Raw genomic sequence first — 57064 nt, forward strand, 5'->3', positions numbered from 1 at the left:
GCCGTCGCCGGCTGACGTTCGTCCGTGAAGGCCTCCTTCCCGGCTCTTATGGCCGGGAAGGAGGCCTTCACGGCTTTCAGGCCGGCTTCAGCGGGTCGTGGCCGAGGGACATCAGCCGGTGGCGCCAGTGGCTCTCGCCCGCGGTCGGCTCGAGGTCGTCGCGGCGCTGGGCGTGCACCCGGTCGACGACCCGGCGCATCACGCCGGCGTCGTGCGCGTCCACGTCGGACCGGCGTTTGCGCAGGATGGCCAGTACTTCGTTGCCCGTCAGCGGGCCCGCCTCGTCGGGGAGCGGCTCGGTCTCCGGGCCCGCGTCACGGGTGCGCAGCCAGTCCTCCAGCTCGCGCGAGGTCATGTTCACCACCCGGTGGAACTCCGCCCACAGCTCGTCGTCAACAGCCGGATTGTCCATCCCCGTCGGCTACCCGGCGCGGCCGACGTCAAACCGGGCGTCCCCGGCCGGTAGAATTCGTTCGGACCCGTTGAAACGCCAGCGGTGGTCTCGGTTGACGCTGCTGGCGAGCTCATCCCCTGTGCTCGCCGCTTGACGCATGGGAGGGGTGGGCCTTGCCGACCACTGGCGACGGCATGGCGGAGCGGGTCGACGAGCTGAACGCCGTCCTGGCCGATCTCGTCGGGGTCCTCGAATCGATGTCCGACACACCTGGCCTGCTCGACGCGGTCTGCGGCGAGGCGGTCCGGGTGGTCCCGGACGCGGACCTGGCCAGCATCATGGTCGTCCGCGACGGGGTGACGCAGACGGCGGCCTTCACCGACGAGCGCGCCCGGCGCATCGACGACGTCCAGTACGCGGCAGCCGACGGTCCCGGCCTGCTCGCGGCGCTCACCGGCGAGGTCGTCCGGGTCGCGGTCGACGAAACGGGCGACCAGTGGCCCGAGTTCGTCGCCGCGGCGAAGGAGCTCGGGGTGGGCAGCTACCTGGCGGTGCCGCTGCGGGTGGACGACACGCTCGTCGGCGCGATCACGTTGTTCGGGTTCGAGACCCACGGCTACCACGAGTTCGACACGAAGGTGCTGCGCCTGTTCACCCTCTGCGTGGAGACGGTCCTGCGGCTGACCCGCCGCTACCGCGAGGCCCGCAGGCTCGCCGACGAGTTGCGCAACGCGATGGAGACGCGCGCGGTGATCGAGCAGGCGAAGGGCATGCTGATGCTGATCCACCGGGTGAACGAGGACACGGCGATGCAGCGGCTGATCGTCGAGTCCCAGCACACGAACATCAAGCTCCGCGACGTCGCGGCGCGGTTCACGAGGAGGATGAGCTCGGCGGAAGGTGGGACGGCCCGGCACTGAACGGGGTCCCAGGCCCGCGCCCGGCTCAAGCGCCCCAATGTGGCGTTCGGTGCGTCCAACGCAACCAACGCCACATTGGGTGCTCCATCCATGCCCCCACCGCCGCCCTCAACGGAGGCGCTTCGCGCCGCAGTGCCGATTCAACGCAACCAACGCCACATTGGGGCGTTTGCGGAGCCGGGGTTCAGCGGCAGCGGTAGCTCGACGCCGTGGCCGGGTCACCGCCGGTGTAGCGCGAAACCCGCGGGTACGGGCACAGGTCGCGCGTCTTGCCGTCCGCGGACGCCGCCGCCAGGGTGGCCGGGGCCTTCCCGTGCTCGACCCAGTCGACCAGCGCGCCCAGCGCGTTCGTCGGCTCGGGGCCGCCACCGCCGAAGCAGTGCTCGACGCCCGGGGCGAGGAACAGGCGGTAGAAGTCGTTCACCCTCCGTGGTCCGCCCATCGCCCGGTCCACCCTGGTGCGGTAGGAGAGCGTGCCGCCCGGCGGGATCAGCTGGTCGTTCGCGCCGACGAACGTGATCAGCTTGCCGCCGGCGCGGCGGAACGCCGACAGGTCGGGGTCGGACGTGCCGATGACGCCGTCGTACTCCCGCACCGACTGGCGGAACAGGTCCGCGAACTGCGCGTACGTCAGCTTCGAGGTGTCGAAGGCGAGCTGCTTCTCCAGGAACGACTGCACCCACTTGACGGCCACCGGGAAGCCCGGCGCGGTCAGCGTGCCGTCGGGACCCGGCTGGGTTCCGGCGAGCCAGGTGAAGTCCGCGCCCTTCGGCAGCCCGGACCACAGCTTGCGGCCGTGCTCGTCGGTCGGGCCGGCCCAGATCTTGCGCACGACCTCGGCGTCGGCAGCCGTGACGGTGAACTCGTGGCCGTCGCAGACCACCTTCGTCCCGACGAGGCTGCGCGGGTCGTAACCGCACTCGTCGGGCCGGTCGACGATGCCGTTGGTCACGCCGTCGCGCGCGTCGCACGCCTGGATCGCCGCCGTGCGGAACGCCGAAAGCACGCAGGGGCTGGGGAAGTCGTGGCTTTGGTTCATCACGACCTGCGGCCAGAGGGTCGCGACCGCGAACCGCGTCCAGTCGACGGCGGGGGCGTTGGCCAGGATGCCGTCGAAGTCGTCCGGGTAGCGCTGGGCCTCGGAGTAGCCCTGGCGGCCGCCGGTCGAGCAGCCGGTCCAGTACGAGTACGAGATCGGCCGCTGGTAGTGCCGCTGCGTGACGGCCTTGCCGATCAGCGCTTCTTCGTGCACCGACCGGGTGGCGAAGTTCGTCAGCAGGGTCTGGTCGACCTGGCCGTTCTTGACCGCCCAGGACGTGTCGAGGCCGTCCGGGGACACGCCCGCGTCGGTCGTCACGGCGCTGTAGCCGTCCTTGGCCGCCTGTGGGAGCGCGTCGAAGTTGCCGGCGGCGTAGGCGCTGCCGCCGAGGGCCTGGAGGCGGCCGTTCCACCCGGTGTCCGGCAGGGCCACGGCGACCTTGACGTGGTCGGCGCCGGTGTGGGTGAGCGTGACGGTGACCTGGCACAGGTCCGTCTTGGGTTCGGCTTGCACCGACTCGATCTTCGCGCCGGGCGGAGCGGGCACCGGAACGGCGGCGCAGGGTGTGGCGGCCGCGGCGCTCGGCGCGGCCTGCACGACGGTGGTCAGCAGGAGCGGCACGGCGGCCGCGAGGAGTAAGCGTCTCATCGGGTCTCTCTGGTCGCTTTCGTCCGATGTGGACATTGCTCCGGGAAACCTAGGCGGCAGGCGGGGATCGCCGCGCCCGTCGGATGACGCTGCGTGTGTACGTCACTCGGCCTTGAGCTGCGGAAACGTGCTTTCGGTAAGGTCGTTTCCATGGCGCTGCGCGGACGGGACACCGAGCTGAAGGAGCTGCGTGAGCTCGTCGACGGCCCGGAAGACCGCAGTGGCGTCCTGATCCGCGGCGAGGCGGGCGTCGGCAAGTCGGCGCTGGTGGCCGAGACGGCCGCCGCGGCGTCGGTCGCCGGGCTGCGGGTGCTGCGCACGACCGGCGCCGAAGCCGAGCGGAATCTGGCGTACGCGGGTCTGCACCAGCTGCTGTACCCCGTCCGGGCCGGGGTGGCCGAGCTGCCCGCGCCGCAGCGGGACGCTCTGCGGACGGCGCTGGGGCTGGCCACGGGCACCGAGCCGAGTGTCTTCCTCGTCGGGCTCGCCGTGCTGACGCTGCTGGCCGAGGAGGCGGCGGCGAAGCCGTTGCTGCTGGTCGCCGAGGACGTGCACTGGCTGGACCGGGCGAGCGCGGACGTACTCGCCTTCGTGGCCCGGCGGATCGAGAACGAACCGATCGTGCTGGTCGCGACGCTGCGGGACGGCGCCGAATCGCCGCTGCTCGACGCGGGGCTGGCCCCGATGGCGCTCGACCGCCTGCCGCCGGACGCGGCCGCCGAGCTGCTGGACGCGGTCGCCCCGCGGCTCGTCCCGGCGATCCGGACCCGGTTGCTGGCCGAGGCGGCGGGGTTGCCGCTGGCGTTGACCGAGCTGCCGTCGGCGGTGGCGGATCTCGACGGGCTCGATCCGGTGCTGCCGCTGACCGAGCGCTTGGAGCGCACGTTCACGGCCCGCGTGGCGGCGCTGCCGGAAGTGACGCGGACGGCGCTGCTGGTGGCGGCGTTGAACGAGACGACATCGCTGACGGAGACGCTCGAGGCGGCCGGCGCCCTGCTCGGCAGGGGCGCCGAAGGGGAAGCGGAGGCGGTTGGGCCGAGCCGAACCGGTGCCGAGCTGCCGGCTGTCCCCGCAACCAGCGCCGATCCCGCTGTCCTCGCTCCCGCCGCCGACGCCCGGCTCATCGATCTCTCCGCCGGCACCCTGACCTTCCGGCACCCCCTGATGCGGTCCGCCATCCCCGCCGCCGCCACTCCGCTCGATCGCCGGAACGCCCACCTCGCCCTCACCGAAGCGCTCCGCGACCAGCCCGACCGCCGCGCTTGGCACCAAGCCGCCGCCACCGCCGGGCCCGATGAAACCGTCGCCGCCGAACTCGAGCGGACCGCCGAACGGGCTCGGTTCCGCGGCGGGGCCGCCGCGGCCATCGCCGCGCTCGAACAGGCCGCCCGGCTGAGTCCCGATGCCGGCGACAAAACGGACCGGCTGCTGCTGGCCGCCGAACTCGCCGTCGACTCCGGTCGTCGGGAGACCGCCGAACGCCTGGTACATGCTGCGAACCCCACCGGCGCTCGCCGTCGCGCCACCGCGAGCCGGCTGCTCAGCGAGTTCGAGGACGGCGTCCGGGAGGACCCCGCCCGCGTCGCGGAACTCGCCGAAACCGCCCGGTCCGTCGCGGCCGACGGGCAGCACGACGCGGCGATGCGCATCCTCTGGAGCGCCGCCATGCGCTGCTTCTGGACCGAACCCGGCACAGCCGCGAGAAAAGACCTCCTCGACCTCGCCGACCGGCTGCCCATCCCGGCCGGCGATCCGCGGATCGTCGCGGTCACCGCGTACGTCGCACCCTTCGAACGCGGTGAAGCCGTCCTGGCGCACCTGCGGGAGCTGGTCGCGAAGACCGGCGCCGATCCCGAGGTCGACCGGTACCTGGGCAGCGCCGCGCTGCAGGTCGGCGCGTTCGACCTCGCCGCCCGGTTCTCCGCCGCCGCGGCGCCGGGCCTGCGCGCCCAGGGCCGGCTCGGGCTGTTGCCGCGGGCGCTGGCCGTCCAGGCGTGGAGCCGCGTCCGGCTCGGCGACCTGACCGGCGCCGCACCGGCCGCGGCGGAGGCGGCCAGGTTCGCCCAGGAGACCGGCCAGCCGTTCATGCACGGCCTGGCCACGGCGGTCCAGGCCGAGATCGCCGCCCTGCGCGGCGACCACAAGCAAGCGAAGACGCTGGCCGGCGAAGCCGAACGCGCCGGGCTCGCGGCCGGCGCCCGGCCCGTGCTCGCCACCGTGCAGCTCACCCGCGGGCTGATGGGCCTGAGCGAAGGCCGGTTCGAGGACGCGTTCGCCGACCTGCGGCGGCTGCTCGACCCGGCCGATCCCGCCTACCAGCTCGCGTTGCGCACCTTCTGCGTCGCGGAACTCACCGAGGCCGCGATCCGGGCCGGGCGGACCGGCGAACTGCGAGACGTCCTGGCCGGGCTCGAGGGCCTGGACACGCCGTCACCCGCGCTGCGCATCGGCCTGCGGTACGCGCGCGCCGTGCTCGACCCGAGCGACGAGCTGTTCGCCGAAGCGCTGCGGGCCGACCTGAGCGGCTGGCCCGCCGAACGCGGCCGCGTCCACCTGGCGTTCGGTGAGTGGCTGCGGCGCCAGCGGCGCGTCGTCGAATCGCGGACGCACCTGCGTACGGCCCGCGAGACGTTCGACGCGCTCGGCATGGCCGCCTGGGCCGAGCGGGCGCGGCGCGAGCTGCGCGGCGCGGGCGAGTCGAGCCCGAACCGGGGCCCGGACGCGCGCGAAAAGCTGACCCCGCACGAGCTGAGCATCGCGCAGCTGGCCGCCGAGGGGCTGACGAACCGGGAGATCGGGCAGCGGCTGTACCTTTCGCACCGGACCGTCGGTACCCACCTGCACCGGATCTTCCCCAAGCTGGGCGTCAGCTCGCGTGCCGACCTCGCCGGGATGCTGAAGACGCTCGAGTGACGTACACCCGCTGCGTCACCTGACGGGCGCGGAGGTCACCGGATCGCTCCTAACGTCGTGAAAGTCCCACAGTCTTTCGCGCAGGAGCAGCAGATGATCAGCAGGAGAAGGTTCGGGCAGGCGTTCGCGGCCGGGCTGGCGGCGACATCGCCGGCGGCTTGCTCGTCCGCCGCGGCGCCGGCCTCCGGGACCGACCTGCGGGCCGGTTCCGGCGAGCACACCTCGCTCGGGCCGGTCAAGCACGCCGACGCCGGGGTGCTGAGCATGGCCTACCACGAGTTCGGCCCGGCCACCGGGCAGCCGGTCGTGCTGCTGCACGGCTGGCCGTACGACCCGTACAGCTACGCCGACGTCGCGCCGATCCTGGCCGCCGCCGGCTACCGCGTCATCGTCCCGTACCTGCGCGGCTACGGGCCGACGGCGTTCAAGTCCGCCGAGACGGTCCGCAACGGCCAGCAGACGGCGGTCGCGCTCGACGTCATCGCCCTGATGGACGCGCTCAAGATCGACAAGGCTGTCCTGGGGGGCTACGACTGGGGCGGCCGGACCGTCGCCGTCATCGCCGCGCTGTGGCCGGAGCGGTGCAAGGCCGTCGTCGCCGTGAGCGGGTACATCGTCACGAACCTCAAGGCGAACCAGCAGCCCCTCGCCCCGGCCGCCGAACTCGGCTGGTGGTACCAGTACTACTTCGCGACCGAGCGCGGGCGCGCCGGCTACGCGGCCAACCGCCACGACTTCAACAGGCTGATCTGGCGGAACGCGTCCCCGGCCTGGCACTTCGACGACGCGACGTACGACCGCAGCGCGGCGGCGTTCGACAACCCCGACCACGTCGCCATCGTCATCCACAACTACCGCTGGCGGCTGAGCCTGGCTTCGGGCGAGCCGCAGTACGAGGCGTACGAAGGGAAACTGGCCGCCGGCGCGGCCATCGGCGTCCCGTCGATCACCATCGGCAGCGACTTCGACGGCGCGGCCAAGGACGGCAAGGCCTACCGCGCCAAGTTCACCGGCAAGTACGAACACCGGATCTTCGACGGCATCGGCCACAACGTCCCGCAGGAGGCGCCGCGCCCGTTCGCCCAGGCGATCCAGGACGCGGCCCACCTGTGAAAAGCGGTCAGGCGACCGTCGCGTCGAGGGTGACCTCGATGTTGCCGCGCGTCGCCTTCGAGTACGGGCAGACCTGGTGCGCGCCGCGGACCAGCTCGTCGGCCGTCGCCTGGTCGAGGCCCGTGACCTCCAGGTGCAGCACCGCGCTGAGCTTGAACTCGCCCGCCTCGGTGTCGTGGTGCAGGGTGACCTCCGCGACGACGGCGAGGTCGTTCAGCGGCACCTTCTTCGCCCCCGCGACCCGGCGCACGGCGCCCACGAAGCACGACGCCCAGCCGGCCGCGAACAGCTGCTCGGGGTTGGTGCCGTCGCCCGCGCCGCCGAAGGCCTTGGGCACGGCGAGGGTGACGTCGAGCGCGCCGTCGTCGGAGGTCGCGCGGCCGCCGTTGCGGCCCTCCGCGGTGGAGGTGGCGACGGCGGTGTAGGTCACTTCGGACATGGTCTTCCTTTGCTCTGGCGGGTGGACGACCCCACGCTAGGAACCCGCGTGCGCGCGCGGCGACCGTCGTACGACGTCACCCGTGTACGTCACCGGCGGCGGGGTAACCGGCCCGGATGCGAATCGTGGTGACCGGAGCGACGGGCAACATCGGGACCGGGGTCGTCCGCGCGCTGAGCGCCGACCCGCAGGTCGAGACGATCGCCGGGCTCGCCCGGCGGACGGCGGGCCGCCCGCCGGACAAGGCCGGGTACGTGCGGGCCGACATCGAGCGGGACGACCTGGTGGCGCACTTCCGCGGCGCCGACGTGGTCGTCCACCTGGCCTGGCTGTTCCAGCCGACGCGCCGTCCGGAACGCACCTGGCACGCGAACGTCCTGGGCTCGCTGCGGGTGTTCGACGCGGTGGCCACGGCGGGCGTGCCCAAGCTCGTCTATTCGTCGTCGGTCGGCGCGTACTCGCCGCGTGACGGCGACGAGCCGGTCACCGAGGACTGGCCGACGCACGGCTGGCCCGGTGCGGCGTACACGCGGGAAAAGTCTTATCTGGAGCGGTATCTCGACGCGTTCGAGCTCCGCCACCCGAAGCTCGACGTGGTCCGGCTCCGGCCCGGGTTCGTCTTCCAGCGCAGTGCCGCGACGGAACAGCGCCGCTTGTTCGCCGGGCCGTTCCTCCCCGGTTCGCTGGTGCGGCCGGGGCTGGTGCCGGTGCTGCCGGACGTCCCGGGCCTGCGCTTCCAGGTCGTGCACACCGCGGACCTGGCCGACGCCGTCCGCCGCGTGGTGACGCGCCCGGTGCGCGGGGCGTTCAACATCGCGAGCGGCCGGGTCGTCGACCCGAGGTTCGTCGCCGGCCTCTTCGGCGCGCGGACGGTGCCGGTGCCGGTCGCGGCGGTCCGCGCGGCGGTGAGCGCGGCTTGGCGCCTGCACGCGGTGCCCGCGTCACCCGGGCTGTTCGACGCGGTGATGCGCCTGCCGGTGCTGGACACCACGCGGGCGGAGTCCGAATTGGACTGGCAGCCGCGGCACGACGCCGCGTCGACGGTGAAGGAGTTCCTCGCCGGGCTGCGTGTGGGCGCCGGCGCGGACACGGCACCGCTCGCCCCGGACCGGCACCGGCCGCACGAGATCAGCACCGGTGTGGGCCGCCGCCCTTGAGATCAGCCTCGCTGGTGGTGGCGCAGCAGGCGGGTGAGCAGAGCGGTCAGGGTCTGCCGGTCGTCGGCCGTGAGCGGGCCGAGGAGTTCGTCCTGCGCCTGCTCGAGCGCCTGGTCCAGCCGCCGCAGCTGCCGATCGCCCGCCTTGGTGAGGCTGACGATGTTGCGCCTGCGGTCGCCGGGATCGGGTGCCCGCTCGACGAACCCGCGCTCGGCGAGCTCGTTGATCGCCGCGACGACGTCGCTGCGGTCCATGGTGCACCGGCGGCCGAGGCCGGCCTGGCTGGCCGGCCCGAACTCGGCGAGGGCGGCGAGGATGCGGAAGTGGTACCCGCGCGCGTCCGCGGCGGCGAAGCCCTCGGAGGCCAGCCGGTGGGCGTGCACGGCGAGCTGGGTGAGCAGCCAGCTCGGCTTCGCGGTCAGGCGGGCGGGGGCTTCGTCCACGCGGGGCAGCCTACATCGTTGGCGCGGCCAACTCAGGCGAGCTCGGACGAGACGACCGAAGGAAGCGCCCGCAGCCGTTCGAGCAGCGGCTCGATCTCATCACCGGCCAGCAGGACGGCGCAGACCATGCTGCTTTCGCGAACGCCGTCGCGGATGTCGACGGAGAGTTCGTGCACGAGACGGCCGTCCTGGGCCAGTGCGCCGACGAGGCCGGGGACCTCTTCGACACCGCCGACGAAGTAGGTGGCGATCCGGCGCCGCAGCAGCATCGCGGACCGGGGAGCGGGAACGGCGAAGGAAGTGGACATGGCGTGATCTCCACGGTTCGGTGGGAAGGGATCGGGGCCAGGTCCGCCCAAAAGGTGCCGCGAATTCCACGGTCGCCAACGCAGCGCGCCGGCGACCTGGTTCAGCCGGCGCGCCGGGTTACGAGTCGCAAGGACATCAGGCGCGGCACGGCGACAGGCTAACACGACCGCGCCCGGCCGGCCGGGCGGCTCGCCAGACGTCTTGAACGACTCGTTCAGGACGTCCGACGTCCTGAACGAGTCGTTCAAGACGTCGCGGCGGACCACGGCCGGGTCAGCTCGCCCGGATGATGGCCAGCCCCAGCGGCGTGATCTCGTGGATCTGCGACTTCCCCGACCGGGCACTCGTGATCAGCCCGCTCGCCCGCAGGACCGACGCGTGCTGGCTTGCCGTCGCCGGGGAGATGCCCGTCAGCTCGGCCAGCTCCGTCGTGTTGCAGCGGGTGATCGCCGTGGTCATCAGCACCCTCGCCCGCGTGTGGCCGAGCAGCGCCGCCAGGGACGGGCCCGGCTCCGCGTCCCGGTCGAAGCGTGCGTGGCTGATCGAATACACCAGCGCCGGGGGCAGGCCCGGGTCCTTGTACGTCGTCGGCATGCCGTGGGCGAAGAACGCCGGGATCAGGCGGAGGCCGCGGCCGTTCAGGTGCAGTTCCTGCTCGATCGGGAAGCGCACGCGCAGCACCGGCGGGGTCCACGTGATGTCCGGGTGCAGCGTCGAAAGCAGCAGCTGGGGGCCGCCGCGGTCGAGGTTCGTCCGGAGGCGGCGGCGGTCGCGGGCCACCGCGTTGCGGACCGCTGCCCAGTCGGGGGCGACGCACTGGCGGTAGTAGTCGTGCAGGGCCGTGCCGAGGCGGCGCAGTTCGCGGGGCTCGCCGTCCGCGAGGCGGCGCAGCCACGGCTGGACGCGGGTGCCCTGAGCCGTGAGCTCGGCGATGTCGGCGGCGAGCGTCGGCGAAGGCGTTTCGAGCACCGCCGAGACGCCTTCGCCGATCGTGCGCGCGCCGGCCGGGGTGAGGAAGTCGGGGCAGTAGCCGTACGGCGGGACGGCCGACATCAGCAGCCGGCCCGACTCCGGGACCGCGGAGCGTGATCCGCGGCGCCACCGGCCGAAGAGCGGCTCGCCCTCCGGCCGCCGGATCCGGTAGCTGCTCATCAGCAGCTCCCACATCGGGTCGGCGTCCTCGGCGATGGTCACCTTCGCCAGGTCCGCTTCCGTGAAGTGCACTTTCAACATCGCCCCCGAGCGTAGCCCGGGCCGTCCCGGGGCCCCGACGCAGAGGTGCCGGAAATTCACGGACCCGGCCGGGAATTCCGTGCGATTCGCGCGTGGTCTTCACCCTCCGCAAGGGTAAAAAGCCGTGCCGTGGCAGTTCACCCTGTGTGATTGGTGCGTACGGGGGAAACGGCCGGTGTTCCTTGACAACACCGCCGTCATCGCGGTTACGTCTTTGGCTGAATTCTGTGGAAAAGGAACCAGAAATCGTTCTCGGGCCACCGGTACGAATCGAGCCACGCCACCGATGAAAGAAGACGAACCTCCATCCCGTCGTTCCGCCGCGTCCTGGAATCCGGGGAGCTGGCGGTTGCGCACCAAGATCTCCGTGGTGCTGTTGCTGCCCGTCCTGGTCGCCCTGCTGCTGGCGGGCGGACGCGTGCAGGGCGAGCTCGCCCAGGCGGGCAAGCTGAGCGCCGTGCGCGACCAAATGCCGGTCGTGCAAGGGATTTCCGAACTCGCCGGGCTCGTCGACGACGAGATGATCCACGACGGCGGAGCCGCCCAGACCGCCGCGGTCGACGCGAAAGCCGCTTCGGTCCGCCACGACGCCGCCTTTTCCCAGCTCGACCTCCAGTTGTCGCGGACATTGGAAGATCAGCTGGGTAAATTGGCCGGCCTGCGGCAGCAGACCGGTTCGCAAGCGGCGAAAACCGCCGCGTACCACGACTTCTCCGTCGGGCTCAGCGAACTGATCCCCCGGGTCGTCGGCCAGGCGCCGGACGCCGATCTCGACACCGCGGCCGATATCGCGAAAGCATTGGTGCAGCTGAGGACCGGTCTCGCCGATCAGGAAGCGCTGACCGGAAACTCGGCGGACGCGCTGGCGGCCGCGGTCGCCGAAGAAACCGTGCTGACCGGCCAGATCCGCCGGGTGCTGCCGGCCGGCGCGGCGGCGGCCCGGTTCGCCGCGGCGACCAGCCCCGGCGCCGGCGGCCCCGCGGCGAAGCGGGCCGTGCTCGGCACCATCCTCGCCGAGCAGGTGAAGACGCTTTCGGACGCGGTCGGCGTGCAGACCAACCTCGCCCGGTCCGACGCGCTGCGCGACGCCGCGCTGGTGCTCGCGTCCCTGCTCGGCGCCCTCGCCATCGCCCTGGCCGTGGCCCGGTCGGTGGTCGCCCCGATCCGGCGGCTGCACGCGGCCGCGCTGGACACCGCGCGCCGCCGGCTGCCCGCCACGATCGAACGCATCCGGGACGGCGACGACGTCGACTGGCGGACGACCGCGCCGCTCCCGGTCGATTCCGAGGAGGAGATCGGGCAGCTCGCGCGCGCCTTCGACGACATGCACCGGCAGGCGGTGCGCCTGGCCGTCGGCGAGCAGGCCGAGATGCGGATCCAGGTCAGCGAGATGTTCATGACGCTGTCGCGGCGCAGCCAGTCGCTGGTGGAGCTGCAGCTTTCGGTGATCGAGGACCTCGAAGCCGACGAGCAGGACCCGCAGCGGCTGGCCGAGCTGTTCCAGATCGACCACATCGCCACCCGGCTGCGGCGCAACGGCGAGAACCTGCAGGTCCTCGCGGGCGGGCGGCCGGTGCGCCGCGACGTCGGCCCGGTCGCGACCGTCGAGCTGCTGCGGGCCGCGACGTCGGAGGTCAAGGACTACCAGCGCATCACGCTCGGCAACGCGCCGCGCGGCTCGGTGCAGTCCGAAGCCGCGGCCGACGTCGTGCACATCCTCGCCGAGCTGCTGGAGAACGCCATCCGCTCGTCGCCGCCGGACGAGCAGGTCGTGCTCACCGCCGACCGCGGCTTCGACGGCGGCCTGCTGATCGAGGTCGTCGACGTCGGGCTCGGCATGAGCCGCGAAGACCTCGAAGCGGCGAACGCCCGGCTGGCCGCCGGCGCGGCGGTGAGCCCGGAAACCACCCGCCGGATGGGCCTGTTCGTGGTGAGCAGGCTGGCCGCTTCCCACGGGATCACCGTCCGGCTGCGGCCGACGACCACGCGGACCGCCAGCGCCGGCATCACCGCCAGCGTGCACGTCCCGGGCGTGCTGATCCTCGTCGACCTGCCGCAGCGGCCGGGGCTGCCCGGGCTGCCCGGGCTGCCCGCGCCGGCCCCGGCGGTCAACGGCACCGCCCGGCACGAGCTCGAACCGCGGTGGCCTGCCGAAGAACCGGGCCCCGCCGTCGCGGAGAGCACCCCGATGTTCGACCAGATGCTGTCGCACTGGTTCGCCGAGGCCCCGGCGAAACCGGCGTCACCGGCGTCCAACGGTGGCTGGGCGTCCCCGGCCGACCAGGTCCGGCAGGCCGCGGAAGCCGCGGTGGGCAGCTTGGACGACGTCGAGTTCACCGACTCGGGCCTGCCGACCCGGCAGCCGGGCGCGCAGCTGGCGCCGGGCTCGGTGACCCCGCGGCAGCCGAAGCCGGTGGACACGTCCTTCCGCGATCCGGCCGCGGTGCGGAACAACCTTTCCCGGCACTACAGCGGCATGCGCGCGGCCCGCCACCGGGTCGCGGCCGACCCGAAGGGCCAGCAGTGATGAGCACCCGGCAGGAAGGAACGGAAGTGGTCGACCAGTCCCGGAACTGGCTGGTGTCGGCGTTCACGCAGGAGGTGCCCGGCGTCGCGCACGCCGCGCTCGTCTCGGCGGACGGCCTGCTCGTGGCGGCGAACGAAACCCTGCCGCGCGACCGGGCCGACCAGCTTTCGGCGATCGCGTCCGGCCTCGCGAGCCTCGCGCTCGGCACGGCGGACCTGTTCACCGCGGGGCGGGTCGTGCAGTCGGTGATCGAGATGGAGCAGGGATTCCTCATGCTGATGAACGTCGGCGACGGCTCGAACCTGGTGGTGCTGGCCAATCCGGGCTGCGACATCGGGCTGGTGGGCTACGAGATGACGTTGCTCGTCGACCGGGTCGGGAAGATGGTCGAGACCCCGGCCAGGCCCGCGGCCACACCGGGGGCGGCCCGGTGACGGAAGGCCGGTGGCGCGAAAGCGGGCGGCGCGAGGGCGGGCGGCACGCGGCGTCGCTGGCCCGCCCGTACGCGTGGACCGCCGGCCGCACCCGGCCGACGGTCGACCTGGCGGTGGAAGCCCTCGTGGAAACGACCGCGGAGGGCCGCACCGCGCCCTACAGCCCGACCAACCCCCTGGCCGTGGTCACCCAGCTGTGCCTGCACCAGCGGTCGGTGGCCGAGGTGGCGGCCCACCTGGGCGTGCCGCTGGGCGTGGCCAGGGTGCTCATCGGCGACCTGCTCTTCGCCGGCCAGGTGTCGATCCGCGACACGCTCACCGCGGACGCCTCCTGGGACGAACGGAACGACCTGCTCGAAAGGGTCCTCAGTGGACTACGTGCGCTCTGACAGTCACTCCAAAGGCCGCATCACCTCGGCGAAGATCGTCGTGGCCGGCGGATTCGGGGCGGGCAAGACGACCTTCGTCGGCGCCGTCTCGGAGATCAACCCCCTGCGGACCGAAGCCCTGATGACGGCGGCGGCCGTCGGCGTCGACAAGACCGAGGCGGTGCCGGGGAAGTTCGCCACCACGGTCGCGATGGACTTCGGCAGGCTCACCCTCGCCGACGACCTGGTGCTCTACGTGTTCGGCACGCCCGGCCAGCACCGGTTCTGGTTCATGTGGGACGACCTGGTCTGCGGCGCGGTGGCGGCGATCGTCCTGGTCGACACGCGCCGCCTGGCGGACTGCTTCGCGCCGATCGACTTCTTCGAGTCGCGCGGCCTGCCGTTCCTCGTGGCCATCAACCAGTTCCAGGACACCCACCAGCACGCGCCCGACCAGGTGCGCGAGGCCCTCAAGATCCCGGCGGCGGTGCAGATCATCACCTGCGACGCGCGGTCGCCGGAGTCGACCAAGCAGACCCTCATCGCCGCGGCCGAGCACGCGCTCGCCGAGCTGCACGCGCCTCACCGACGGAAAGCCTGACAGGAGCCCGAGAAATGCCCATGGACCACGAAGACTTTGCGATGGGCAACTGGCTCGTCGTGCTCGCCTACCTCACCTCGGTGGTGGGGTGCGCCCTGGGGCTCGCCTGCACGCTGCAGGCGCGTTCCACCGACAGCCCGCGGAACCGGCTGACCTGGCTCGTGCTCGCGGCCGTGTCCATCGGCGGCGTCGGCATCTGGGTCATGCACTTCATCGCGATGCTGGGGTTCTCGACGCCCGGGATGCCGGTGCGGTACGACATCCTGCGCACGACGCTGTCGGCGATCCTTTCGGTGGTCGCGGTGTTCTGCGGGCTGCTGGTGTTCGGTGTCCGCAACCGGTTCGCGTGGAAGCGGCTGCTGCTGGGTGGGCTGCTGACCGGGCTGGCGGTGGCCGTCATGCACTACACCGGGATGTGGGCGGTGCAGGTCAAGGGCACGATCGGGTACGACCCGACGACGGTGGTGCTCTCGGTGGTCATCGCCGTCGTCGCGGCGACGGCGGCACTGTGGTTCACGGTCGGGCTGGACAAGCTGCTGCCGCGGCTGGCGGCGGGCCTGGTGATGGGCGCGGCGGTGACGGGCATGCACTACACGGGCATGGCGGCGGTGCGCCTGCACCTGGACCCGGCGGCCCCGGACCCCTCCGGCACGGAGGTGTTCTCGTTCCTGTTCCCGGTGTTCGTGCTGGCGGCGCTGGCGATGGCCGTGCCGATCTGCGCGGTCCTGATGGCCACGTCCAGCTCGGAGGCACCCCGGCACACGACGGTCGCCCCTTAGTCCGTTGTGGACACGGGGAACCGGTCGGCGCTGAAGTGCACCAGGATCGCGGTCGCGGTCGCGCACACGACGTCGCCGGCTTTCAAGGTCCCGGCGGCGTGGAGCTTGCGCCCGTCCCGGCGCACGAGCCGCCCTTCCGCGGTGAGCGGCACGGCGTACGGCGTCCCCTGGTGGTAGTCGACGGTGAGGGACGCCGTCATCCCGGGAAAGCCGGCCGCGGCGGTCGCGCGGCCCAGGACGTGGTCCAGCACGGCCGCCACCCAGCCGCCGTGCACGCGGCCGGGCGGTCCTTCGTGCGCCGCGCCGAGGAGGACTTCGGCGCACACGGAGTCCGGCTCGACGCGCACCCACGACAACGGCGGGGCGAGCGGGTTCCCGGGCCCTTCGAGCGGGTTGTTGATGCTGAGGTGACCCCCGCCTTCGAGGGCGGCGAGCAGCAGGGGTTTCGCGCTGCCGGCCGCGCGCAGCGCCTCGGTGACGGCTTCGACCCGCCGTGCGGCGGCGGCGAGGCCGGCCTCGTCGTCGCGCACGCACACGGAGGCTTCGATCAGTTCGCGGATCCGGGAGCCGAGCAGCGCCCGCCCCGGCGGCACGCCGTCGACGACGGGAAACGGATTCTCGGGCATCGCGCTCCCTGGGGCCGGAACTAGAACGTGTTCCACTCTAGCAGGAGTGGAGGGCTTCATTTTGCTTCGCGCAGCACTCGGTCGGCTGCCTCGTCGACGGCGGCCCGGCCGAAGGCGTTGACCAACGACAGGTAGATCAGGACCGGCGCCGCCGGGGCCCACTCGCCGATCCTGTCTTCCCGCAGCAGGTAACGGATCGACGACTCCGGGTCGAAGCTCACGAAGTCGAATTCGGGGTGTTCCCACCCGTCTTCGACTCCGCGCGAGAGGTGGTCCTGCAAGTCGTCCCGGCGCAGGTCCCCGAGCTGGGCGAGGAACAGCGCGCCCCACTGCGACAGGGACGTGACGACGTGAAAGGCCAGGAGGTGGAGGTCGTACCGGCCGGCCGAGAGCTGCAGTTCCTCGCGGAGGCCGCGCCGGGCCGCTTCGAACAGGTCCGGGGGCAGGCCGTCGGCGGAGTCCTTGTCGCGGGAGAGGCCTTCGTTGGCCGACGAGTTCCACTGCCGTTTCCCGGTCACGACCCGGCTGCTGCGACGCGACACGAGCAACCAGTCGTCGCTGGTGACAACGGCCATGTTGAGGCCGAAGCCGCTACGCATGAAGTCCGGGATCTGGCTCAGCTCCCGGCCTTCGAGGTAACGGGTTCTCGGGGTCGCTCCGCCCGGGAGCCGGCGGTCGAGCTGCTGTGTGGCCAGGAAGGTGAAGTAGTCGCTGTATTTGAGCACCAGCGTGACCTCGGGCAGCTCCTGAGGTCCGGCGCGCGAGATGATGAGGTCGTCGACGGCGAAGTTCGCGCCGTTCCAGGCGTGGCTGTCGCCGGCGGCCTTGCGCCGTGCCTGCTCCCGGGCGACGTCGTCGCGCCACTCCGACAGCTCGTCGGGAAGCCGCACCTGGACGGGGTTCACCAGCACGCGGACCCTGTCCCTGTCGATCTCGTGTTCGCCGTCTCCTTCCACGATCACGCACGGCGCTCGGAGAGCTCCGAGCTTGAATTCGCGGTTGAGATCCGGTGCCGACCGGCTTCGCCGCGTCCAACGGCGAAGAAGCTTCCCGGCCGATTTGACCCGCTTCTTGAGCATGTCTTCGAAGAAGACCCCCAGCACGAGGCCCAGCAGGGAGCCCGCCAGCAGCCCGGTGGGCCCCGATGACAACCACTCCAGCATCTCGCCCAGCCTCGTCCGGTGGCACAACGCTGGCGAAGTCGGCTCTCAGCGTTTTCCGTTACAGCGTGGCGGAGGGCGTCACCAGGTCGGCCGGGCGCTGACACCGCCGTCGACGACCAGGTCGTGACCCGTGATCCAGGACGCCAGCGGGGAGGCGAGGAAGACGCACGCGTTGCCGACGTCGGCGGGGGTCCCCAGCCGGCCCAGCGGCGCCGCGCGGTGCCACCTCTCCACGCCGTCCTGCCACTCCTCCTCCAGGCCCGCGCGCGAGATCAAGCCGGGGGACACCGTGTTGACACGGATGCCGCGCGGCCCGTACTCCAGCGCCGCGCCGCGGGCGTGCGTCACCAGGGCCGCCTTGGCCGCGCTGTAGTGGACGTGGCCCGGCGCCGGCTGCCGGGCCTCGATCGACGCGATGTGCGTGATGCTGCCGCCGTCGCGCATGAGCCGGGCCGCCGCCTGGGTGCAGGAGAACGCGCTGGTCAGCGTCGCGTCCAGCATGGCTCGCCAGCGCTGGGCCGTCAGGTCCGCCAGTGCCTCGACCGGCTGGACGCCGGCGTTGTTCACCAGCGCGTCGAGCCGGCCGCCCCAGTTCGCCACGGCCTCGAGCAGTTCTCGGCAGGCCTGGTCGTCGGTGAGTTCGGCGGCGAACGCGCGGGCCCGGCCGCCCGCGGCTTCGATCGCCGCCACGACGTCGTCGGCCGCGCCGGGGCGGCGATGGTGCACGGCCACCGCGCTGCCCGCTTCGGCGAACCGGAGCGCGATTCCGCGGCCGATGGTGCCGGATGCGCCCGTGACGCAGGTGATCGTGCCGGACAGGCCGGGGACGGAGGTCACCGGCCGATCGTAGATCCGCGTCGCCGATCCGTCGTAAGTTTGGGGGTATGGCCGAAACCCGGAAGTTCGCCGGACTGCTGCAGACCCAGATCCGCCACGAGTTCACCGCCGCCCAGCAGTACATCGCCCTCGCCGTCTGGTTCGACGCCCGCGACCTGCCACGGCTGGCCAAGCGCTTCTACCGGCAGGCGATCGAGGAGCGCAACCACGCGCTCGCGATGGTGCGCTACCTGCTCGACCGCGACCAGCCGGTGGCCATCCCGGGCAGCGGCGACGTCCGGAACGACTTTTCGAGCGTGCACGAAGCCATCGAGCTGGCCTTGGCGCAGGAACGGGCGGTCACCGCCGACATCGAGGCGATGGCGAAGGCCGCGCGGGCCGAGGAGGACTACCTCGGCGAGCAGTTCGTGCACTGGTTCCTCAAGGAGCAGGTCGAGGAGGTGGCGCAGATGTCGACACTGCTCACGGTGGTCGAGCGGGCGGGCGGCAACCTGTTCGAGGTCGAGAACCACCTGTTCCGCGAGTCGGCCACGGCGGTCGAGGACGCCCCGGACATGCCGCCGGTCGCGGGCGGGAAACTCTGAAGCTGGCGGCCCCCGGGCGGGTCGTGCGGGCCGTTTTCCGGGCTCCCGTGCGGCTGTACGACCACGGCTGGGGCCGGCTGCTGGGCCGGCGGTTCCTGTGCCTGACGCACGTCGGGCGCCGGTCGGGACGCGTGTACCGCACGGTGCTCGAGGTCGTCGGCATCGACGACGGCGAGTACTTCGTCGTCGCCGGGCTGGGGCCGGGCGCGGACTGGTTCCGCAACATCCGGGCCCGGCCGCCGGTGGAGGTCGTCGTCGGGAGCCGCCGGTTCACGCCCCGGCACCGCGTGCTCGGCGAAGCCGAAGCGATGCGCGTCTTCGCCCGCTACGAGCAGCGCAACCGCTGGGCCCGGCCGGTCCTCCACCTCCTGCTGAGCAAGCTCCTCGGCTGGCGCTTCGACGGCAGCGAGGCCGCGCGCGGCCGGATGGCGCGGCAGCTGCCGATCGTCGGGCTGCGGGAGTAGGACGCGCCCGTTTCACCTGTTCGCGCGGAATCGCCACGAGATCGGGTGGTTCCCGCAGGACAGGGCCTCGAAGGGGTTTCGGTCGTGCAACCATTTGCCGTCGGTTGCCCGGCCCGGCCTAGCGAATACCACCGTTCGGAGCAAGGGTGGAGCCCTCGCCGGCGACGCGGCCGGCGGAAGGGGCAGCGATGGCGGAGCGGTTCGACTTCACCCTCGACCCGGTCGAAGCGGACGTCCTCGGCCAGGCCCTCGGCGTGCCCGCGCGGATCTTCCCGTTCCGGTTCCGGCCGGTGCCGGGGGATCCCCGGCGGCTGGCCGCGCTGGTGGACGACGTCGAGGCCGCGCTCGCCCGGCGGCGGCTGTCCGTGCGGGGCCGGCTCAACCGCGGCCTGCGCACGGCGTTCGCCCTGTTCGGCGCGCACCGGGTGCTCGTCGCCATCGCCGGGATCGACGGGCTCGGCGAAACCATCGCGGTGGCCGGGCTGACCGACGGCGCCCAGGCCCTCGGCGTCACCCAGTTCGCGGCGGACGACCGGCTGGAGTTCTCGCTCTTCTCGGACGAGGAGTTCGTCGACGTGCTGGCCGGGGTGCTGCCCGCGGTCGACGGCGCGGGCGGCGGCCCCGTCTCCGTCGAGCGGGCCGCCGATGCCGAGATGTCGGCGATGCGGCGCCGGCGCCTCGCCGAAGCCGAGCACGACCACGAGGAAACCCGCGCCTTCGACACTCTCGACGTGGGACCGCAGGTCGGTCCCGGCGGCCGGGAACCGGAAGCACCCGACGAGCTCGCCGAAGTGCTGGCGGGCGCCCGGTTCGGCGGCGGGCAGATCGTCGTGACCGGACGCGCGCGCCGGATGGCCTCCACGCTCGGCTGGGTGGACACGGCGGCGGGCCGGTACCTGGTGCACGCGGCGGCCGGGCCGAACGGTGCCGTGTCGGCGCGCTACGAGCCCGCCGGCCGTGACGTCGTGGCCGGCGCGATCGGACGGGCGGTGTCCCATGTCTACTGACGGTGGTTTCGCGGTCGGCCCCCAGGTCGGGGCCCAGCTGGTGGCGGCGCTCGACACCGTCGCCGCGACCCTGGACGCGGAGGCGGCCCGGTGGGCGGTGCTCGGCGGGCCGCCACCCCTCGGGGCGACCCCGGCCGCCCGGTTCGCCGCCGCGCGGATGGCCGCCACCGCGACCGACGACCGCGGCCTGCTCACCGGGCTCGAGCGGGCCCGGACGGCGTTCCCCCGGTACGTCGAGGCGATCGAGACGGCGGCGAAGGAGTACGCCGGCCGCGAGGCCGCGACGCGCGACACGATCGGCCGCCTCCACCCCGGAGCCTGAGCGTCGAGGAGCACACGTGTCGAGAGAACCGGACACCTGGTACGCCGGGTTCCAGCGCACCCTCCGGCAGGCGCCCGAAACCGCTTCGGGCCCGGATCTGCGGCCGTCCACGGGGATGCCGGCGACGGTGTGGGAGAACGTCTCCCACGAGCAGATGACGACCGAGATTTCGACGGACGCGAACCCGGCCGCGGTCGCCGAGTCGGCGCAGGAGTGGCTCCGCATCGGGGAGGAGCTGCTGCTGCACGAGCGGGCACTGGCCCGCGCGGTCGAAGACAGCCGCGGCGATTGGCAGGGGCCGGGCGGCGACGCCGTCCGCCGTCACCTGACGGCGGTCGCGCACTGGCTCGGCACCACCGGCCGCGGGGCATTGCTCGCCGGGCGGCAGCAGCAGCTCCAGGCGCAGGCGCTGGAGGAGGCGCGCCGGCGCATGGCGGCCAACCCGCCGGTCGAGTTCTCGGCGGAAGCGGCCAACGCGCGGCTGCAGGGGATCACCGACCCGGTCGAGTACGCCCGGCAGCTGGGCGAGGACACGCGGGTTCGCCAAGCCCGGGAAGCCGCGCACGCCGAGGCGGTGCGGATCATGACGGAGTACGACCGGACGCTCGCCCAGACCGTGGCGACGCCGTTCTTCGCCGCGCCGCCGGAGCTGCCCGGGGCCTCGGCTGTCTCAAGTGGACAGACGGCACCGGGCCGGCCCGGGGCGGGGACGGGTGCCGGTGGGGTGCCGCCCGCGCGCTCGCCGGAGCAGGTGGTGGCGGCCGGGGCTGCGCAGCCCGGCTCGCCGGTGGCCGGTGGGGTCGCGGCGTTCCCGGCGGCGGATTCGGAGGGCGCGGGCGGCGTTCCGGCTTTCCCGGTGGCGGGTGGGGTCCGGCCGGGTTCGCCGGTGGCCGGTGGGGTGTCGCCGGGTTCAACGGGGGAGGTCGAGAGCAGGACCCCGGCTTTCCCGGCGGTGGGCGGAGTCCCGCCGGGTTCGCCGGTGGCCGGTGGGGTGTCGCCGGGTTCAACGGGGGAGGCCGAGGGCAGGACCCCGGCTTTCCCGGCGGTGGGCGGGGTTCGGCCGGGTTCGCCGGTGGCCGGTGGGGTGCCGGTGCCGCAGCCGGGCTCGGAGGCCGCAGGCGATGTTCCGCCCCTGCCGCAGCCGGGTTCCCCCGCGGCGGGTGGGGTTCGGCCGGATTTGCCCGCGGCCGGGGGAGTTCCGCCGGTGCCGCGGCCGGATTCGCCGGTCGCGGGTGGAGCGCGGTCGGATTCGCCCGTGGCGGGCGGGGTGCCGCCCTTCCCGCAGCCGGATTCGACGGTGCCGGCAGGGACCCGGCCGGTGGTGGGTGGGGTGCCACCGTTGCCGCCGCCGGATTCGACGGTCGCGAGCGGGGCTCGCTGGGTTCCGCCGTTCCCGTCGCCGGATCCGGTCGGCGCGGGTGGGGTTCCCCCGCTCTTGCCGCCGGATCCGGGGGTGGCGAGCGGGACCACGGGGCCAGTGCCGCCGGGCGGCCCGGCGTTCCAGCCGGGCATCCGGGGTGGCCGGCGCCGTGAGGACACCGTGCGGCCCGGCGGCCCTCGCGTCCCCGAGCTGCCCGATGCGGCTCCGGGGGAGGCCGCCGGAGTGCCGGGATCCGGTGCTCTGCGGCGTGAGGATGGCCGGCTGCCCGGTGAGGCCTCCGGTGTGTCCGTGCCGGGTGGTTCGCGGCGTGAGGACGCACGGTCGCCGGGCCCGGCCGGCCCCGATGGGCCGCGGCCCCCGGCCGGTCAGCAAGGCGCGCCGGGCACGGCGGGCGCGCTGGGCGGCGTCCCGCGGGCGGGCGGCAAGCCCGCCGAGGACGCGGAACACCGCGTCGCCGACTACCTCGAAGCCGATCCGGAGCTCTTCGCCGCCGAGCAGCCGGTGGTGCCGCCCACCCTCGGTGACTGGAAGAAGAACAAGAACTGGAGGAAGAAGCCGTGACGGGATTCGGAGTCGCCGCGGATGAGCTCACCGTGCACGCCGGACACCTCGATGCCCTCGACTCGCGGATCGCGGTGGTGGCCGCCACGGTCGCGGCCTCCTCGATGCCGGGCAGCGCCTACGGCCTGCTCTGCGCGTTCCTCCCGCCGGTCGTGAACCCGGTGGAGGACAAGGGAAAGGACGCCCTGGCGGCCACGGCCGAGGCCGTGCGCACCACGGCGGCCAACCTGCGCACCGCGGCCGGGAACTACCGGCAGCGCGAAGACGCCTCCGCCCAGCCCTTCCACGACTACCTCGCCTGAGAGGAACGAAAATGACCGGCGTCATGGCCATGAGCGGGAGCCCCGACGAAGCGCGGGCACACCTCGACCAGTGGGCGGCCGGCCTCACCGCGAAGGCCGAGAAGTACGAGTCGGTGGCCCGGCGGACCGGGGACCTGCGCCTGAGCGCGACCAGCGTGTCGGACTTGGTGACGGTGACCGTCCGGGCCGACGGCAGCGTCACCGGCCTCGAGTTCGGGCCCAAGGCACGCACCGTCCCGATGCCCGAGCTGGCCACGCTGATCCTCGACACGATGCGCCGGGCGCAGGCCGGGATCGCCGGGCGGGTCGGCGAGGTGCTGGCCGACGAGCTCGGCGACGACGACCCTCAGACCCGCGAGCTGATGCTGGCCGACCTGCGCGGCCGGTTCCCCGATCCCGGCGCCGAACCGCCGGAGCCCGAAAGCGGCGACGAAGACGCCGCCCAAGACGACGAGCCGTGGTGATCCCGACGTGACCGACCCCGCGTTCACCGGCGCCTCGCTGCTGGAATCCGCGAGCGACCTGAAGTCCGCCATCGACAGCGGCGACTGGGCCGCCGGCGCCCTCGCCGCCACCAGCGCCGGCCTCGACGCGCTGGGCGCGGTGATGGACCCGTTCGGCACGATCCTGTCCCACGGCGTCGGCTGGCTGCTGGAGCACGTGGGCCCGCTGAAGGAGGCTCTGGACGCGCTCGCCGGCGACCCGGGCGAGATCTCCGCGCACGCCGAGACGTGGCAGGCCGTCGGCGCCCAGCTGGCGGAGATCGGCACCGACCTGACGGCGATGGCCGCCGCGGACACGCCGAGCTGGACCGGCCCGGCCGCCGACGCCTACCGCGAGCGCACGGCGGACACCGCGAAGCTGCTCCTGGCATCGCAGAACGCCGCCGAGGGGGCCGCGGGCGGGGTGCGCGCCGCCGGCGAGCTGGTGGCTGCGGTCCGGGGACTGGTCCGCGACATCATCGCCGAGCTGGTCGGCCGCCTGGTCAGCTGGGCGCTGCAGGCCCTCGCCACGCTGGGCATCGGGCTGACGTGGGTGGTGCCGCAGGTGGTCCGCGCGGTCGCCTCGACCGGCGCGAAGATCGCGAGCGTCACCGGCCGGGTGGTCGACGCGCTGGGCAAGCTGGTCCCCCTGCTGAAGCGGGCGGGCGACGTCTTCGGCGACGCTTCCAGGGCCCTGCGCCACGTCGACGCGGGCTCGGCCACCCCGGCGCACGCGGTGGGCGACCTGCCGACGCGGCCGGGCCCGGTGGCGAAGCTCCCGGGCGACGGCGGATCGGTCACGCCATCCCACGTGGGCGGTGACCTGCCGCCGGGGCCGGGTGGGGGTTCGACTGCGCCGGCGCACGCGGGCGGGGATCTGCCGGCAGGTCCGGGCGGCGGTGCGACCGCGCCGGCCCACACCGGCCGCGAGGTGCCGCCGGGCTCGGGCGCGGGTTCGACCGCCCCGGCGCACGCGAGCGGAAGCGTGCCGGCGAACGGTGGCCCGACCACGCCGTCCCACGCGGGCGGAAGCCTGCCGTCGCACCCGGATGGCGCCCCGGCCCACACCGGCCACGACTCGCCTGCGAACCCCAGCGCCGCCACACCGCCGAAACCGTCCACTTCGGACACTCCGGCCACCGGACCGGCCGCCACGAAGCCGTCCGCGGCAAGGCCGTTGAGCGACCGCGGGAACCCCGCCGAACACGACGTCCCGGTCAAGGACCGCACCCTCTGTGCCGACCCCGTCGACGTCGCCACCGGCTGGGTCGTCCTGGCCCAGGACGACGCCCGCTTCGCCGGCGCCCTGCCGCTCGTGCTGTCGCGCACCCACATCTCCTCCTACCGGTACGGCCGCCTCTTCGGGCCGTCCTGGGCCTCGACGCTCGACCAGCGCCTCGAAGCCGGGCCCGGGGGGCTGCACCTCGCCCTCGCCGACGGCACCGTGCTGACCTTTCCCGTCCCGGCCGATGCCCCGGTGGTCCCCGACAGCGGCCCGCGCCTGCGGCTGTGGCGGGACGAAAACGGTTACGCCGTCGGCGATCCGGACACCGAACGGCTGCTGTTCTTCGAAGCGGACGGCCGGCTGCGCGCCCTCGGCGACGGGGACGGCAACCACGTCGTGATCGGCTACGACGACGCCGGCCTGCCCGCCGAGCTGCGGCACTCCGGCGGGTACCGGCTGCTCGTCGAGACCGCGGACGGCCTCGTGACCGCCCTCCGCCTCCCCGGCGCCGACACCCCGCTGGCCCGCTACGCCTACGACGCCCGACGGCGCCTCACCGAAGTCGTCGACGATCGCGGCATCCCGACGACCTTCACCTACGACGCCGACGGCCGGATCGTGCGCTGGGAAGACTGCGCGGGCCGGTGGTACCGCTACGGCTTCGACGCCGGAGGCCGGTGCGTCCGCACCGAGAGCGACGGCGGCCACCTCGACTGCACCCTCGAATACGGAAACCACGTCACCCGGCTCACGAACTCCCTCGGCGCGACCACGACCTACCGGCTCGACGAACGCCTGCGCGTGATCGCCGAAACCGATCCGCTCGGCCACACGTCCACAGTGGACCTCGACGAGCACGGGCGGGTCCGGGGCCGCACCGATCCGCTCGGCCGCACCACGACCTACGAACTCGACGACGCCGGCAACGTCGTGCGCGTGACCCGGCCGGACGGCGGCGTCGCCGTCTCCGAGTACGACGAGCGCGGCCGTCCGGTGCTGCGGGTGGGCCCCGACGGCGCGGTCTGGCGGTGGGAGTACGACCCGCGCGGCAAGCTCGTGCGCGCCATCGACCCGCTGGGCGCGGTAACGCAGTACGGGTACGACGAAGCGGGCAACATCGCCGCCGTCACCGACGCGCTCGGCGGGGTCACCCGGTTCGAGAACAACGCCGCGGGACTGCCGGTCGCGGTCACCGACGCGCTCGGCGCCGTCACCCGCTACGAATACGACGCCTTCGGCCGCGTCACCACCGTCGTCAGCCCGCTCGGCGCCGTGACCCGGCTGCGCTGGGCGCCCGGCGGGGACCTGCGGGAGCGCGTCGACCCGGACGGCGCGACCTGGCGCTGGTCCGACGCCGCTTCGGGCACCGCCGAGGAAGCCGTCGACGCGCGGGGCCTGGTCAGCCGGACCGAGTTCGGCCCGTTCGACCTGCCGGTCGCCGAGACGGGACCGGACGGGCACCGGCTCGAGTTCGCCTACGACACCGAACTGCGGCTCGTCGCGGTGACCAACGAGCAAGGACTCGTCTGGCGCTACACCACGACGCCGCCGGGAACCCGGTCGAGGAGACCGACTTCAACGGCCGCACCACGCGCTACGGCTACGACGCCGCGGGGCGGCTCGTCCGGGTCGACCGGGCCGACGGCGGGACCGTCCTGCTCGAACGGGACGTCCTCGGCCGGATCGTCACCCGCCGCGCGGGTCCCGACGTCGCCGTCTTCGCCTACGACGGCGCGGACCGGATGATCTCCGCGCGCAACGACGTCGCCGAGGTGCTCTTCAGCCACGACCCGCTCGGCCGGGTGGTGGCGGAGTCCGTCAACGGCCGCGTGGTGCGGTCGGAGTACGACGCCCTCGGCCGCCGGACCGTCCGGCGGACGCCCGCGGGCGGCCACGCCGTCTACACCTACGACCCGGTGGGACGGCCGGTCTCGCTGCGCACCGGCTCCCGGGAGCTGCGCTTCGGCTACGACCGCGGCGGCCGGGAAGTGTCGCGGCGGCTCGGGTACACGGAACTGCGGCAGTGGTGGGATCCCCAGGACCGGCTGATCGGGCAGGCGGTGGTCGCCGGCGAACGGACCGCCCAGCGGCGCGAGTACGCCTACCTGCCGGACGGGCACCTCGCCGCGGTCTCGGACGCGTTGTCCGGCCCGCGCACGCTGGCCGTCGACGCGGCCGGGCGGGTGTGCTCGGTGACCGGGCCCGCGTGGCTGGAGGAATACGCGTACAGCGCGTCCGGCGCCATCACGTCCGGGCCGTCCGGGCCGCGCCGGTACGAGGGCACGCTGCTGACCGCCGCCGGGGACACGGTCTACCGGCACGACGCCCTCGGCCGCACGGTCGAGCGGCAGCGGCACGGCCGGACCTGGCACTACCACTGGAACTCCGACGACCGGCTCACCACCGTCGGCACCCCGGACGGCGACCGGTGGGTGTACCACTACGACGCGCTGGGGCGGCGGATCGCGAAGCTGCGGTTCGACGGCCGCGGCCGGCTCGCCGAGCGGATCGGCTTCACCTGGGACGGCACCGAGCTCGCCGAGGAAAGCCACGCCGGGATGACCGTCGGGTGGGACCGCGAACCGGGTGCCGGACGGCCGGTCGCCCAGACCGAGCGCCTGCGCACCGGCGAGCGGTTCCACACGATCGTCACCGACCTGGTCGGCATGCCGGCCGAGCTTGTCGACGAGGCGGGCGACGTCGCCTGGCACCGGCGCGCCACGCTGTGGGGCCAGGTCGCCGACGAGCCGGCGCGGGCCTGGACGCCGTTGCGGTTCCCCGGCCAGTACCACGACCGGGAAACCGGGCTGCACTACAACTTCCACCGTTACTACGACCCGGAAACCGGCCGCTACCTCAGCCACGACCCGCTCGGCCTCGGCCCGGCGCCGGATTCGCTGGCGTACGTGCCCAATCCGACCCATCGGATCGACCCGCTCGGGCTCGCCGGTGTCACGCCGTGCGCGGCGGGCGGGAGCGGCGGCAAACGGCCACCCGGCAGCAATCCGGGGCTGCCCGGTTCGTCGGGCCCCCAGCGGGCGAAGCGGGCCAAGACCAGCTACGACGACGGCACCCACGGCGCGAAGGGCCGGGAGCAGAAGCGGCTCACGGAGCTGTTCGACAACCGGCTGAAGGCACCGGGCGGTCCGGCGAAGGGCAAGGTCAGCGGCGACACCCACCAGTCGGAGCACCCGATCGGCTACGAGGTGCTCGGCCGCGGCAGCGACGCCAAGCGTGGCGCGGGGGAACAGCAGAAGATGCTGGAGAACCACGCGCCGGCGTACCAGGAGGAACTGCGGTCGCACCGGGAGCACATCGGCACCGGCACGAGCACCCGGACGGCGCCGTCCGGGTTCACCGCCCAGTCCTACCGCGACTCGCAGCGCACCGCGCTGGAAGCGGGCGACCCCAACACGGCGCTGCAGCTCAACCAGCTCGACTACGCCCACCAGCAGCACTTCCACACCACGACGGGCACGGTCGGGGGCGACATCGCGGACAACTCCTTCCACCACATGGTCGACAAGGCGGTGGGCAAGGGCGTCACGTACGCGACGGGCAAGGGCGTCAACGAAACGACCCCGCCGCTGAGCACGCACGACGCGCGGGAACTCCACGCGGCGCGCGAAGCCGCGCGCACCGGGAGGTTCCCGGACCACCGGACGTACGAGGAAGAACTCGAGGACATCCACCGGCGCACCTACCGCGACCCGACGACGAAGGACTGGGAAGCGCTGGAACGCGGCGGCTACGAGAAGCCGGTCTACGACTCGGACGACGACTGATCGTGCCCCTGGCCGGGATAGCGCTGAGTGGCCGACCGTTGTCATCGAGCGGCGTACGGGTTTAAGCTGTCGCCAACAAACGAATGTTATCGCTAACAGGATAACGAAAGTTTCGAGGATTCGTCGAATTTCGGAACCGGTGGCGAAAGTTTCGGCCGCCACCGGCGCACTTCTCCCTGTCCCCAGGAGGTCATGTGAAATCCCGGATCCGTCTCCTCACGGCCGTCGCCGTGGTGCTGCTGACCGCTTTGCTGAGCGCGCCCGCCGCGGACGCCGCCGCGCTGCCGGGCAGCTTCCGGTGGAGCTCCAGCGGAGTGCTGATCAGCCCGAAGTCCGACGCCACGCACAACATCGCCGGCATCAAGGACCCGACGGTCGTCTACTCGGGCGGCAAGTACCACGTGTTCGCCAGCACCGCGAACGCGGCGGGCTACAACCTGGTGTACCTCAATTTCTCCGATTGGTCGCAAGCCGCTTCGGCGCCGCAGTACTACCTGGACCGGACCGCGATCGGGTCGGGCTACCGGGCGGCGCCGCAGGTCTTCTACTTCGCGCCGCAGGGAAAGTGGTACCTCGTCTACCAGAACGGCAACGCCGCCTACTCCACCAACAGTGACATTTCGAACCCGAACGGCTGGAGCGCGCCGAAGAACTTCTACGGCGCGATGCCGGACATCATCAAGCAGAACATCGGCAACGGCTACTGGGTCGACATGTGGGTCATCTGCGACTCCGCCAACTGCTACCTGTTCTCCTCCGACGACAACGGGCACCTGTACCGGTCGCAGACCACCGTGGCCAACTTCCCCAACGGCTTCGGCAACACGGTGATCGCGATGCGGGACTCCAACAAGAACAACCTGTTCGAGGCCAGCAACGTCTACAAGATCGCCGGCCAGAACCAGTACCTGCTGCTGGTGGAGGCGATCGGCACCGGCGGGCGCCGCTACTTCCGCTCCTGGACGTCGTCGAGCCTCACCGGCACCTGGAGCCCCCTGGCCGCCAGTGAAAGCAATCCCTTCGCCGGGGCGGCCAACGTCACCTTCCCCGCCGGCAAGTGGACGAACGACATCAGCCACGGCGAAATGATCCGCTCCGGCAACGACCAGACGCTGCCGATCAACCCGTGCCGCCTGCAGTACCTCTACCAGGGCAAGAACCCGAACGCGGGTGGCGACTACAACAGCCTGCCCTGGCGGCTCGGCCTGCTCACCCAAACCAACTCGACCTGCTGAGGAGGACTTCGATGAAGAGGTTCCTGGCCGCCACGGCGGCCGCGGTCGTGGCGTTCGCCGGCCTGATCGGTGTCGCCGACGCGGAGTCGAACGGCGGCGTGCGGATCATGCCGCTGGGCGACTCGATCACCTACGGCACGGGCGATCCCGGCGGCTACCGGATCGGCCTGTGGCAGCGCCTGGCCGCGGGCCGCTACACCAACGACTTCGTCGGCTCGCAGTTCAACGGTCCCAGCAGCCTGTGGGACCACGACCACGAAGGCCACCCCGGCTGGCGCATCGACCAGATCGACGCGAACGTCACCGGCTGGATGCGGACCTACAACCCGCGCTCGGTGCTGCTGCACATCGGCACCAACGACATCCTGCAGAACTACAACGTCGCGGGCGCGCCGGGCCGGCTGTCCACGCTGATCGACCACATCACCGCCGCCGCGCCCAACGCCGACGTCTTCGTCGCGCAGCTCATCCCGCTCGGGTGGGCGAGCGGGGACGCCGCCGTGCGGACGTTCAACAACGCGGTGCCCGGGATCGTGCAGAGCAAGGTGAACGCCGGCAAGCACGTGCACCTGGTGAACCTGCACAACGCGGTGGCCACCTCCGAACTCCCCGACGGCGTCCACCCGAACGCCACCGGCTACGACAAGATGGCGGCCGTCTGGTACAACGCCCTGCGGTCGGTCCCCGGCAGCATCGGCAACCCACGCCCGGCAGCAGTGGAGACGCTCGCCGCGGCGACCCTGGGTTCGGCGGCCGCGGCCAAGGGCAAGACGTTCGCCGCCGCCGTCGCCAACGGCCACCTCGGCGAATCGGCGTACACCACCACGCTGGACCGCGAATTCACCGGCGTCACGCCGGAGAACGAGATGAAGTGGGACGCGACCGAGCCGTCACGCGGTTCGTTCCGCTTCGGCGGCGGCGACGCCATCGTGAGCCACGCGCAGAGCCACGGCCAGAAGGTCCGCGGCCACACACTGGTGTGGCACAGCCAGCTGCCGGGGTGGGTGAGCGGCATCGGCTCGGGCTCGGACCTGCTCGCGGCGATGCGCAACCACATCAACGGCGTGGCCGGGCACTACCGCGGGAAGATCGCCTACTGGGACGTCGTCAACGAGGCGTTCAACGAGGACGGCACCCGGCGCGCGTCGGTGTTCCAGCAGCGCATCGGCAACAGCTACATCGAGGAGGCGTTCCGCGCCGCCCGCGCGGCCGACGGCTCGGCGAAGCTCTGCTACAACGACTACAACACCGACAACCAGAACGCCAAGAGCAACGGCATCTACAACATGGTTCGCGACTTCAAGGCCCGCGGCGTGCCCATCGACTGCGTCGGCTTCCAGGCCCACCTGTCGGCCGGGCAGAACCTCTCGACGCTGCAGGCCAACCTCCAGCGGTTCGCCGCCCTCGGCGTCGACGTGAACATCACCGAGCTCGACGTCGGCGGCTCCGGCAGCGCCCAGGCGAACACCTACGGCCAGGTCGTCCGGGCCTGCCTGGCGGTTTCGCGCTGCACGAGCATCACCACGTGGGGCGTCACCGACAAGTACTCCTGGCGCAGCGGGAGCACCCCGCTGCTGTTCGACGGCAACTACAACAAGAAGCAGGCCTACACCGCCGTGCTTCAGGCCTTCGGTGCGGCGTAAGGGAGATACGCGATGAAACGCATGCTCGGTGTCCTGCTGGCGCTGGTGGTCACGGCCCTCGGCGTCGTCTCGCCCGCCCACGCGGCGGCGTTGACCAGGGTGACGAACTTCGGCAACAACCCGACGAACCTGAACATGTACATCTACGTCCCGGACCGGGTGGCGGCCAAGCCGGCGCTGCTGGTCCTGGTGCACTACTGCGGCGGCTCGGCGAGCTCGGTCTTCGGCTGGAACGGCAAGGACTACGTCACCGCGGCCGACCGCTACGGCTACATCATGGTGCTGCCGGAGGCGACCCGCAGCGAGAAGTGCTTCGACGTCTCGACGCCGAAGGCGCTGAAGCGCAACGGCGGCGGTGACTCGACCGGGATCATGTCGATGGTCGCCTACGCCAAGTCCCGCTACAACGTCGACCCGGCGCGGGTGGTCGTCAGCGGGTTCTCGTCCGGGGCGATGATGACGAACGTGCTGGCCGCCGAATACCCCGACGTGTTCGCGGCGGGTTCGGCGTTCTCCGGCGTGCCCGCCGGGTGCTTCGCCACCACGAACGGCTCGCTGTGGAACAGCACCTGCTCCGGCGGGCAGTCGATCAAAACGGCGCAGCAGTGGGGCGACACGGCCCGGGCGATGTACCCGGGCTACACCGGCCGCTACCCGCGGATGCAGCTGTGGCACGGCACCACCGACACGACGTTGTCGTACCCGAACTTCGGGGAAGAGATCAAGCAGTGGACCAACCTGAACGGGTTGAGCCAGACCCCGGCGTTCACCGACCACCCGCAGTCGTCGTGGACGCGGACCCGGTACGGCAACACGAGCACGCAGGCCACGGTGGAGGGCGTCAGCATCGCCGGCGTCGGGCACCAGCTGCCGATGACCGGCCAGCTGGCGTACGCGATTTCGTTCCTCGGCCTCGATCACTGAAGACGGCGGAAGCGGCGCACCCCCAGTGCGCCGCTTCCGCCGCGTTCTTTCAGTGGCAGAACGAGACTTCCGGGTACCCCGGCCGGTCGAGCACCGGCCGTGGCTCACCCCGCAGGTGCTGGTCGAAGAACGCGTTGACGTACGTCCGCGTGATCTCCTGGGTCCGCGGCGCGGACGTCGTCGCGCCGTAGTCGACGCCGAACTCGTCGCCGACCAGGCCCACGTCGGTGAACGACGCGTGCTGGGCGCCCTTCACTTCGGCCCAGCGCCGCCAGCCGGTCAGCTGCGCCCAGTCCCGTTCCCACGTCGTGTCCGCCTGCGCGCAGGCGGTTTCCCCCAGCTGGTGACCCAGGAACATGAACGGCCGGGACAGCCCCGGCGGGGTCAGCGGGACCTGGGTCGTGCCGTCGATGTCCATCCCGGCCTTGATCCGCTGGTCGGCGACCATGGCCGGGAGGGTGCTCGCACCGCCGATGGAGTGCCCGGCCATGCCGATCCGCTCCGGGTCGATCAGGCTCGCCCACTTCGAGTGCGTCAGCGAGTTCAGCACGAACGACACGTCGGCGGCCCGGCCCAGTTCCAGCTTCTCCCAGAACGTGTCATCGTGCGGGACTTCGCAGGAGGCACACCCGGCGAAGTGCCCGTCCGGGAAGCTCTGGCCGGCGTTCTCGTAGGTGTGGCCGATCAGCGCGACGGCGTACCCGTGGCTCGCCAGGTCCTCGGCTAGCGCGCTCAGTGTGGCGCGGGGCTTGGTGTACCCGGGCGACAGCACGATCAGTGGCAGCCCACGGCCCGCCGGCCGCGCGTCGGCGACGGAGTTGGTCACCATCCCGGTGAGCAAGTCCGGTGCCACGGGCAGGCCGCTGTCCTTCAGCAGTGCCGCGGACTCCTCTGCCGTCAGGTACTGCGACTTCGGTCCCTTTGCCGAGGCGGCCGGGTAGAAGAGGGAGACCATCAGCTCCCGGTAGGGGACCGCCGGGACCCACGGGTCGGGACGCGAAGTGTCCTTCAGGTACACCGCCGTGCTGCCCACCGGCCGGTCGCCGGTCGGGGCGGGCAGGTACGGCGTCGACGTCCGGGCCAAGGCAACCTCCGGGTACCGCGGGGACGGCTGGTCCGGCAACGGCTGCGGCCGGCCGCGCAGGTGCTGGTCGAAGAAGGCCCGGACGTACGCCGCGGTGATCGCCTGCCCGCGCACGGCCGGGGTGGTCGCGCCGAAGTCGAGGCCCAGCTGCTCGCCCACCAGGCCGATGTCGGTGAACGACGGGTGCTGCATCCCGGCCACCGTGAGCCAGCGCTTCCAGCCCTTGAGCTGTGCCCAGTCCCGCTCCCAGCTCGCCGCTTCGTCGCCGGTACCCGGTGTGTACGTGTTCGCCCGGCCCAGGAACAGGAACGGCCGGTCCAGCCCCGGCGCGAGCAGCGGGTCGTCCGTGGTCCCGTCGATGTCGATCCCGGCCTTGATCCGCGGATCGGCCACCATGGTGCCGATCGCGCTCGCGCCGCCGACGGAGTGCCCGGCCATGCCGATCCGGGAGGTGTCGAGCAGCGGCGCCCACTTCGAGCGCGTCAGCGAGTCCAGCACGAACGACACGTCCTTCGCCCGGCCGCGTTCCAGCTTCTGCCAGAACTCGACGGTGTAGCTGCCGCAGGCCGCGCAGCCGGTGACCCGGCCGTCCGGGAATGTGGTGGCCACGTTCTCGTAGGTGTGGTCGACCAGGACGACGAGGTAGCCGCGGCTCGCCAGGTCCTCGGACAGCGAAGTCAGCTCGGCCCGGGGCCGTTTGAAACCGGGCGACAGGACGACGGCCGGCAGCGCGTGCCCGGCCGGGCGCGCGTCGGCGACGGCGTCGGTACGGACCGTGGTCATCACCGACGGCGGGATGCCCTTGATACCGGCTTCGTCGAAGACGGCCTTCGCTTCGGCTTCGGACATGAACTGCTTCTTCGGCCCCGGCGAAGGAACGGCCGGGTAGAAGAGGGAGACCATCAGCTCGCGGTAGGGGACCGACGGCACCCACGGGTCGACGCGCGAAGTGTCCTTGAGGTACAGCGAAGTCGTGCCGACCGGCCGGTCGCCGGTCGGTTTCGCCAGCGTGAGCGCCGGGTCCGCCGACGCGGCGGGCGACGCCAACGCGAGGGTGAGGGCGGTGACGACCATGATGCTCTTGATTCTCATCCGATGAAGGTCACTTCCGGGTAAGCGGGCGAGGGCGCGGCCAGCAGCGGCTGCGGACGGCAGCGCAGGTGCTGGTCGAAGAAAGCGCTTACGTAGTTCCGTGTGATGGTCAGCGCGCGGTACGGGTCGATCGCGTCACCGATGTCGACACCCAGTTGCCCGGCGAGCACGCCGAGGTCGGCGAACGAGCTGTGCACCGTTCCGGTCACCATGATCCAGCGTTTCCAGCCGGTGAGGTGCGTCCAGTCGGTTTCCCAGTCGTCGTACGGCCCCGGCGCGCCCGGGGTGTAGTTGTCCATGCTGCCCACGAACATGAACGGCCGCGACAGCCCGGACGCCGGGATCGGGACGTGGACGCTGCCGTCGAGGTCGGCGCCGGCGCGGATGCGCGGGTCGGCCAGCATCGCCTGGGTGGTGATCGCGCCGCCCGCGGAGTGGCCGGTCATGCCGATGCGCTGCGGGTCGATCAGCGCACCCCACTTCGAAGACAGCAGGGAGTCGAGCACGAACGACGTGTCCTTCGACCGGACCTGCGCGAACTTCTCCCAGAACCCGGGCTGGTCGTCGACCTCGCAGGCGGCGCAGCCGGTGACGTGGCCGTCGGGGAAGGTCGTCGCGCGGTTTTCGTAGGTGTGGTCCATCGCCGCGACGGCGTACCCACGGCTGGCGAGGTCCTCGGCCAGCGCGGTGAGCGTCGCCCGGGGCTGGGTCCAGCCCGGGGACAGCACGACCAGCGGCAGGCTGTGCCACCGCCCGGCCGGCTTCGCGTCGACGACGGCGTTCGTCCGGACCGTGCTGAGGACGTCCAGCGGGAGGCCCGGGATGTTCTGCCGCTCGAGGTTGAGTTTCGATTCGAGCGGGGTCATGTACTGCTTCTTCGGCCCGTTCGCCGAGGCCGCCGGGTAGAAGACGGAGACCATCAGCTCCCGGTAGGGCACCGTGGGCACCCACGGATCGGGCCGGGAGTTGTCCACAAGGGACAGTGTGGTGACGCCGACGGGCGAGTGACCGGTCGGGCGGGGCAGGTACGGCGTCGTGGCCGCCGAAGCGGGCGTCGACAGAGCGACAGTGAGGGCGGTGGCTACCGCGAGAGTGCGCATGAATCCCCCAGTCGGATTCGTCAGGACAGGTGGCGGAGGCGGCGGAAGCAGAACCAGGTGAGCAGGGCGGTCATCGCGAGGTAGAGCGCCAGTTCGAGCCACTGCAGCGGCCAGAATCGGGACCCCGGCTGGAAGGTCAGCCGCTGCTGGTAGCCGTGGATGCCCAGCTGGGCCATGCACTCGTCCAGCGAGCCGCGATCCGGCGGGGCCTGGCCCGGCCTCGGGGCGCAGTCCTGCACGAAGGACGGCAGCGGGGCGGCCAGGTTCCCGGCCGGATCCACGGTTTCGTTCGCCAGCACCCACGCGCCGGCGGGGCTCCGCACGCCGATCTCGATGATCCCCTGCTTGTCGTTGCCGGTGATGTTCGTGATGTCGCGTGCGACGATCGGGACCGTCTCGGTCTGCGCCGGCAGCAGGTGTGGCCGCACGAAGTTCGGCACCAGGAGCAGCACGGCGGCGAGCGCGACGAGCGTGACGGCCATGGCGGCCACGGTCCGCTTCAGCAGCATCCCGACCGCGACGCCGAGTGTGAGAGCGAAGGCCGCGTAGCCGATCGGGACGATGCCGCGTGCGCCGAACACCACCGGTGCCATGCGCGAGAGCATCCCGCCCTCGGTCTGCAGGGCCGCATGCGCGTCGATCGGGCTCGCCCACCACGACACCGCCCAGCCGAGCAGCCCGGCCGCCACCATCGCGGCGAGCAGGCCGAAGCCGAGCTTGGTGGTGAGCCACCGCTTGCGCGTGACGGTCTGGTTCCACACCAGGCTGTGCGTGCCGCTCTCCAGTTCGCGCGTGATCATCGGGACGCCCCAGAACACGCCGATCACCGCGGGCAGCAGGTACAGCACCAGGATGGTCCCGCCGAACATGACGTCTTCGTCGGAGAAGTCCGTGCGGCCGACCAGGTCCGGTCCGGTGATCGCGAGCACGACGGCGATCGCGATCAGCCCGGCGAACACGGACAGCGCGGGGATGCGGAGCTGGCGCCAGGCGAGCCAGGTCATCGGAGGACCTCCAGGGCAGGGCGGGCGGCGGCAGGGTTGCTCATGTACTCGAGGACGAGGTCCTCGAGGCCGATCTGCCCGACCGTCCACCCGGGATCGAGGATCGGCGCCTCGGTGCGGACGAGGACGGTCGTCTGGCGGTCGGTGTGCGTCGCCGAGACGACGTGCTGGTCCGCCGGCAGCGTCTCGACGTCGCGGCGCGGCCCGGAGAGCCGGTGGTGCGTGGCGAGCAGCGTCTCCACCTCGCCGATCACCCGGACCTGCGAAGCCACCAGCACGACGAGGTGGTCGCAGACCCGCTCGAGGTCGTTGACCAGGTGCGAGGACATCACGACGGACAGCCCGTGCTCGGCGACGGCTTCCATGAGGTCCTGCAGGAACTCGCGGCGGGCCAGCGGATCGAGCGCCGCGACCGGCTCGTCGAGCAGCAGCAGATCGGGCCGCTTGGCGATGCCGATGGTCAGTGCCAGCTGGGCGCGCTGGCCGCCCGACAGCTTGCCCGCGCGCTGCTTCGGGTCCAGCCCGAGCCGTTCGATGCGCTTCTCGGCCAGCGAGGCGTCCCAGCGGGGGTTGAGGTGGGCGCCGAGCCGCAAGTGATCCTGGATGGACAGTCCACTGTAGACCGGCGTGTTCTGGGCGACGTACCCCACCTTGGCCAGCTGGTCCGGGCCGCTGCCCGGCACCCCGCCGCACACCTCGATCGTGCCGGTCGTCGGCTCCAGCATGCCGGCCGCGATGTTCAGCAGCGTCGACTTGCCTGCCCCGTTCGGGCCGACGAGCCCGGTGACGTGGCCGGCCTCGATCTCCAGCGTGCAGCCGGCAAGCGCTTGCTTGCGCCCGTACTTCTTGCCCAGTCCCTGGGCTTTCAGGACAGTCACGCTATGTCCTCTCTGGCGGAGTCGCGAAACGTGGACATCAACAAGGCTTCGATGCTCTCCTCGTCGAGGCCCGCCTTGCGGGCCTTGCTCAACCAGCGGCGGAGGTCCTGCCGCAACGGCCCCATCACGGCGAACGAGGCGCCGTTCAACGTCGCCGTCACGAACGTGCCGACGCCGGGCCGGGCCGAGACCAGGCCGTCGTGCTCCAGTTCGCGGTAGGCCTTCAGCACGGTGTTCGGGTTGATCGCGAGGCTCGCGACCACGTCCTTGACCTTCGGGAGCTGGTCTCCCTCGGACAGCAGGCCGAGGCGCAGCGCGTGCCGCACCTGCTGGACCAGCTGCTGGTACGGCGACAAGCCGGACCTGGTGTCCAGGTGGAACTCGATCATCGGCAACTCCATTTAACTAGGTGACTAGTACTATAGCCATATAGCGCTGACGAAGGCCAGTGATCTTTTTGGCCGCGTGAGCCAACCTCGGCGCCTCTCGGCCGTCTGTGGGGATGATCGTTTCCCTTCTCGAGAGGACTTTTCGTGCGTCGAATTTCTGGGGGAGGCATCGTGCGCGGCGTGGTCGTCGCACTCGGTGTCTCGATGGCCGTCTCGGCGGGACCGGCGGTGGCGTCCGCCGCGCCGGTGTCGATCGACAAGGTGCCGGCACCGCACCTGAGCTGGACCGACTGCCAAGACGGCTTCCAGTGCTCCACCGCTTCGGTGCCGCTGGACTACGACCAGCCGTCCGGTGCGAAGATCGACCTCGCGGTCATCAAGCTGCCCGCGACCGATCCCGCGCACAAGATCGGCTCGCTGTTCGTCAACTTCGGCGGCCCCGGCGCGTCCGGCCTGCAGCGGCTGCGAGAACGCGGCAAGTGGCCGTGGCTGTTCTCCGACGAGCTGCGCGCGCGGTTCGACCTGGTCTCGTGGGACCCGCGCGGGATCGCCAACAGCGCCCCGGTCCGGTGCTTCGACACCCTGGCCGAGCAGCAGGCCTTCTTCGGCTCGTTCCCGGAGATGCCGGGCGACCCGAGCGGCAACGCGGCCTTCTACGCCAAGTCGAAGGAGCTCGCCGACCGCTGCTCGGCGAAGGCGGGCCCGGTCCTCGAGCACGTCTCGACCGCCAACACCGCGCGTGACCTGGAGATGCTGCGCCGCGCGGTCGGCGACCCGAAGCTGAACTACCACGGCATTTCCTACGGAACCCAGCTCGGGGCGACGTACGCGAACCTGTTCCCGAACCGGATCCGGGCCATGGTGTTCGACGGCACCATGGACTTCGCCGGCAACTCGACCGGTCAGAACGGCAACGGCAAGAGCGTCCCGCTGGACACCCGCCAGGACGTCGCGACCGGCATCGCGCAGACCTTCGAGCAGTTCCTGAGGCTGTGCACGGAAGCGGGCCCGAAGTGCGCGTTCTCGTCCGGTGACCCGAAGGCGAAGTGGGCGGCGCTGACGGCGCGGGCCAAGCAGGCCCCGATCGTCAGCGACGGCGAGACGTGGACGTACTCGGGCATCATCAACGCGGCGGCCGACCTGTCCGACTCGCGGGGCTGGCCGGACATCGCCGCGTTGCTGCAGCGGCTCTACGACGCTCCGGCCACGCCCGCGCTGCGTTCGGCCGCGGTCAAGGGTGAGCAGTACACCTCGAACCGTACCGAGGCGTTCAACGCCATCCAGTGCAGCGACAGCGACGTGCCCACCGACCCGGCGATCTACAGCCGCTACGCGGAGTCGGAAGACCAGCGCGTGCCGTACTTCGGGCGGATCGCGGTGCTGGACATGATGAGCTGCGCGTACTGGAAGGCGAAGGACACCGACCGCTACACGGGCCCGTGGAACCGCCCGACGTCGGCGGAGATCCTCGTGCTGAACAACCGCTACGACCCGTCCACCCCGCTGCACGGCGCCCGCGACGGCGCCGCGGAACTGGCGCGGGCGCGCGTGTTCGTGACCGAGGGCTACGGGCACTCGTCGATGTACGTGCCGAGCACGTGCACCGAGAAGGTCAAGCGGGACTACCTGATCTCGGGCACCTTCCCGGCCGCGGGCCAGACCTGCGGGATCGACGCCAGCCCGTTCGCGGGCTGATCTTCCTCGCGGCGGGCCGCACCGGCAGCGGTGCGGCCCGCCGCCACGAAGGCGTCCCGCGGGTGCTGCACCGACGCCAGGCTGAGGATGTCCCGGCCGAACAGCGCCTGCGTCAGCCACACCGCGAGGACGCGGACCTTGCGCTCCCAGGTGGGCACGGCGAGCACGTGGTAGCCGCGGTGCATGAGCCACGCCGGGAGTCCCTTGACGACCAGGCGCTTGTACTGGAAGATCCCGCGGCCCAGGCCGAGCGTCGCGATCGCGCCCAGGCTGTGGTGCACGTACGGCTTCGGTTCCCGGCCGCGCAGCGTCGCGATGATGTTGCGGGCCAGCAGCTTTCCCTGCCGGTAGGCGTGCTGGGCGTTGGGCACCGTGCGCGCGCCCGGAGCCGGCGAGGCGAGGTCGGGCACCGCGGCGTCGTCCCCGGCGGCCCAGGCGTCGGCCACGCCCTCGATCCGCAGATCCGGCCGCACGACGAGGTAACCGCGCTCGTCGACGGGGAGGTCGGTGTGCCGGCCGATGACCGGGTTGGCACCGTTGCCCGCGGTCCAGACGATCAGCTCGGCGTCGAACTCCTCGCCGGTCGAGAGCGTCACGTGGCCCTCCTTCGCCGACGTCACCAGCGTGTTCAGGTGGACGTGCGCGCCGCGGCGTTCCAGTTCCCGCACGACCCAGCGGCCCGGCCGGTCGGTGACCTCGGGCAGGATGCGGTCCGACGCCTCGACGAGGTGGAACCGCAGTTCGTCGCGGTGCAGTTCGGGGTAGCGCTTGACCAGCGCCGTCGCCAGCGACAGCAGCTCGCCGAAGCCCTCGACGCCCGAGAAGCCGCCGCCGACGAAGGTGACGGTGAGCAGCTTCCGCCGTTGCGGGCCGTCGGGCAGCACGGCGGCGCGGTCGAACGCGGTGAGCAGCCGGTCCCGGATCGCGACGGCCTCCTCGACGTGCTTGAGACCGATGGCCTGGTCGGCGATGCCCGGCACGGGCAGCGTCCGCGTGACCGCCCCGGCGGTGACGACGATCAGGTCGTAGGTCAGTTCTCGGGTGTCACCGTCGCTCGGCCGCACGGTGACGACGCGGTGGGCGTGATCGATGGCGGTCACCTTCCCGGCGACGATCCGGGTGCGGCGCAGGTGCCGCCGCAACGACACGGCGGCGTGCCGCGCCTCGACCGAACCGGCCACGACCTCGGGCAGGAACGGCTGGTAGGTCAGGTAGGGCCGCGGGTCGACGAGGGTGACTTCGGCCTCGCCGCGACGCAGCTTCTTCTCGAGCTTCCAGGCGGCGTAGAAGCCTGCGTAACCACCGCCGACGATCAGGATCTGGCGCATCTCGTCCTCTTTTCTCGCTTCACCCCCTGGACGAGGCGGCGGACGCGGGTGTGACCGCGATGCGCGTCACAGTCGCGGGCCCACCCAGTGGGGTGACTCTCGGCTTGACAGCGTGGCCTGCCGTCTCGCACTATGCGAACAAGTGTTCGATGATTGTTCTGGGTTCGCCTGTGGCTTCCTCACGCGGGTGTCTCCGGTGCGAGTACGTGGTGCTGGAGGTGGGCGGCGGTGGCGGTGCCGGAGGCGCTCACGGCCATCCCGGGAGTTCGCACGGCCGCGCAGCTGGGTGAGCCGGGGGACTCGCTGACGGTGCTGCCCGAGCTGGCCGGCCTCTTCCCCGGCGGCGGGTTGCGGCGCGGGAGCACGATCGCGGTCCGGGGAGCGACCTCGCTGCTACTGGCACTCCTGGCGGCGGCGACCCGCGACGGTTCCTGGGCGGCGGTGACGGGCCTGCCGGAGCTGGGCTTGGCGGCGGCGGCGGAACTCGGCGTCGACCTGGAGCGCATCGCGCTGGTCCCGGACCCGGGCGCGGAGCTGGTGGCGGTGGTGTCGGCGCTGGTCGACGGGTTCGACCTGGTGGTCCTCGGCCCGCTGCCGGTACAGCCGCAGACGGCGCGCCGCCTGGCGGGCCGGGTCCGCAACCGGGGGACGGTCCTGCTGACGGCGGGACCGTGGCCGGGAGCGGACCTGGAGCTGACGGTCTCGGGCCACCGCTGGCACGGTCTCACCCAGGACGGCCACGGCCATTTGCGAGCCCGCGACGTGGTGGCGACAAGCCGCGGCCGCGGCGCGGCGGCGCGGCCGTTGTCGGTGGCGTTGCAGCTGCCGGGCCCGGAAGGAGCGGTCGCCGGAGGCGGTGCGCCGGAGCGGCGGCTGGTCGAGGTGGCCGGGTGAGGCGCGGCGCCGGCCCCGTCACGCGTGATGCCCCGCCAGTCACGCTGGTGTCGCGCGTCCGAGGTTCGTCGGCAGCGGCTCGGCAAGCGCCCCAATGTGGCATTGGGTGCGTCCAACGCACCGAACGCCACATTGGGGCGCTTGGGACGGGAGCGTCCGATGAGCGCGGCATCGCCGGATGACCGGTGCGCCACGGTTGCTCGTGCTGTGGTGTCCGGACTGGCCCGTCGTCGCCGCCGGAGCCGCCGCGGGGACTCCGCCCGCCGCGCCCGCCGCCGTTTTCTCCGCCAACCGCGTCGTGGCCTGCTCGGCTTCCGCGCGGCGCGATGGTGTCGGGCGGGGGATGCGGCGCCGGGATGCCCAGGCCCGGTGTCCGGGACTCGTTGTGCACCAGCATGATCCCGATCGCGATGCCCGGCTGTTCGAACCCGTGGCCGCCGCCGTCGAAGCCCAGGCCGTCGGGGTCGAAGTCGTCCGGCCCGGGCTGGTCGCCGTGCCCGTCGACGGTGCTGCCGCCTACTTCGGCGGGGAGGCCGCCCTGGCCGAGCTGCTCATCGACGAAGTCGCCACGCGGGCCGGAGTCGAATGCCAGGTCGGGGTCGCCGACGGGCTCTTCGCCGCCACCCTCGCCGCCCGCCGGTCGGCCCTCGTCCCGCAAGGCCGGGCGAAGGCCTTCCTCGCGCCGCTCTCGATCGCCGAGCTGAACCAGCCCGGCGATGACCGCGGTGAACTCGTCGGCCTGCTCGGCCGGCTCGGCCTGCGCACCCTCGGCGCGTTCGCCGCGCTGGCCGAACGTGACGTCGCCGGCCGCTTCCCGAAAGACGCCATCGCCGCCCACCGGCTCGCCCGCGGCCTGTCCGAACGCCCGCCGCTGCGCCGCGCCCTCCCGCCGGACCTGGCGGTCACCGAGGAGTTCGACCACCCGCTGCGCCGCGTCGACGAAGCCGCGTTCGTCGCGAAGACGCTCGGCGAACGCTTCTTCGCCGGCCTCGCGAACCACGGTCTCGCCTGCACCCGCCTGGCCATCGTCGCCGTCACCGAAGCGGGCGAAGAACGCGTACGCGTCTGGCGCTGCGCCGAACCGCTCACCGCCCGCTCGACGGCCGACCGCGTCCGCTGGCAGTGCGAAGGCTGGCTCACCGCCCGCGACCGGCCCACCGCCGGGATCGTCCGGCTGCGCCTCGACCCCGGAGAAGTCGTCGGCGGGCAGGCACTGCAGCTGCAGCTCGGGTCGCTGGGCCGCGACGCCGACGCCGCCGAGCGCGCCGGCCGTGCCCTGGTGCGGATCCAGGGCCTGCTGGGCCCGGACGCCGTCGTCACCCCGCTGCTGGACGGCGGCCGCGGCCCGGCCGAACGCGTCCGGCTCATCCCGTGGGGCGAGCCACGCCGTCCCGTCACCGCGGACCGGCCGTGGCCCGGACGGTTGCCCGCGCCGTCGCCGGCTGTCGTCTCGCGACGGCCGGCGGTCGTGCTCGACGCAGTCGGCGACGTCGTCCGCTGCACCGAGCGCGGTGAACTCTCCTACCCGCCTGCGACCGTCGCCGTCGACGGTGGTTCGCCACGGCGTGTTCTCGGCTCGGCCGGTCCGTGGATCGTGCGTCCCGGCCTGCCTGCGCGCCGGGGTCTGGTGCGGATTCAGGTTGTCCTGGAAGGGGATGTCGCGTTGTTGCTCAACGCTGTCGTCGGTGAAAATCCACAATGGACTGTCGAGGGTTTTTACGATTAGTCTTCCTTTGCTGCCACCTGATCGTGTGATGACACGTGTTCGATTGTCGGTGATCATCGAGTTATGACCGAACACGCGATCCGGCTCCGGCCGGGAAATCCGCATCGCCACCGCTCGACGAGACCCCCGGCCACCGTCTATACCTGGAATTCGCCGTCCGGAAAGGAAGTCGCCGTGGGTGGTTCGACGGTCCTGCTGGCCTTGGACGACGACATCGCGCCCGGGTCGGTGGTCGATGTGCGACTCGGGCGGATCTGCGAACACCTCGCCGCGGACGGGCACGATGTCGTCCGGGCCGGCACCGAGGACGATGCGCTCGCGCTCGTGCAGAGCCGGGCCGATCTCACCGCCGCGCTCGTGAGCTGGGACCTGCGAAACCTCGACGGCGAACGGCAACCCGAAGCCGTGCTGAAAGCGATCGGGGAGCGGTTCACCCGGCTGCCCGTTTTCCTGGTGACCCCCTCGGCCTCCGTCGACGACCTGCCGCTGTGGGTTTCCGAATTCGTCTGCGGACACGTGTGGCTGCTGGAGGACACGCCGGGGTTCATCGCCGGGCGGATCGGTGTCGCCGCCCGGCGCTACCGGGACGAAATACTTCCGCCGTTCTTCCGGGAGCTCCGGCGGTTCGACGACACCCACGAATACTCCTGGCACACCCCGGCCCACGCCGGCGGCGTGGCGTTCCTGAAGTCGCCGGTCGGGCGGGCGCTGTTCGACTACTACGGCGAACGGCTGTTCCGCACCGACCTCTCGATTTCCGTGCCGGAGCTGGGGTCCCTGGTCGAGCACACCGGGCCGATCGGCGACGCCGAACGCAACGCCGCCCGGATCTTCGGTGCCGACCTGACGTACTTCGTGCTGCACGGCGACTCCACCGGCGACCGGATCGCCCTGCACGCCAGCGTCGCCACCGACGAGCTCGTGCTCGTCGATCGCAACTGCCACAAGGCGATCCACCACGGCTTGACGCTCACCGGCGGCCGCCCGGTCTACCTCGTGCCCACCCGCAACGGCTACGGCCTGATGGGCCCGATCCCGCCCGCCGCCCTGAGCCGGGACGCGGTCGCCGGCCTCGTCCCGGGCAACCCGCTCGCGGCCTTGGCCGCCGGGCCCGAACCGGTGTACGCGGTCATCACCAACTCGACCTGCGACGGCCTGTGCTACGACGCCGTCCGCGTCGCCGAGCTGCTGGGGGCCAGCGTCCCGCGGCTGCACCTGGACGAGGCATGGTTCGCCTACGCCCGGTTCCATCCCCTCTACGCCCGCCGGTACGGCATGGCCGTCGACGGCGACGCGGTACCCGACGCCGTCCGGCCGACCGTGTTCAGCACCCAGTCCACCCACAAGCTGCTCGCCGCGATGTCGCAGAGCGCCATGCTGCACGTGAAGAACTCGCCCCGGTCGCCGGTCGAGCACCGGCAGTTCAACGAGACCTTCATGATGCACGCCACCACTTCACCGCTGTACCCGATGATCGCCGGGCTCGACGTCGCCGCCGGCATGATGGACGGGCCCGGCGGCCGGTGGCTGGTCGACGAGGCCGTCACCGAGGCCATCCGGTTCCGGCAGGCGGTCGCCCGCATCGGCCGCCGCATCGGCGCCGCCGGTGACCGGCCCGCGTGGTTCTTCGGCACCTGGCAGCCGGACGAAGTCGAGGACCCGCGCACCGGGCAGCGCTACCCGTTCGCGGACGCCCCGCTGGACCTGCTGCGCTCCGAACCCGCCTGCTGGAGCCTCGAGCCCGGCGCGGCCTGGCACGGCTTCCCCGGGCTCGAACGGGGCTACTGCCTGCTCGACCCGGTCAAGGTCAGCGTCACCTGCCCGGGCACCGACGCCCGCGGCACCGCGGCGGACCTCGGGATCCCGGCCAGGATCCTCACCGCCTACCTGGAGACCCGGCGCATCGTCGTCGAGAAGACCGACGCCTACACCTGCTTGATCCTCTTCTCGATGGGCATCACCAAGGGGAAGTGGGGCACGCTCGTCGACGGGCTCCTCGACTTCAAGTCCCTCTTCGACACCGGCGCGCGGCTCGCCGACGTCCTGCCCGCCCTGGTCGAGGCGCACCCGGGGCGCTACGGCGGCCTCACCCTGCGGGACCTGTGCGGCCGGATGCACGCCCACCTGCGCGAGAGCGACCTCATCCCGCTGCTCGACGCGGCGTTCACCCACCCACCGCGCCCCGAGCTCACCCCGGCCCAGACCTACCAGCGGCTGCTGCGCGGCGGCACCGAACCGGTCCGGCTCGCCGAGCTGGCCCACCGGACGGTCGCCACGCAGGTCGTCACCACCCCGCCGGGCATCCCGGTCCTGATGCCGGGGGAGAACGCCGGCGGTCACGACGAGCCCACGCTGCGCTACTTGCGGGCCCTCGAGGACTTCGACCGCCGCTTCCCGGGATTCCCGAGCGAAACGCACGGTGTCACCAGGGACGCGGACGGCGACTACTGGATCACCTGCCTCCGGGTCCACAGTTGACACAACGCATCGCCGCGCCCAAGATCGGACACGGCAATCGTCCGTGTGTTCGAACAGTAGTCGCTGGCTTCCCCACAGCGAATCGGTGGGAGCTGGTGGTGGCGTTCAACAATCCGAGTGTGCCGTGGTCCGAAGTGGAGCGGATCGCCTCCGGCCGTCCACCCGTTCCCGGCGACGGCAACGACGCCCCGGCCTGGTCGCGCAAGCGCGAAGGCTATGCCGGGGCACCGCTCGATCTGCGGAACCGGCGGCGGCGGGACGACGGCGGGGACCGGATCCGTGCTCCCTACGCCGAGCTGCACGTCCACTCCAACTTCAGCTTCCTCGACGGCGCCAGCCATCCCGAAGCCCTGGTCGAGGAGGCCGCGCGGCTGGAGCTCGACGCGCTCGTCCTCACCGACCACGACGGCCTGTACGGCGCCGTGCGGTTCAACGACGCCGCGCGCGAACTCGGGGTGCGCGTCGGGTTCGGGGCCGAGCTCTCCCTCGGCCTACCCGCCCCGCAGGCCGGCGAACCGGACCCGGAAGGGACGCACCTGCTGGTCATCGCCCGGCAGCAGACCGGGTACCACCGGCTGTGCCGCGTCATCTCGCGCGCCCAGCTCGCCGGCGGCGAGAAGGGCCGTCCGGTCTACGACGTCGAGGAGCTGGCCGGCGAGCTGGCCGGGCACGTCGTCGTGCTGACCGGCTGCCGCAAGGGCGCCGTCCGTCGGGCGCTCGCCGAACGCGGGCCCGCCGCCGCGCGCGCCGAGCTGGGCCGGCTCGTCGACCGGTTCGGGCGGTCGCACGTCGCCGTGGAACTGATCGACCACCGGCAGCCACGGGACGATGCCGTCAACGACCTGCTCTCCGAGCTGGCCAAGGAACTGCGGGTGCCGACGGTCGTGTCCGGCAACGTGCACTACGCGCGCCCGGAGGACGCCGTCGTGGCGGACATGGTCGCCGCCGTCCGGGCGCGGCGGTCGGCCGAGGACCTCGAAGGGTGGCGGCCGCCGTCGGGGCAGGCGTTCCTGCGGTCCGGGATGGAACAGCGGCGCCGGTTCGAGCGCCGCTACCCGGGCGCGGTCGGCCGCGCCGCCGTGCTCGGCGTCGAGGTGGCGTTCGACCTGCGGCTCGTCGCCCCCGACCTGCCGCCGTTCCCCGTTCCCGCCGGGCACGACGAGATGTCGTTCCTGACCGAGCTGACCTGGCGCGGCGCGGCGAAGCGCTATGGGACGCGTGAAGACGACCCGAAGGCGTACGCGCAGCTGGAGCACGAGCTGAAAGTGATCGAGAAGCTCGATTTCCCGGGTTACTTCCTGGTGGTGTGGGACATCGTCCGGTTCTGCAAGGAGGCGGACATCCTCTGCCAGGGCCGGGGATCCGCGGCGAACTCGGCGGTCTGCTACGCCCTGGAGATCTGCCACGCCGACCCGGTGAAGTGGAACCTGCTGTTCGAGCGGTTCCTCGCGCCGGAGCGGGACGGGCCGCCGGACATCGACATCGACATCGAGTCCGGCCGGCGCGAGGAAGCCATCCAGTACGTCTACGAAAAACACGGCCGGTTCCACGCCGCCCAGGTCGCCAATGTCATCACCTACCGGGCACCCTCGGCCATCCGCGACGCCGCCAAGGCGCTCGGCCACAGCCCCGGGCAGCAGGACGCCTACGGCAAGCTCGTCGACCGGTGGGGCGGGGTCGCCGCCACGAAACAGCAGGCCGCCGGGGCGATCCCGGACGACGTCCTCGAGCTGGCGGCGCGGATCGAGGACTTCCCGCGCCACCTCGGCATCCACTCCGGCGGCATGGTGATCTCGAAGCAGCCGGTGTCCGAAGTGGTCCCGGTGGAATGGGCCACCATGGCCGGCCGCAGCGTGCTGCAGTGGGACAAGGACGACTGCGCCACCGTCGGCCTGGTCAAGTTCGACCTGCTCGGCCTCGGCATGCTTTCGGCGCTGCACCACATGATCGACCTCGTCGCCGAACACCACGGGTCCACTGTGGACATCGGGAGGCTGGACCTCGCCGACCCGGCGGTCTACGACATGCTCTGCGAAGCCGACGCGGTGGGCGTGTTCCAGGTGGAGTCCCGCGCCCAGCTGGCCACGCTCCCGAGACTGCGGCCGCGGGAGTTCTACGACCTCGTCGTCGAAGTGGCGCTGATCCGGCCCGGCCCGATCCAGGGCGGCTCGGTGCACCCCTACATCCGGCGCCGCCGCGGTGACGAGAACTGGGAACACGCGCATCCGCTGCTGGCGGCCAGTCTGGACCGGACGCTCGGGGTGCCGTTGTTCCAGGAGCAGGTGATGCAGATGGCCGTCGACGTCGCGAGCTTCACCCCGGCCGAGGCCGACCGGCTGCGCCGGGCCATGGGCGCGAAACGCTCGAGCGCGAAGATGAAGGCGCTGATGGCGCGGTTCTTCGCCGGCTGCGAGGCGAACGGGATCGGCCGCGAACTCGCCACCCGGATCTTCGAGCAGATCCACGCCTTTTCCGGTTACGGCTTCCCGGAAGCGCACTCGATGTCCTTCGCGCTGCTGGTCTACGCGTCGGCGTGGTTCAAGCGCTACTACCCGGCGGCGTTCTGCGCCGGGTTGCTGCGCGCCCAGCCGATGGGCTTCTACAGTCCGCAGTCCCTGGTCGCCGACGCCCGCCGGCACGGCGTCCACGTCCTCGAGCCCGGCATCAACACCAGCCTCGCCGACGCCACGCTCGAACCCGACCCGGAAAGCACCGGCGGCGTCGCGCTCAGGCTGGGTCTCGCCGCGGTTCGCCACCTCGGTGAAGACATCGCCAAGGAGATCGTCGCCGAACGCGACGCGAACGGCCCGTACACGAGCATCGGCGACCTCACCCGCCGGGTGCGGCTGAAGAAGAACGCCGTCGAGGCCCTCGCGACGGCCGGCGCGTTCGGCGGGTTCGGTGGCGATCGGCGCCAGGACCTCTGGGCCGCCGGAGCCGCGGCGGCCACCCGGCCCGGGCACCTGCCGGGCCTGGCGCCGGGGCTCGACGCGCCCGCGCTGCCCGGGATGACCCGGCTGGAGGTCACCGCCGCGGACCTGTGGGCCACCGGTGTCTCGCCGGACAGCCACCCGGTGGAGTACCTGCGCGAAATCCTCGAAGAACGCGGCGCGATCACCACCGCCGAACTCGCGCGGGTGCCGGACGGGACGCGGGTGTGGGTCGGCGGCGCGGTCACCCACCGGCAGCGGCCCGCGACCGCCGGCGGGATCACCTTCCTCAACCTCGAGGACGAGACCGGCATGGCCAACGTCCTCGTCTCGCCGGGGCTCTGGCAGCGGCAGCGGCTCGTCGCCCGCACCAGCGCCGCCCTGCTCGTCCGCGGGCAGGTCCAGGCGGCCGAAGGCGTCGTCACACTCGTCGCCGACCGCATCGAAAACCTCGATCTCACGGTGCGGACGGGGCCTTCGCGCGACTTCCGTTGACTTCGGACCGCCTCGGTGGTTCTCTCGCTGAGAGCGCTCCCAGTCATCCGTTCGTGCCCGACGAGTGAGGATGGACTTTTCATGACAGCTCGACGTCTGCGCTGGGCAGCGTGGCCGGTGATCGCCGTGCTCGCCGCGGCGGTACCGGCAGCAGGTACCGCCGGGGCGGCGACCGCGCCCACGGCGACGGTCACCGTCAACGCCAAAGCGGGGCTGGCCACCATGCCGGACACCGGGATCGGCATCAACCACGCGGTGTGGGACAGCCAGCTGGGCACCGACCAGGTGGCCGACCTGTTCGGCGCGGCCGGTGTCCGCACCATGCGGTACCCCGGCGGTTCCTACGGCGACATCTACCACTGGAAGGACAACACCGCGCCCGGCGGGTACGTGGCGCCGAACACCGATTTCGACACTTTCATGGGCGGGGTGCGCAGAGCCGGCGCCCAGCCGATCATCATCGCCAACTACGGCACCGGCACGCCGGAGGAAGCCGCGGACTGGGTGCGGTACGCCAACGTGACCAAGGGCTACGGCGTCAAGTACTGGGAAATCGGCAACGAGCTCTACGGGAACGGGCACTACGGCGCGAACTGGGAAGCCGACAACCACGCGGACAAGAGCCCGACGGCCTACGCCAACGGCGTCGTCGCCTACGCCGACGCGATGAAGGCGGTCGATCCGGGCGCCAAGATCGGCGCCGTGCTGACGACCCCGGGGAACTGGCCGGACGGCATCGTCGGCTCCGGCGACACGGCGACGTGGAACCAGACCGTGCTGTCGATCGCGGGCCCGCACATCGACTTCGTCATCCTGCACTGGTACCCGAGCGGCTCGACGGCGGCGGAGGCACTCACCAAACCGGAGCAGATCAACGACATCATGTTCGCGGCACGCGAGCAGATCACCCGGTACGCGGGCGCGAACTCCGGCCGGATCGGCGTCGCGATGACCGAAACGAACACGCCGATCGGCATGGACACCCAGCCCGGCGCCCTGTTCGCCGCCGACACCTACAGCTCGCTGCTGGAGAACGGCGTGTTCACCATCGACTGGTGGGACACGCACAACGGCGGGACGAAACTGTCCACTGTGGCCGGTTATCCGGACTACGGCGACTCCGGTCTTCTTTCGAGTGCCACGTGCCTGGACGGCGGCGTCTGCGAGCCCGCGCTCAACACGCCGTTCGCGCCGTACTACGGCCTGAAGATGCTGAGCACGTTCGCGCGGCCCGGAGACCAGTTCGTCCGCGCCGGCGCGGACGACCCGCTCGTCGGCGCGCACGCCGTCCGCCGGGCGAACGGCGACCTCGCCGTGCTGCTGCTCAACAAGGACCCGGACCAGCCCCGGGCGGTGACTCTGGACTTCGCGGGCTACACGCCGTCGGCGGCCGCGCCGCAGGTGTTCACCTTCACCAACGGCGCGACGTCGATCGGCAGCGCCACGACCGGGACGAGCACGTCCCAGACCCTGCCGCCGTACTCGCTGACGACCCTGGTGCTGCACCCGGCTTCCGCCGCGTCCGCCGGACCCGGGACGCCCGGGCAGCCCAGCGCGACGGCGACCGACCGGACCGCGACGATCACCTGGGCGCCGGCCGCGCCCGGCGCGCACCCGATCGCGAAGTACGAGGTGTACCGGCAGGTGGGCGCGGTGAGTGAACAGTGGGGCGAGACCCCCGGCACGTCACTCGACGTCGGCAACCTCGTCCCGGGCAGCCGGTACACGGTCAACGTGCTGGCGCGGGACACCGCCGGGAACGTGTCGTGGGCATCGCCGCCGCTGACGTTCACCACCGGCGCGCCGGCGTCGAGCAGCTGCACGGTCCGGATGACCGACGTGACCGACTGGGCGAGCGGTTTCGTCGGCGGCATCCACGTCACCGCCACGGGTGTCGTGGGGGACTGGACGCTGACGTTCACCTGGCCGACCGCGCGGCAGAAGCTCACCGGCGGCTGGAACGGCACCTGGGCCCAGAACGGGACGACGGTGACGGTGTCGTCGCCGGCCGCACTCGCGTCCGGCGTGGACGTCGGGTTCACCGCCGACTACGGCGGGCCGAACATCCTGCCGACGGCGTTCAGCCTCAACGGCGTCGTCTGCTCGGCCGGCTGACGTTCGCCGCCTTCCTCCTCACCGGTCTCAACGGCTTCATCGGCGGAAGAGGCCGGTGAGGAGGAAGGGGACACCGAAGAGGCCGTCGGCCGGGGTGCCGTTCATGGCGCGGAGTTCGACCTCGGTGTAGCCGCCGAACAGGCGGCGCAGGTCGCCGGGTTCGTAGGCGAGGCCGCCGTGGAGGCTGCCGTCCCGGTAGAGCTGCGCGTCGGGGACTTCGACGCCCGAGTTGGGGTCGCCGGTGCCCGCGGCGAAGCAGGTGAGGCCGAAATGGCCGCCGGGGGCGAGCCGGCGGTCGAGGAGGGCCAGGTAGCTGATCCGCCGGTGCGGGGCGAGGTGGTGCAGGCAGCCGGAGTCGTAGACGAGGTCGTAGGTTTCGTGCGGCAGGTCCGCGGCGAAGATGTCCGCGCGGTGGAAGCGGACGCCGGGGGTGTCGCCCGCGCGTTCCCGCGCCCAGGCGATGGCGGCCGGCGAGAGGTCGACGGCGTCGACTTCGTAGCCCGCGGCCACGAGCCGGAGGGCGTTGCGGCCCGGGCCGCAGCCCAGCTCCAGGGCGCGGCCGCCGCGGAGGGGGCCGTCGCGGAGCCAGCCGTCGAGGTTTTCGTCGGGGAGGTCGGTGAAGAACGGGACGGGCCGGTCGCGGTCGGCGTAGAAGCGGTCCCAGCGGTCCGGGGCCGGGCGGTCGTCGAACAGGCCGTCCAGCAGGCAGAGCAGGTCGTCGACGGACCGGACTTCCCGGTTCACCGGCCGCTCTCGACGTGCTCGCGCACGGCCCGCAGCTCCTCGCCGACCACCGCCATCTGTGCGTCCACCGCCGCGGGTTCGGTGCCCTCGGGGAAGAACAGGCTGAAGATCAGCTCGGCGCCCGTCAGGTTCGGTACCGCGCGGGTGAACAGGCCCAGGTTCGGGGCGTCGGCGCTGACGAAGTCGACCACGCCGTGCGCCGCCGCGACCCGGACGGCGACCCGCCGTGGCCCGTCGCCGGTGCCGACGCGCCAGATGTCGTCGCGTTCGTGGTCCACGGAGGTGGCGAAACCCGGCGCCCATTCGGGCAGGTGCCGGGCATCCGCCAGGTATTCGACGACCCGCTCCGGCGGGGCGGCGACGGAAAGGGTGCGCGTCTCGGCACGGCCGGGCTGGAATGATGTCATGAGAGGAACGATACGCACATGCGTACGATAAGTCCAAGCGTAAAATCCCGCCGGTGAACGAGGACGACGATCTCGGGGCCCTCTGCGCCGGGGCGGGGCGCAGCCTGGCCGAGGCCGAACGGCCGGTGCTGGACCGCCACGGCCTCTCGATGTGGCAGTACGTCGTGCTGTCGGCGCTGGCCCGCGGGGCGGCGCCCAGCCAGCTGGTGCTGGCCCAGCAGATCCACTACGACAAGACCCGCCTGATCGCCCTGCTCGACGGCCTGGAAGCGGCGGGACTGGTGGGCCGCGAAGCCGACCCGGGCGACCGCCGCGCGCGCGTCGTACGGCTGACGCCCGAGGGCGCCCGGCGGCACGCGGCGGTCCGGGACGAGATCCGCGAGGTGGAGGACCGCAAGCTCGCCGGCCTCACGCCGGAGACGCGGCGGCTGCTGCGGTCGGCCCTGGCTCACTTGGCGGGTGCGGACTGACGGTGGTCCAGATGCGCCCCAATGTGGCGTTGGGTGCGTTGGACGCACCGAACGCCACATTGGGTGCGTCAGACGCACCCAACGCCACATTGGGGGCGCTCGTCCCGGACGCCGGACAAGTTGCGCCGCACGGAACTAGGCGCGGCGGATCAGTTCCTCCGCCACCCACCGCGCCACCCCGTCGGGGTACGGGTTCGCCAGCCCGAGCACGATGTGCCCGAACCCCGCGTCGGCCGCCTCGGCGATCTTGCCCCGCGTCGCCTCCGGGCGCTCGTACTCCACCGGCAGGAAGATCGACCGGGTGATCTCCGCCGGGTCGCGGCCGATCTCCTCGCAGTACTTGTCCAGCAGCCTGCTCCGGCCGGCCAAATCCTCGATGTCGCCGCCGCCCGGGATGTTCCACAGGTCCGCGTGCTCCGCCACCACCCGCAGGGTCGCGCTCGCCCGGCCGCCGATCATGATCGGCGGGTGCGGGCGCTGTACCGGCTTCGGGTTGCCGAACGCCCCCTGCAAACGCACGTGTTCACCCTCGAAGTCGAACGGGGCCTCGGCTGTCCACAAGCGACGGATGACCGTGCACGCTTCGGCCAGCGCCGCCACCGCGTCGGCCTGGCCGTGGTACGGCAGGCCGTGGGCGTCGTACTCCCGCCGCGCCAAGGGGTGGCTCGGGCGGGAACCGGCGCCGATGCCGAAGTCGAGCCGTCCGCCGGAGACGATGTCGACCGTCGTGGCGATCTTCGCCAGCACCGCCGGTGGCCGGAAGCGGTTGCTGGTGACCAAAAGGCCGATGCGCATCCTCGACGTCTGCGCCGCCAGCGCCGAAAGCAGCGTCCAGCCCTCGAAGATCGGGCCGTCCGGGTCGCCGCCGATCGGCATCAGGTGGTCGAACAGCCATGCGTGCTCGATCTCCGGCACCGTGTCGGCTTCCCGCCAGACGCGCAGGAGCTCGTCGTAGCCGACCTGCATGGGGGCGGTCAGGATACCGAAACTGGGGGTCATCAACGCCTCCGGAGGGACGGGTCGAGCAGGGCGGGCGGGGTGTCGAACTTCTCGTCCGGGGCCAGGTCGGTGCCGGGGGCGACGACGGCGTCGATCTCGTCGAGCACGTCGGCGGGCAGCACGGTGTCGGCGGCTTCGAGCTGTGAGCGCAGGTGGTCCAGGGTGCGCGGGCCGATGAGCGCGCTCGTCACGCCGGGGTGGGCGGTGACGAAGCCGAGGGCGAGCTGGATCAGGGTGAGGCCGGCGCCGTCGGCGATCTTGGCCAGCTTCTCGACGGCGTCGAGCCGGGCGCGGTTGGCGGGGACGTCGAGGTCGAAGCGCTGCGGCACGACCGTCGCGCGGTTGGTGGTGATCTCCCGGCCCGCGCGGACCGCGCCCGACAGCCAGCCCGAAGCCAGCGGGCTCCAGGCCAGCACGCCCATGCCGTACTCCTCGGTCACCGGCAGCACGTGGGTTTCGATGCCGCGCTGCAGGATCGAATAGCTCGGCTGTTCGGTGACGTACCGGCCGAGGTGGTGCTCGCGGGCGGCCCACTGCGCCTGGACGATGCGGTACGCGGGGAACGTCGAGGATCCGAAGTAGCGGATCTTGCCCGCGCGCCGCAGGTCGGTCAGCGCGGAAAGCGCTTCCTCGTCGCTCGTCGTGGGGTCCCAGCGGTGGATCTGGTAGAGGTCGACGTGGTCGACGTCGAGGCGCCGCAGGCTGTCCTCGAGCGCGCGGACCAGCCAGCGGCGCGAGTTGCCGCGGTGGTTGCGCTCTTCGCCCATGGGCAAGCTCGCCTTCGTGGCCAGCACGATGTCGTCGCGGCGGCCGGCGATCGCCTTGCCGACGATCACCTCCGACTCGCCCTCGCTGTACCTGTCGGCGGTGTCGATCAGGTTGATCCCGCCTTCGAGCGCGGCGTCGACGATGGCGGTGGCCTCGTCCTGCGTCGTGGTCCCGATGGCGCCGAAGTTCATCGCGCCGAGCGCGAGGGTGCTGACTTGGACGCCGGTGCGGCCCAAGGTGCGGTACTGCATGGGGAGTGCCTCCGTGGCAAGATGAGCAAACGGAACGTTGCTCCGGTAACGATACGGAACATTGTTCCGCTTAGCAAGGGAGGGGTCCGTGAACGAGCGCAAGCCCAAGCGGGCGGATGCCCGGCGCAACGAAAAGACGTTGCTGGACGCGGCCGCCGCGGTCTTCGTCGCGTCCGGGGTGGACGCGCCGGTGCGCGACATCGCGGCGAAGGCCGGCGTCGGCGTGGGCACGATCTACCGGCACTTCCCGACCCGGGCGGACCTGATCATCGCCGTCTTCCGGCACCAGGTGGAGGCCTGCGCGGAAGCGGGACCGGCCCTGCTGGCGTCGAACGAATCGCCGTTCGCGGCGCTGGAACAGTGGGTCGACCGCTACGTCGACTTCATGGTGACCAAGCACGGGCTCGCCGGTGTCCTGCAGTCCGACAACGCCGGCGCCCACGCGCTGCACGCGTACTTCGTGGACAGGCTCGTTCCGGCGTGCGCCGCGCTGCTCGACGCCGCCGCCGCGGCCGGCGAGATCCGGGCCGAGGTGCGGCCGCTCGAACTGATGCGGGGCATCGGCAACCTCTGCGTCGGCGCCGACAGCGATCCGCAGTACGACGCCCGCCGGATGGTGCGCCTCCTCGTCTCGGGGCTGAAGTGCGAGACCATGGGGGAATGACGGCGTGGCGGGAGTTCGAAGCGGCGGAACCGGAGTTCGCGCGGCGGGTCCGGGCGTTGTTCGACGCGCACAAGCACAAGACCATCGCGACCCTGCGGGCCGACGGGTCGCCGCGGATCTCCGGCATCGAGACGGTCTTCGAGGACGGCGAGCTGGCCTTCGGGTCGATGCCGAACGCCCGCAAGGGCGCCGACCTGCGGCGCGACCCGCGGTGCGCGCTGCACAGCGCGACGGTCGACCCGGTCGAAGGCGCGGAGGCGCAGTGGCCGGGGGAGGCGAAGATCGCGGGCCGGGCGCTGAGCGAAGACGGCGAGCGGTTCCGGGTGGACGTCGCCGAGGTCGTGCACACCCACCTGAACGCCGCGGCGACGCTGCTGGTCGTCGAGTGGTGGACGCCATCGGACGGTCTGCGCAAGGTGGAACGCGAGTAGCCCGGGCGTCCTGAACGACTCGTTCAGGACGTCAGATGTCCTGAACGAGTCGTTCATGGCATCGGCTTGAGCCAAGATTAAGTCAACTGCTTGACTTAATCTTGCTTCGTGGCCATGCTCGGGGACAGCGGACATTCACCAACGAGGAGCCCGAGATGACGCCGAGCCACACCGAAGAGCTGCCGCGGTTTCCGTTCGAGGCCGACACCGCGCTGGAGCCGCCTGCCGAGTGGGCGGAGTTCCGGGAGAAGTGCCCGGTCGCGCGCGTCGCGCTGGCCAGCGGCGACGAAGCGGCGCTGATCACCCGCTACGACGACGTCAAGACGGTCCTCTCCGACCCGCGGTTCACCCGGCCGACCCCGGCGGACAACGCCGCGCGCGTCGCGGACACCGAGTCGGGCGGGGTGTTCAACAGCGAGATGGCGACCGTGCTCCCGCAGCACGGCGAGGCCCACCTCACCTGGCGCCGCACGATCGGCAAGTGGTTCACCGCCAAGCGGATGAACGCGCTGCGACCGGGCATGGCGGCGATGGCCGAGCAGCTCATCGACGAGATGGTCGCCAAGGGCGCGCCCGGCGACCTCAAGGCCGGCCTCGCCTTCCCGCTGCCGGTGTGGGTCATCTGCGACATGCTCGGTGTGCCGGACGCCGACCGGGACCGGTTCGCCCACTGGTCCGACGTCATGCTCAGCATGACCCGCTACACCCAGGCCGAGTTCGACGCGGCGCAGGCGGAGTTCGGCCGGTACATGGGCGCGCACATCGCGGCCAAGCGCGCCGAGCCCGGTGACGACATCCTCAGCGCGCTGATCGCCGAGGGCGTCGACTGGTCCGACGCGACGCTCGTCGCCACCGGCATCGGCCTGCTCATCGCCGGGCACGAGACCACGGCCAACATGATCGCCAAGATGACGGCGATGCTGCTGGCGGACCGCAGCCGGTGGGAGCGGCTGCTCGCCGACCCGTCGCTGGTGCGCACGGCGGTCGAGGAAGCCTTGCGGGTCGACGCCAACGCGGGCGTGGGCATGCAGCGCTACATCACCGAGGACTTCGAGGTCGGCGGCACCGTGCTGCCGGCCGGGACCACCGCGATGTGCAGCATGGCCGCGGCCAACCGCGACGAGAGCGCCTTCGAGAACGCCGCCGCGATGGACCTGACCCGCAGCCCGAACCCGCACCTGGCCTTCGGCTCCGGCGCGCACGCCTGCCTCGGGCAGCCGCTGGCCCGCACCGAGCTGCAGGTGGTCCTGGAGGTGCTGCTGCG

General features: G+C 72.1%; 49 protein-coding genes and 2 pseudogenes (1 of these 51 cut by a window edge). 32 read left to right on the forward strand and 19 right to left on the reverse strand.

The window, feature by feature from the left end; all coding sequences use genetic code 11:
• Positions 1–76: 76 nt before the first annotated feature.
• Positions 77–412 carry a DUF3140 domain-containing protein gene (locus tag AB0G28_RS11175; RefSeq protein WP_361086302.1) on the reverse strand — a complete coding sequence of 112 codons (336 nt, stop codon included), beginning with the start codon at positions 410–412 and terminating at the stop codon, positions 77–79.
• Between the two features lie 176 nt (positions 413–588).
• Between AB0G28_RS11175 and AB0G28_RS11180 the strand changes: the two genes are divergently transcribed.
• Positions 589–1314: a GAF and ANTAR domain-containing protein gene (locus AB0G28_RS11180; protein WP_361086882.1), complete on the forward strand. Its 726-nt coding sequence runs from the start codon at positions 589–591 to the stop codon at positions 1312–1314.
• A gap of 184 nt (positions 1315–1498) precedes the next feature.
• Here the strand turns inward: AB0G28_RS11180 and AB0G28_RS11185 are convergent, their stop codons facing one another.
• Positions 1499–3001, reverse strand: a complete 1503-nt coding sequence (locus AB0G28_RS11185) for a tannase/feruloyl esterase family alpha/beta hydrolase (protein WP_361086305.1) — start codon at positions 2999–3001, stop codon at positions 1499–1501.
• 150 nt (positions 3002–3151) lie between these two features.
• Here AB0G28_RS11185 and AB0G28_RS11190 point away from each other — a divergent pair, with 150 nt between their 5' ends.
• Together AB0G28_RS11190 and AB0G28_RS11195 are read left to right on the forward strand one after the other, a co-directional pair.
• The gene (locus tag AB0G28_RS11190; RefSeq protein ID WP_361086308.1) at positions 3152–5914 is read left to right on the forward strand and encodes an AAA family ATPase; all 2763 of its coding nucleotides are present in this window, start codon (positions 3152–3154) and stop codon (positions 5912–5914) included.
• A gap of 93 nt (positions 5915–6007) precedes the next feature.
• Entirely contained in the window at positions 6008–7027 is a 1020-nt protein-coding gene (locus tag AB0G28_RS11195) for an alpha/beta hydrolase (RefSeq protein ID WP_361086311.1), read from the forward strand.
• Between the two features lie 7 nt (positions 7028–7034).
• Here the strand turns inward: AB0G28_RS11195 and AB0G28_RS11200 are convergent, their stop codons facing one another.
• Positions 7035–7466 carry an organic hydroperoxide resistance protein gene (locus AB0G28_RS11200; protein ID WP_361086314.1) on the reverse strand — a complete coding sequence of 144 codons (432 nt, stop codon included), beginning with the start codon at positions 7464–7466 and terminating at the stop codon, positions 7035–7037.
• 116 nt (positions 7467–7582) lie between these two features.
• On the opposite strand from AB0G28_RS11200, the gene AB0G28_RS11205 reads away from it, so the two are divergent.
• On the forward strand, positions 7583–8623 hold the full coding sequence (locus AB0G28_RS11205; protein WP_361086316.1) for an NAD-dependent epimerase/dehydratase family protein: 1041 nt from the start codon (positions 7583–7585) through the stop codon (positions 8621–8623).
• Positions 8624–8625: 2 nt separating this feature from the next.
• Here AB0G28_RS11205 and AB0G28_RS11210 read toward each other — a convergent pair whose 3' ends face one another.
• From AB0G28_RS11210 to AB0G28_RS11220, 3 genes are all read right to left on the reverse strand, one after another.
• On the reverse strand, positions 8626–9066 hold the full coding sequence (locus AB0G28_RS11210) for a MarR family transcriptional regulator (RefSeq protein WP_361086319.1): 441 nt from the start codon (positions 9064–9066) through the stop codon (positions 8626–8628).
• 32 nt (positions 9067–9098) lie between these two features.
• Positions 9099–9374, reverse strand: a complete 276-nt coding sequence (locus AB0G28_RS11215) for a hypothetical protein (protein ID WP_361086322.1) — start codon at positions 9372–9374, stop codon at positions 9099–9101.
• A gap of 274 nt (positions 9375–9648) precedes the next feature.
• On the reverse strand, positions 9649–10608 hold the full coding sequence (locus AB0G28_RS11220; RefSeq protein WP_361086324.1) for a winged helix-turn-helix domain-containing protein: 960 nt from the start codon (positions 10606–10608) through the stop codon (positions 9649–9651).
• Between the two features lie 349 nt (positions 10609–10957).
• Here AB0G28_RS11220 and AB0G28_RS11225 point away from each other — a divergent pair, with 349 nt between their 5' ends.
• From AB0G28_RS11225 to AB0G28_RS11245, 5 genes are read left to right on the forward strand one after another with little or no spacing between them, the layout of a single operon-like run.
• Positions 10958–13135 carry an ATP-binding protein gene (locus AB0G28_RS11225; RefSeq protein ID WP_361086327.1) on the forward strand — a complete coding sequence of 726 codons (2178 nt, stop codon included), beginning with the start codon at positions 10958–10960 and terminating at the stop codon, positions 13133–13135.
• Positions 13135–13569 (forward strand): roadblock/LC7 domain-containing protein, encoded by a 435-nt coding sequence (locus AB0G28_RS11230; protein ID WP_020640722.1) that lies wholly within the window; start codon positions 13135–13137, stop codon positions 13567–13569. Before AB0G28_RS11225 ends, AB0G28_RS11230 begins: the two co-directional genes overlap by 1 nt.
• Positions 13566–13958, forward strand: coding sequence for a DUF742 domain-containing protein (locus AB0G28_RS11235; protein WP_361086330.1), 393 nt, complete (start codon positions 13566–13568; stop codon positions 13956–13958). The genes AB0G28_RS11230 and AB0G28_RS11235 overlap by 4 nt, the downstream gene beginning before the upstream one ends.
• Positions 13939–14538, forward strand: coding sequence for an ATP/GTP-binding protein (locus tag AB0G28_RS11240; RefSeq protein WP_361086332.1), 600 nt, complete (start codon positions 13939–13941; stop codon positions 14536–14538). Before AB0G28_RS11235 ends, AB0G28_RS11240 begins: the two co-directional genes overlap by 20 nt.
• Before the next feature lie 20 nt (positions 14539–14558).
• Positions 14559–15317, forward strand: coding sequence for an MHYT domain-containing protein (locus AB0G28_RS11245; protein WP_361086885.1), 759 nt, complete (start codon positions 14559–14561; stop codon positions 15315–15317).
• On the opposite strand, the gene AB0G28_RS11250 is transcribed toward AB0G28_RS11245, so the two are convergent.
• From AB0G28_RS11250 to AB0G28_RS11260, 3 genes are all read right to left on the reverse strand, one after another.
• Complete coding sequence (locus tag AB0G28_RS11250) at positions 15314–15943, reverse strand: PaaI family thioesterase (protein WP_361086336.1); 630 nt, start codon at positions 15941–15943, stop codon at positions 15314–15316. The two genes, AB0G28_RS11245 and AB0G28_RS11250, sit on opposite strands and share 4 nt — an antisense overlap.
• A gap of 56 nt (positions 15944–15999) precedes the next feature.
• Positions 16000–17106: a hypothetical protein gene (locus AB0G28_RS11255; protein WP_361086339.1), complete on the reverse strand. Its 1107-nt coding sequence runs from the start codon at positions 17104–17106 to the stop codon at positions 16000–16002.
• A 78-nt stretch (positions 17107–17184) separates the two neighbouring features.
• Positions 17185–17943 (reverse strand): SDR family NAD(P)-dependent oxidoreductase, encoded by a 759-nt coding sequence (locus AB0G28_RS11260; RefSeq protein WP_361086342.1) that lies wholly within the window; start codon positions 17941–17943, stop codon positions 17185–17187.
• Between the two features lie 47 nt (positions 17944–17990).
• Here AB0G28_RS11260 and AB0G28_RS11265 point away from each other — a divergent pair, with 47 nt between their 5' ends.
• The 13 genes and pseudogenes from AB0G28_RS11265 (at position 17991) to AB0G28_RS11325 (ending at position 31858) form a co-directional block, all read left to right on the forward strand.
• Positions 17991–18527: a ferritin gene (locus AB0G28_RS11265; protein ID WP_361086344.1), complete on the forward strand. Its 537-nt coding sequence runs from the start codon at positions 17991–17993 to the stop codon at positions 18525–18527.
• 23 nt (positions 18528–18550) lie between these two features.
• Positions 18551–18991, forward strand: coding sequence for a nitroreductase family deazaflavin-dependent oxidoreductase (locus AB0G28_RS11270; protein WP_361086347.1), 441 nt, complete (start codon positions 18551–18553; stop codon positions 18989–18991).
• Positions 18992–19179: 188 nt separating this feature from the next.
• The gene (locus AB0G28_RS11275) at positions 19180–19998 is read left to right on the forward strand and encodes an ESX secretion-associated protein EspG (RefSeq protein WP_361086350.1); all 819 of its coding nucleotides are present in this window, start codon (positions 19180–19182) and stop codon (positions 19996–19998) included.
• Positions 19988–20320, forward strand: coding sequence for a hypothetical protein (locus AB0G28_RS11280; protein ID WP_361086353.1), 333 nt, complete (start codon positions 19988–19990; stop codon positions 20318–20320). The genes AB0G28_RS11275 and AB0G28_RS11280 overlap by 11 nt, the downstream gene beginning before the upstream one ends.
• 16 nt (positions 20321–20336) lie before the next feature.
• Positions 20337–22262 carry a PPE domain-containing protein gene (locus AB0G28_RS11285; protein ID WP_361086356.1) on the forward strand — a complete coding sequence of 642 codons (1926 nt, stop codon included), beginning with the start codon at positions 20337–20339 and terminating at the stop codon, positions 22260–22262.
• Positions 22259–22564, forward strand: coding sequence for a type VII secretion target (locus tag AB0G28_RS11290; protein ID WP_361086359.1), 306 nt, complete (start codon positions 22259–22261; stop codon positions 22562–22564). Before AB0G28_RS11285 ends, AB0G28_RS11290 begins: the two co-directional genes overlap by 4 nt.
• 11 nt (positions 22565–22575) lie before the next feature.
• Positions 22576–23028: a YbaB/EbfC family nucleoid-associated protein gene (locus tag AB0G28_RS11295; protein WP_361086361.1), complete on the forward strand. Its 453-nt coding sequence runs from the start codon at positions 22576–22578 to the stop codon at positions 23026–23028.
• Positions 23029–23347: 319 nt separating this feature from the next.
• Positions 23348–25756: pseudogene (locus AB0G28_RS11300) on the forward strand (DUF6531 domain-containing protein); the annotation flags it as partial.
• A gap of 41 nt (positions 25757–25797) precedes the next feature.
• Positions 25798–25875, forward strand: a pseudogene (locus AB0G28_RS11305) (hypothetical protein); the annotation flags it as partial.
• A 138-nt stretch (positions 25876–26013) separates the two neighbouring features.
• Positions 26014–28056, forward strand: a complete 2043-nt coding sequence (locus AB0G28_RS11310) for an RHS repeat-associated core domain-containing protein (protein ID WP_361086888.1) — start codon at positions 26014–26016, stop codon at positions 28054–28056.
• A gap of 194 nt (positions 28057–28250) precedes the next feature.
• A complete protein-coding gene (locus AB0G28_RS11315) occupies positions 28251–29291 on the forward strand; it encodes a non-reducing end alpha-L-arabinofuranosidase family hydrolase (protein WP_361086364.1) in 1041 nt (346 codons plus the stop codon).
• Positions 29292–29302: 11 nt separating this feature from the next.
• Positions 29303–30934, forward strand: a complete 1632-nt coding sequence (locus AB0G28_RS11320) for an endo-1,4-beta-xylanase (RefSeq protein ID WP_361086367.1) — start codon at positions 29303–29305, stop codon at positions 30932–30934.
• 12 nt (positions 30935–30946) lie between these two features.
• The gene (locus tag AB0G28_RS11325) at positions 30947–31858 is read left to right on the forward strand and encodes a PHB depolymerase family esterase (protein ID WP_361086370.1); all 912 of its coding nucleotides are present in this window, start codon (positions 30947–30949) and stop codon (positions 31856–31858) included.
• Between the two features lie 49 nt (positions 31859–31907).
• On the opposite strand, the gene AB0G28_RS11330 is transcribed toward AB0G28_RS11325, so the two are convergent.
• From AB0G28_RS11330 to AB0G28_RS11350, 5 genes are read right to left on the reverse strand one after another with little or no spacing between them, the layout of a single operon-like run.
• Positions 31908–34034 (reverse strand): esterase, encoded by a 2127-nt coding sequence (locus AB0G28_RS11330; RefSeq protein ID WP_361086373.1) that lies wholly within the window; start codon positions 34032–34034, stop codon positions 31908–31910.
• Positions 34031–35134 carry an alpha/beta hydrolase gene (locus tag AB0G28_RS11335; RefSeq protein WP_361086376.1) on the reverse strand — a complete coding sequence of 368 codons (1104 nt, stop codon included), beginning with the start codon at positions 35132–35134 and terminating at the stop codon, positions 34031–34033. Before AB0G28_RS11335 ends, AB0G28_RS11330 begins: the two co-directional genes overlap by 4 nt.
• A 20-nt stretch (positions 35135–35154) precedes the next feature.
• Positions 35155–36138 (reverse strand): transporter, encoded by a 984-nt coding sequence (locus AB0G28_RS11340; protein ID WP_361086379.1) that lies wholly within the window; start codon positions 36136–36138, stop codon positions 35155–35157.
• Complete coding sequence (locus tag AB0G28_RS11345) at positions 36135–37016, reverse strand: ABC transporter ATP-binding protein (protein ID WP_361086381.1); 882 nt, start codon at positions 37014–37016, stop codon at positions 36135–36137. The genes AB0G28_RS11340 and AB0G28_RS11345 overlap by 4 nt, the downstream gene beginning before the upstream one ends.
• Entirely contained in the window at positions 37013–37405 is a 393-nt protein-coding gene (locus AB0G28_RS11350; protein WP_361086384.1) for a GntR family transcriptional regulator, read from the reverse strand. The genes AB0G28_RS11345 and AB0G28_RS11350 overlap by 4 nt, the downstream gene beginning before the upstream one ends.
• 171 nt (positions 37406–37576) lie before the next feature.
• Between AB0G28_RS11350 and AB0G28_RS11355 the strand changes: the two genes are divergently transcribed.
• Positions 37577–39100 (forward strand): alpha/beta hydrolase, encoded by a 1524-nt coding sequence (locus tag AB0G28_RS11355; RefSeq protein ID WP_361086387.1) that lies wholly within the window; start codon positions 37577–37579, stop codon positions 39098–39100.
• On the opposite strand, the gene AB0G28_RS11360 is transcribed toward AB0G28_RS11355, so the two are convergent.
• Positions 39028–40428: an NAD(P)/FAD-dependent oxidoreductase gene (locus AB0G28_RS11360; protein WP_361086390.1), complete on the reverse strand. Its 1401-nt coding sequence runs from the start codon at positions 40426–40428 to the stop codon at positions 39028–39030. The genes AB0G28_RS11355 and AB0G28_RS11360 overlap by 73 nt on opposite strands.
• A gap of 228 nt (positions 40429–40656) precedes the next feature.
• Between AB0G28_RS11360 and AB0G28_RS11365 the strand changes: the two genes are divergently transcribed.
• The 5 genes from AB0G28_RS11365 to AB0G28_RS11385 all read left to right on the forward strand — a co-directional run bounded on the left by AB0G28_RS11365 (position 40657) and on the right by AB0G28_RS11385 (position 51066).
• Positions 40657–41322 (forward strand): hypothetical protein, encoded by a 666-nt coding sequence (locus tag AB0G28_RS11365; RefSeq protein ID WP_361086393.1) that lies wholly within the window; start codon positions 40657–40659, stop codon positions 41320–41322.
• 178 nt (positions 41323–41500) lie between these two features.
• Positions 41501–43048: a DNA polymerase Y family protein gene (locus tag AB0G28_RS11370; protein ID WP_361086395.1), complete on the forward strand. Its 1548-nt coding sequence runs from the start codon at positions 41501–41503 to the stop codon at positions 43046–43048.
• 174 nt (positions 43049–43222) lie between these two features.
• Positions 43223–45526 carry an Orn/Lys/Arg decarboxylase N-terminal domain-containing protein gene (locus AB0G28_RS11375; RefSeq protein ID WP_361086398.1) on the forward strand — a complete coding sequence of 768 codons (2304 nt, stop codon included), beginning with the start codon at positions 43223–43225 and terminating at the stop codon, positions 45524–45526.
• Positions 45527–45624: 98 nt separating this feature from the next.
• Entirely contained in the window at positions 45625–48951 is a 3327-nt protein-coding gene (locus AB0G28_RS11380) for an error-prone DNA polymerase (RefSeq protein ID WP_361086401.1), read from the forward strand.
• 81 nt (positions 48952–49032) lie between these two features.
• Complete coding sequence (locus tag AB0G28_RS11385; protein ID WP_361086404.1) at positions 49033–51066, forward strand: cellulose binding domain-containing protein; 2034 nt, start codon at positions 49033–49035, stop codon at positions 51064–51066.
• 36 nt (positions 51067–51102) lie between these two features.
• Here AB0G28_RS11385 and AB0G28_RS11390 read toward each other — a convergent pair whose 3' ends face one another.
• Together AB0G28_RS11390 and AB0G28_RS11395 are read right to left on the reverse strand one after the other, a co-directional pair.
• Positions 51103–51810, reverse strand: coding sequence for a class I SAM-dependent methyltransferase (locus AB0G28_RS11390; protein ID WP_361086407.1), 708 nt, complete (start codon positions 51808–51810; stop codon positions 51103–51105).
• A complete protein-coding gene (locus AB0G28_RS11395) occupies positions 51807–52217 on the reverse strand; it encodes an SRPBCC family protein (RefSeq protein ID WP_361086410.1) in 411 nt (136 codons plus the stop codon). Before AB0G28_RS11395 ends, AB0G28_RS11390 begins: the two co-directional genes overlap by 4 nt.
• 53 nt (positions 52218–52270) lie before the next feature.
• On the opposite strand from AB0G28_RS11395, the gene AB0G28_RS11400 reads away from it, so the two are divergent.
• Positions 52271–52687 (forward strand): MarR family transcriptional regulator, encoded by a 417-nt coding sequence (locus tag AB0G28_RS11400; RefSeq protein ID WP_361086413.1) that lies wholly within the window; start codon positions 52271–52273, stop codon positions 52685–52687.
• A gap of 135 nt (positions 52688–52822) precedes the next feature.
• On the opposite strand, the gene AB0G28_RS11405 is transcribed toward AB0G28_RS11400, so the two are convergent.
• Together AB0G28_RS11405 and AB0G28_RS11410 are read right to left on the reverse strand one after the other, a co-directional pair.
• Positions 52823–53686, reverse strand: a complete 864-nt coding sequence (locus tag AB0G28_RS11405; RefSeq protein ID WP_361086416.1) for an LLM class flavin-dependent oxidoreductase — start codon at positions 53684–53686, stop codon at positions 52823–52825.
• Positions 53686–54705, reverse strand: coding sequence for an aldo/keto reductase (locus AB0G28_RS11410; protein ID WP_361086419.1), 1020 nt, complete (start codon positions 54703–54705; stop codon positions 53686–53688). Before AB0G28_RS11410 ends, AB0G28_RS11405 begins: the two co-directional genes overlap by 1 nt.
• An 88-nt stretch (positions 54706–54793) precedes the next feature.
• Between AB0G28_RS11410 and AB0G28_RS11415 the strand changes: the two genes are divergently transcribed.
• The 3 genes from AB0G28_RS11415 to AB0G28_RS11425 form a co-directional block, all read left to right on the forward strand.
• Positions 54794–55369, forward strand: coding sequence for a TetR/AcrR family transcriptional regulator (locus tag AB0G28_RS11415; protein ID WP_361086422.1), 576 nt, complete (start codon positions 54794–54796; stop codon positions 55367–55369).
• Entirely contained in the window at positions 55366–55800 is a 435-nt protein-coding gene (locus tag AB0G28_RS11420) for a pyridoxamine 5'-phosphate oxidase family protein (protein ID WP_361086425.1), read from the forward strand. The genes AB0G28_RS11415 and AB0G28_RS11420 overlap by 4 nt, the downstream gene beginning before the upstream one ends.
• A 155-nt stretch (positions 55801–55955) precedes the next feature.
• Positions 55956–57064, forward strand: partial view of a cytochrome P450 gene (locus AB0G28_RS11425; protein ID WP_361086428.1) — the 5' portion only. It continues 100 nt past the right edge of the window; the window shows 1109 of its 1209 coding nt (coding positions 1–1109); its start codon is at positions 55956–55958; its stop codon lies beyond the right edge, outside the window.

Origin of the sequence: Amycolatopsis sp. NPDC021455, assembly GCF_040640995.1 — a bacterium.
Taxonomy (GTDB): domain Bacteria; phylum Actinomycetota; class Actinomycetes; order Mycobacteriales; family Pseudonocardiaceae; genus Amycolatopsis.

Excerpts from the sequence above, each read along its gene's own strand:
- AB0G28_RS11175 (WP_361086302.1), bottom strand. The coding sequence starts at position 412 with ATGGACAATCCGGCTGTTGACGACGAGCTGTGGGCGGAGTTCCACCGG.
- AB0G28_RS11180 (WP_361086882.1), top strand. The coding sequence starts at position 589 with ATGGCGGAGCGGGTCGACGAGCTGAACGCCGTCCTGGCCGATCTCGTC.
- AB0G28_RS11185 (WP_361086305.1), bottom strand. The coding sequence starts at position 3,001 with ATGAGACGCTTACTCCTCGCGGCCGCCGTGCCGCTCCTGCTGACCACC.
- AB0G28_RS11190 (WP_361086308.1), top strand. The coding sequence starts at position 3,152 with ATGGCGCTGCGCGGACGGGACACCGAGCTGAAGGAGCTGCGTGAGCTC.
- AB0G28_RS11195 (WP_361086311.1), top strand. The coding sequence starts at position 6,008 with ATGATCAGCAGGAGAAGGTTCGGGCAGGCGTTCGCGGCCGGGCTGGCG.
- AB0G28_RS11200 (WP_361086314.1), bottom strand. The coding sequence starts at position 7,466 with ATGTCCGAAGTGACCTACACCGCCGTCGCCACCTCCACCGCGGAGGGC.
- AB0G28_RS11205 (WP_361086316.1), top strand. The coding sequence starts at position 7,583 with ATGCGAATCGTGGTGACCGGAGCGACGGGCAACATCGGGACCGGGGTC.
- AB0G28_RS11215 (WP_361086322.1), bottom strand. The coding sequence starts at position 9,374 with ATGTCCACTTCCTTCGCCGTTCCCGCTCCCCGGTCCGCGATGCTGCTG.
- AB0G28_RS11220 (WP_361086324.1), bottom strand. The coding sequence starts at position 10,608 with ATGTTGAAAGTGCACTTCACGGAAGCGGACCTGGCGAAGGTGACCATC.
- AB0G28_RS11230 (WP_020640722.1), top strand. The coding sequence starts at position 13,135 with ATGAGCACCCGGCAGGAAGGAACGGAAGTGGTCGACCAGTCCCGGAAC.
- AB0G28_RS11245 (WP_361086885.1), top strand. The coding sequence starts at position 14,559 with ATGGACCACGAAGACTTTGCGATGGGCAACTGGCTCGTCGTGCTCGCC.
- AB0G28_RS11250 (WP_361086336.1), bottom strand. The coding sequence starts at position 15,943 with ATGCCCGAGAATCCGTTTCCCGTCGTCGACGGCGTGCCGCCGGGGCGG.
- AB0G28_RS11255 (WP_361086339.1), bottom strand. The coding sequence starts at position 17,106 with ATGCTGGAGTGGTTGTCATCGGGGCCCACCGGGCTGCTGGCGGGCTCC.
- AB0G28_RS11265 (WP_361086344.1), top strand. The coding sequence starts at position 17,991 with ATGGCCGAAACCCGGAAGTTCGCCGGACTGCTGCAGACCCAGATCCGC.
- AB0G28_RS11275 (WP_361086350.1), top strand. The coding sequence starts at position 19,180 with ATGGCGGAGCGGTTCGACTTCACCCTCGACCCGGTCGAAGCGGACGTC.
- AB0G28_RS11280 (WP_361086353.1), top strand. The coding sequence starts at position 19,988 with ATGTCTACTGACGGTGGTTTCGCGGTCGGCCCCCAGGTCGGGGCCCAG.
- AB0G28_RS11295 (WP_361086361.1), top strand. The coding sequence starts at position 22,576 with ATGACCGGCGTCATGGCCATGAGCGGGAGCCCCGACGAAGCGCGGGCA.
- AB0G28_RS11310 (WP_361086888.1), top strand. The coding sequence starts at position 26,014 with ATGATCTCCGCGCGCAACGACGTCGCCGAGGTGCTCTTCAGCCACGAC.
- AB0G28_RS11320 (WP_361086367.1), top strand. The coding sequence starts at position 29,303 with ATGAAGAGGTTCCTGGCCGCCACGGCGGCCGCGGTCGTGGCGTTCGCC.
- AB0G28_RS11325 (WP_361086370.1), top strand. The coding sequence starts at position 30,947 with ATGAAACGCATGCTCGGTGTCCTGCTGGCGCTGGTGGTCACGGCCCTC.
- AB0G28_RS11330 (WP_361086373.1), bottom strand. The coding sequence starts at position 34,034 with ATGAGAATCAAGAGCATCATGGTCGTCACCGCCCTCACCCTCGCGTTG.
- AB0G28_RS11335 (WP_361086376.1), bottom strand. The coding sequence starts at position 35,134 with ATGCGCACTCTCGCGGTAGCCACCGCCCTCACTGTCGCTCTGTCGACG.
- AB0G28_RS11340 (WP_361086379.1), bottom strand. The coding sequence starts at position 36,138 with ATGACCTGGCTCGCCTGGCGCCAGCTCCGCATCCCCGCGCTGTCCGTG.
- AB0G28_RS11350 (WP_361086384.1), bottom strand. The coding sequence starts at position 37,405 with ATGATCGAGTTCCACCTGGACACCAGGTCCGGCTTGTCGCCGTACCAG.
- AB0G28_RS11360 (WP_361086390.1), bottom strand. The coding sequence starts at position 40,428 with ATGCGCCAGATCCTGATCGTCGGCGGTGGTTACGCAGGCTTCTACGCC.
- AB0G28_RS11370 (WP_361086395.1), top strand. The coding sequence starts at position 41,501 with ATGACCGGTGCGCCACGGTTGCTCGTGCTGTGGTGTCCGGACTGGCCC.
- AB0G28_RS11385 (WP_361086404.1), top strand. The coding sequence starts at position 49,033 with ATGACAGCTCGACGTCTGCGCTGGGCAGCGTGGCCGGTGATCGCCGTG.
- AB0G28_RS11395 (WP_361086410.1), bottom strand. The coding sequence starts at position 52,217 with ATGACATCATTCCAGCCCGGCCGTGCCGAGACGCGCACCCTTTCCGTC.
- AB0G28_RS11405 (WP_361086416.1), bottom strand. The coding sequence starts at position 53,686 with ATGACCCCCAGTTTCGGTATCCTGACCGCCCCCATGCAGGTCGGCTAC.
- AB0G28_RS11410 (WP_361086419.1), bottom strand. The coding sequence starts at position 54,705 with ATGCAGTACCGCACCTTGGGCCGCACCGGCGTCCAAGTCAGCACCCTC.
- AB0G28_RS11420 (WP_361086425.1), top strand. The coding sequence starts at position 55,366 with ATGACGGCGTGGCGGGAGTTCGAAGCGGCGGAACCGGAGTTCGCGCGG.